This window comes from Paenibacillus pini JCM 16418, from assembly GCF_000576305.1.
Classification (GTDB): Bacteria; Bacillota; Bacilli; order Paenibacillales; family Paenibacillaceae; genus Paenibacillus_AQ; species Paenibacillus_AQ pini.
Map to the genome: position 1 here is coordinate 346,030 of NZ_BAVZ01000003.1, position 53,500 is coordinate 399,529.

54 protein-coding genes and 3 pseudogenes are annotated in these 53,500 nt (G+C 40.5%); 10 read left to right on the forward strand and 47 right to left on the reverse strand.

From position 1 onward, the window contains the following. Positions 1–28: 28 nt before the first annotated feature. The 6 genes from JCM16418_RS06905 to pdhA form a co-directional block, all read right to left on the reverse strand. Positions 29–511 (reverse strand): dihydrofolate reductase, encoded by a 483-nt coding sequence (locus tag JCM16418_RS06905; RefSeq protein ID WP_036647113.1) that lies wholly within the window; start codon positions 509–511, stop codon positions 29–31. A 33-nt stretch (positions 512–544) separates the two neighbouring features. Next, entirely contained in the window at positions 545–1,339 is a 795-nt protein-coding gene (gene thyA / locus JCM16418_RS06910; RefSeq protein ID WP_036647114.1) for a thymidylate synthase, read from the reverse strand. Between the two features lie 209 nt (positions 1,340–1,548). After that, positions 1,549–2,973 carry a dihydrolipoyl dehydrogenase gene (gene lpdA, locus JCM16418_RS06915; RefSeq protein ID WP_036647115.1) on the reverse strand — a complete coding sequence of 475 codons (1,425 nt, stop codon included), beginning with the start codon at positions 2,971–2,973 and terminating at the stop codon, positions 1,549–1,551. Between the two features lie 3 nt (positions 2,974–2,976). Beyond that, positions 2,977–4,311 carry a dihydrolipoamide acetyltransferase family protein gene (locus tag JCM16418_RS06920; RefSeq protein WP_036647116.1) on the reverse strand — a complete coding sequence of 445 codons (1,335 nt, stop codon included), beginning with the start codon at positions 4,309–4,311 and terminating at the stop codon, positions 2,977–2,979. A 32-nt stretch (positions 4,312–4,343) separates the two neighbouring features. Beyond that, positions 4,344–5,321 carry an alpha-ketoacid dehydrogenase subunit beta gene (locus JCM16418_RS06925; protein WP_036647117.1) on the reverse strand — a complete coding sequence of 326 codons (978 nt, stop codon included), beginning with the start codon at positions 5,319–5,321 and terminating at the stop codon, positions 4,344–4,346. A gap of 64 nt (positions 5,322–5,385) precedes the next feature. Then, entirely contained in the window at positions 5,386–6,453 is a 1,068-nt protein-coding gene (pdhA, locus tag JCM16418_RS06930) for a pyruvate dehydrogenase (acetyl-transferring) E1 component subunit alpha (protein ID WP_036647118.1), read from the reverse strand. Between the two features lie 256 nt (positions 6,454–6,709). Here pdhA and JCM16418_RS06935 point away from each other — a divergent pair, with 256 nt between their 5' ends. Further along, a complete protein-coding gene (locus JCM16418_RS06935; protein WP_036647119.1) occupies positions 6,710–7,441 on the forward strand; it encodes an alpha/beta hydrolase in 732 nt (243 codons plus the stop codon). A gap of 160 nt (positions 7,442–7,601) precedes the next feature. Here JCM16418_RS06935 and JCM16418_RS06940 read toward each other — a convergent pair whose 3' ends face one another. Beyond that, entirely contained in the window at positions 7,602–8,069 is a 468-nt protein-coding gene (locus tag JCM16418_RS06940) for a low molecular weight protein-tyrosine-phosphatase (RefSeq protein WP_036647120.1), read from the reverse strand. 35 nt (positions 8,070–8,104) lie between these two features. After that, the gene (locus JCM16418_RS06945; protein ID WP_052020106.1) at positions 8,105–8,764 is read right to left on the reverse strand and encodes a trimeric intracellular cation channel family protein; all 660 of its coding nucleotides are present in this window, start codon (positions 8,762–8,764) and stop codon (positions 8,105–8,107) included. Positions 8,765–8,938: 174 nt separating this feature from the next. Between JCM16418_RS06945 and JCM16418_RS06950 the strand changes: the two genes are divergently transcribed. Then, complete coding sequence (locus tag JCM16418_RS06950; RefSeq protein ID WP_036647121.1) at positions 8,939–9,580, forward strand: thiamine diphosphokinase; 642 nt, start codon at positions 8,939–8,941, stop codon at positions 9,578–9,580. Between the two features lie 298 nt (positions 9,581–9,878). Continuing rightward, on the forward strand, positions 9,879–10,403 hold the full coding sequence (locus tag JCM16418_RS06955; RefSeq protein ID WP_036647122.1) for a C40 family peptidase: 525 nt from the start codon (positions 9,879–9,881) through the stop codon (positions 10,401–10,403). A 65-nt stretch (positions 10,404–10,468) separates the two neighbouring features. Here the strand turns inward: JCM16418_RS06955 and JCM16418_RS06960 are convergent, their stop codons facing one another. The 22 genes and pseudogenes from JCM16418_RS06960 to metH form a co-directional block, all read right to left on the reverse strand. Next, positions 10,469–11,173: a response regulator transcription factor gene (locus JCM16418_RS06960; RefSeq protein WP_036647123.1), complete on the reverse strand. Its 705-nt coding sequence runs from the start codon at positions 11,171–11,173 to the stop codon at positions 10,469–10,471. Between the two features lie 145 nt (positions 11,174–11,318). Then, positions 11,319–12,353, reverse strand: a complete 1,035-nt coding sequence (locus JCM16418_RS06965; RefSeq protein ID WP_036647124.1) for a MoeB/ThiF family adenylyltransferase — start codon at positions 12,351–12,353, stop codon at positions 11,319–11,321. A 118-nt stretch (positions 12,354–12,471) separates the two neighbouring features. Then, positions 12,472–14,024, reverse strand: a pseudogene (locus JCM16418_RS06970) (ABC-F family ATP-binding cassette domain-containing protein). Positions 14,025–14,148: 124 nt separating this feature from the next. After that, positions 14,149–15,153 (reverse strand): sirohydrochlorin chelatase family protein, encoded by a 1,005-nt coding sequence (locus JCM16418_RS06975; protein ID WP_036647125.1) that lies wholly within the window; start codon positions 15,151–15,153, stop codon positions 14,149–14,151. Then, entirely contained in the window at positions 15,140–15,691 is a 552-nt protein-coding gene (locus JCM16418_RS06980; protein ID WP_172679210.1) for a hypothetical protein, read from the reverse strand. The genes JCM16418_RS06975 and JCM16418_RS06980 overlap by 14 nt, the downstream gene beginning before the upstream one ends. Continuing rightward, positions 15,691–16,098 carry a hypothetical protein gene (locus tag JCM16418_RS06985; RefSeq protein WP_036647127.1) on the reverse strand — a complete coding sequence of 136 codons (408 nt, stop codon included), beginning with the start codon at positions 16,096–16,098 and terminating at the stop codon, positions 15,691–15,693. The genes JCM16418_RS06980 and JCM16418_RS06985 overlap by 1 nt, the downstream gene beginning before the upstream one ends. A gap of 38 nt (positions 16,099–16,136) precedes the next feature. After that, on the reverse strand, positions 16,137–16,625 hold the full coding sequence (locus JCM16418_RS06990) for a hypothetical protein (protein ID WP_036647128.1): 489 nt from the start codon (positions 16,623–16,625) through the stop codon (positions 16,137–16,139). Between the two features lie 14 nt (positions 16,626–16,639). After that, a complete protein-coding gene (locus JCM16418_RS06995; protein WP_036647129.1) occupies positions 16,640–18,715 on the reverse strand; it encodes a hypothetical protein in 2,076 nt (691 codons plus the stop codon). Beyond that, positions 18,705–20,602: pseudogene (locus JCM16418_RS07000) on the reverse strand (pilus assembly protein CpaF). Before JCM16418_RS07000 ends, JCM16418_RS06995 begins: the two are co-directional and overlap by 11 nt. Next, entirely contained in the window at positions 20,603–21,448 is an 846-nt protein-coding gene (locus JCM16418_RS07005; protein ID WP_036647130.1) for a hypothetical protein, read from the reverse strand. It abuts the pseudogene before it with no gap. Then, the gene (locus JCM16418_RS07010; protein WP_036647194.1) at positions 21,445–22,152 is read right to left on the reverse strand and encodes a hypothetical protein; all 708 of its coding nucleotides are present in this window, start codon (positions 22,150–22,152) and stop codon (positions 21,445–21,447) included. The genes JCM16418_RS07005 and JCM16418_RS07010 overlap by 4 nt, the downstream gene beginning before the upstream one ends. A 25-nt stretch (positions 22,153–22,177) precedes the next feature. Next, on the reverse strand, positions 22,178–23,224 hold the full coding sequence (locus tag JCM16418_RS07015) for an SAF domain-containing protein (RefSeq protein WP_052020100.1): 1,047 nt from the start codon (positions 23,222–23,224) through the stop codon (positions 22,178–22,180). A gap of 53 nt (positions 23,225–23,277) precedes the next feature. Next, positions 23,278–24,753, reverse strand: coding sequence for a serine/threonine-protein kinase (locus JCM16418_RS07020; protein ID WP_036647131.1), 1,476 nt, complete (start codon positions 24,751–24,753; stop codon positions 23,278–23,280). Positions 24,754–24,959: 206 nt separating this feature from the next. Further along, positions 24,960–26,003 carry an SAM-dependent methyltransferase gene (locus JCM16418_RS07025; protein ID WP_148298759.1) on the reverse strand — a complete coding sequence of 348 codons (1,044 nt, stop codon included), beginning with the start codon at positions 26,001–26,003 and terminating at the stop codon, positions 24,960–24,962. A gap of 23 nt (positions 26,004–26,026) precedes the next feature. After that, positions 26,027–26,800 carry an ABC transporter ATP-binding protein gene (locus tag JCM16418_RS07030; RefSeq protein WP_036647133.1) on the reverse strand — a complete coding sequence of 258 codons (774 nt, stop codon included), beginning with the start codon at positions 26,798–26,800 and terminating at the stop codon, positions 26,027–26,029. Next, positions 26,797–27,117, reverse strand: a complete 321-nt coding sequence (locus tag JCM16418_RS07035) for a thioredoxin family protein (RefSeq protein ID WP_036647134.1) — start codon at positions 27,115–27,117, stop codon at positions 26,797–26,799. The genes JCM16418_RS07030 and JCM16418_RS07035 overlap by 4 nt, the downstream gene beginning before the upstream one ends. Next, a complete protein-coding gene (locus JCM16418_RS07040; protein WP_036647135.1) occupies positions 27,114–27,458 on the reverse strand; it encodes a cyclic-phosphate processing receiver domain-containing protein in 345 nt (114 codons plus the stop codon). Before JCM16418_RS07040 ends, JCM16418_RS07035 begins: the two co-directional genes overlap by 4 nt. A 24-nt stretch (positions 27,459–27,482) precedes the next feature. After that, the gene (locus JCM16418_RS07045; protein ID WP_036647136.1) at positions 27,483–28,337 is read right to left on the reverse strand and encodes a deoxyribonuclease IV; all 855 of its coding nucleotides are present in this window, start codon (positions 28,335–28,337) and stop codon (positions 27,483–27,485) included. Then, the gene (locus JCM16418_RS07050; protein WP_036647137.1) at positions 28,327–29,142 is read right to left on the reverse strand and encodes an Fpg/Nei family DNA glycosylase; all 816 of its coding nucleotides are present in this window, start codon (positions 29,140–29,142) and stop codon (positions 28,327–28,329) included. The genes JCM16418_RS07045 and JCM16418_RS07050 overlap by 11 nt, the downstream gene beginning before the upstream one ends. A 52-nt stretch (positions 29,143–29,194) precedes the next feature. Beyond that, positions 29,195–30,001 (reverse strand): 5' nucleotidase NucF, encoded by an 807-nt coding sequence (gene nucF, locus JCM16418_RS07055; RefSeq protein WP_036647138.1) that lies wholly within the window; start codon positions 29,999–30,001, stop codon positions 29,195–29,197. Between the two features lie 250 nt (positions 30,002–30,251). Beyond that, positions 30,252–31,177 (reverse strand): annotated as a pseudogene (gene rnz / locus JCM16418_RS07060) (ribonuclease Z). Positions 31,178–31,269: 92 nt separating this feature from the next. Continuing rightward, positions 31,270–34,713 (reverse strand): methionine synthase, encoded by a 3,444-nt coding sequence (metH, locus tag JCM16418_RS07065; RefSeq protein WP_036647139.1) that lies wholly within the window; start codon positions 34,711–34,713, stop codon positions 31,270–31,272. A gap of 168 nt (positions 34,714–34,881) precedes the next feature. On the opposite strand from metH, the gene mtnD reads away from it, so the two are divergent. Continuing rightward, the gene (gene mtnD, locus JCM16418_RS07070) at positions 34,882–35,424 is read left to right on the forward strand and encodes an acireductone dioxygenase (RefSeq protein ID WP_036647140.1); all 543 of its coding nucleotides are present in this window, start codon (positions 34,882–34,884) and stop codon (positions 35,422–35,424) included. A gap of 99 nt (positions 35,425–35,523) precedes the next feature. Here mtnD and JCM16418_RS07075 read toward each other — a convergent pair whose 3' ends face one another. The 5 genes from JCM16418_RS07075 to JCM16418_RS07095 form a co-directional block, all read right to left on the reverse strand. Further along, positions 35,524–35,952 (reverse strand): FixH family protein, encoded by a 429-nt coding sequence (locus JCM16418_RS07075; protein WP_052020101.1) that lies wholly within the window; start codon positions 35,950–35,952, stop codon positions 35,524–35,526. Positions 35,953–36,168: 216 nt separating this feature from the next. Beyond that, positions 36,169–36,960 carry an HAD family hydrolase gene (locus JCM16418_RS07080; RefSeq protein WP_036647141.1) on the reverse strand — a complete coding sequence of 264 codons (792 nt, stop codon included), beginning with the start codon at positions 36,958–36,960 and terminating at the stop codon, positions 36,169–36,171. Between the two features lie 26 nt (positions 36,961–36,986). Further along, a complete protein-coding gene (locus tag JCM16418_RS07085) occupies positions 36,987–37,508 on the reverse strand; it encodes a hypothetical protein (RefSeq protein WP_036647142.1) in 522 nt (173 codons plus the stop codon). 38 nt (positions 37,509–37,546) lie between these two features. After that, entirely contained in the window at positions 37,547–37,744 is a 198-nt protein-coding gene (locus JCM16418_RS07090) for a DUF896 domain-containing protein (protein ID WP_036647143.1), read from the reverse strand. A gap of 99 nt (positions 37,745–37,843) precedes the next feature. After that, positions 37,844–38,149, reverse strand: coding sequence for a LysM peptidoglycan-binding domain-containing protein (locus JCM16418_RS07095; RefSeq protein WP_158442412.1), 306 nt, complete (start codon positions 38,147–38,149; stop codon positions 37,844–37,846). Between the two features lie 256 nt (positions 38,150–38,405). Between JCM16418_RS07095 and lexA the strand changes: the two genes are divergently transcribed. Further along, the gene (lexA, locus tag JCM16418_RS07100) at positions 38,406–39,032 is read left to right on the forward strand and encodes a transcriptional repressor LexA (protein WP_036647145.1); all 627 of its coding nucleotides are present in this window, start codon (positions 38,406–38,408) and stop codon (positions 39,030–39,032) included. Between the two features lie 197 nt (positions 39,033–39,229). Here lexA and JCM16418_RS07105 read toward each other — a convergent pair whose 3' ends face one another. The 5 genes from JCM16418_RS07105 to JCM16418_RS07125 all read right to left on the reverse strand — a co-directional run bounded on the left by JCM16418_RS07105 (position 39,230) and on the right by JCM16418_RS07125 (position 45,492). Further along, positions 39,230–40,405, reverse strand: a complete 1,176-nt coding sequence (locus tag JCM16418_RS07105; RefSeq protein WP_036647146.1) for a response regulator — start codon at positions 40,403–40,405, stop codon at positions 39,230–39,232. A 3-nt stretch (positions 40,406–40,408) separates the two neighbouring features. Next, positions 40,409–42,211, reverse strand: a complete 1,803-nt coding sequence (locus JCM16418_RS07110) for a sensor histidine kinase (protein WP_036647147.1) — start codon at positions 42,209–42,211, stop codon at positions 40,409–40,411. A 67-nt stretch (positions 42,212–42,278) separates the two neighbouring features. Further along, on the reverse strand, positions 42,279–43,157 hold the full coding sequence (locus JCM16418_RS07115; protein ID WP_036647148.1) for a carbohydrate ABC transporter permease: 879 nt from the start codon (positions 43,155–43,157) through the stop codon (positions 42,279–42,281). A 15-nt stretch (positions 43,158–43,172) separates the two neighbouring features. Further along, the gene (locus JCM16418_RS07120; protein WP_036647149.1) at positions 43,173–44,063 is read right to left on the reverse strand and encodes a carbohydrate ABC transporter permease; all 891 of its coding nucleotides are present in this window, start codon (positions 44,061–44,063) and stop codon (positions 43,173–43,175) included. Positions 44,064–44,160: 97 nt separating this feature from the next. Next, on the reverse strand, positions 44,161–45,492 hold the full coding sequence (locus JCM16418_RS07125; RefSeq protein WP_036647150.1) for an extracellular solute-binding protein: 1,332 nt from the start codon (positions 45,490–45,492) through the stop codon (positions 44,161–44,163). 219 nt (positions 45,493–45,711) lie between these two features. Here JCM16418_RS07125 and JCM16418_RS07130 point away from each other — a divergent pair, with 219 nt between their 5' ends. Both JCM16418_RS07130 and JCM16418_RS07135 read left to right on the forward strand, forming a co-directional pair. Next, positions 45,712–46,209 carry a DUF2243 domain-containing protein gene (locus JCM16418_RS07130; RefSeq protein WP_036647151.1) on the forward strand — a complete coding sequence of 166 codons (498 nt, stop codon included), beginning with the start codon at positions 45,712–45,714 and terminating at the stop codon, positions 46,207–46,209. Next, on the forward strand, positions 46,209–47,018 hold the full coding sequence (locus JCM16418_RS07135; RefSeq protein ID WP_036647152.1) for a cytochrome c oxidase assembly protein: 810 nt from the start codon (positions 46,209–46,211) through the stop codon (positions 47,016–47,018). Before JCM16418_RS07130 ends, JCM16418_RS07135 begins: the two co-directional genes overlap by 1 nt. A 71-nt stretch (positions 47,019–47,089) precedes the next feature. Here JCM16418_RS07135 and JCM16418_RS25280 read toward each other — a convergent pair whose 3' ends face one another. The 6 genes from JCM16418_RS25280 to JCM16418_RS07155 form a co-directional block, all read right to left on the reverse strand. Continuing rightward, a complete protein-coding gene (locus JCM16418_RS25280) occupies positions 47,090–47,239 on the reverse strand; it encodes a hypothetical protein (RefSeq protein ID WP_162832470.1) in 150 nt (49 codons plus the stop codon). Positions 47,240–47,347: 108 nt separating this feature from the next. Next, a complete protein-coding gene (locus tag JCM16418_RS07140; protein WP_052020102.1) occupies positions 47,348–47,953 on the reverse strand; it encodes a M23 family metallopeptidase in 606 nt (201 codons plus the stop codon). Positions 47,954–48,110: 157 nt separating this feature from the next. Beyond that, entirely contained in the window at positions 48,111–48,245 is a 135-nt protein-coding gene (locus tag JCM16418_RS24205; protein WP_081765345.1) for a sporulation protein YjcZ, read from the reverse strand. Positions 48,246–48,409: 164 nt separating this feature from the next. After that, positions 48,410–49,093: an SOS response-associated peptidase gene (locus JCM16418_RS07145; protein WP_036647153.1), complete on the reverse strand. Its 684-nt coding sequence runs from the start codon at positions 49,091–49,093 to the stop codon at positions 48,410–48,412. 247 nt (positions 49,094–49,340) lie between these two features. Further along, a complete protein-coding gene (locus JCM16418_RS07150; RefSeq protein ID WP_036647154.1) occupies positions 49,341–49,637 on the reverse strand; it encodes a LexA family transcriptional regulator in 297 nt (98 codons plus the stop codon). A gap of 1 nt (position 49,638) precedes the next feature. Beyond that, positions 49,639–49,833, reverse strand: coding sequence for a hypothetical protein (locus JCM16418_RS07155; protein ID WP_036647155.1), 195 nt, complete (start codon positions 49,831–49,833; stop codon positions 49,639–49,641). A 431-nt stretch (positions 49,834–50,264) separates the two neighbouring features. On the opposite strand from JCM16418_RS07155, the gene JCM16418_RS07160 reads away from it, so the two are divergent. Further along, entirely contained in the window at positions 50,265–50,447 is a 183-nt protein-coding gene (locus JCM16418_RS07160; protein ID WP_036647156.1) for a hypothetical protein, read from the forward strand. Between the two features lie 60 nt (positions 50,448–50,507). Next, the gene (locus tag JCM16418_RS07165; protein ID WP_036647157.1) at positions 50,508–50,696 is read left to right on the forward strand and encodes a hypothetical protein; all 189 of its coding nucleotides are present in this window, start codon (positions 50,508–50,510) and stop codon (positions 50,694–50,696) included. Positions 50,697–51,252: 556 nt separating this feature from the next. Here the strand turns inward: JCM16418_RS07165 and JCM16418_RS24570 are convergent. Then, positions 51,253–51,405, reverse strand: coding sequence for an IS3 family transposase (locus JCM16418_RS24570; RefSeq protein WP_158442413.1), 153 nt, complete (start codon positions 51,403–51,405; stop codon positions 51,253–51,255). Between the two features lie 871 nt (positions 51,406–52,276). On the opposite strand from JCM16418_RS24570, the gene JCM16418_RS07170 reads away from it, so the two are divergent. After that, positions 52,277–52,621 (forward strand): hypothetical protein, encoded by a 345-nt coding sequence (locus JCM16418_RS07170; protein ID WP_036647158.1) that lies wholly within the window; start codon positions 52,277–52,279, stop codon positions 52,619–52,621. Positions 52,622–53,500: the final 879 nt, after the last annotated feature.

Genomic DNA, 53,500 nt, shown 5'->3' on the forward strand with positions numbered 1-53,500 from the left:
AACTTCGCATTTGAATCCAATCTGATCCTTAACGAACAAAGGTACTGAACCGATAACTATATGGATTTTTATCATCCGTTATCCCTTCCGTTTCCTCAGCTAGTTTCCATTGATCAAAGTCTACTTTCGGAAAAAAGGTATCCCCAGCAAACAGTTCGTCAATGAACGTAACTTTAAGTACATCTGCTACAGGCAAAAACTGAAAGTAAATCTCTGCTCCACCAATGACCATCACTTCTTCATGCTCTGCGAAATCAATCGCTTCTTCGATATTATGAATCACTTGTGCCCCTGTGGTCTTGTAATCCAAATCTCGAGTTAGAACAACATTAGTACGTCCCGGGAGTGGCTTTGAACCAAAAGATTCCCATGTTTTACGGCCCATAACAACCTTTTTCCCCATCGTCTGCTCTTTAAAATAAGCCATATCCCGAGGTAGACGCCAAGGTAGCATATTGTTATTGCCAATGACCTGATTCTCGCCCATTGCCCATATTAATGTGATACCCATATCCTAATAATCTCCTTTACTTAGCCCCGTTCTTTAAATTGCTACGGGTGCTTTGATGCCAGGATGATATTTATAATCAACAAATTCAAAATCATCGAAATGGTAATCAAAAATAGATTCTGGCTTTCGTTTGATGATTAAACGAGGTAATTCGTAAGGTTCTCTTTCTAGTTGCTTGTTTACCTGCTCCATATGGTTAGAGTATATGTGTACGTCTCCTCCGGACCAAATAAATTCACCTACTTCAAGACCACATTGCTGCGCAACCATATGAGTCAATAGTGCATAGCTTGCAATATTAAAAGGTAGTCCTAGGAATGTATCTACAGAACGCATCGTTAACATGCAAGATAACTTGCCATTTGCGACATAGAATTGAAACACAAAGTGGCATGGAGGTAATTTCATCTGATCAATTTCGCCCACATTCCAAGCACTTACGATATGACGTCTAGAATCCGGATTATGTTTAATGGATTCGATTACATTTGAAATCTGATCAATCCGATTTCCATCTGCAGATTCCCATGTGCGCCATTGCGAACCATAGACAGGTCCTAGATCACCATTCTCATCAGCCCATTCATCCCAAATGGTTACACCATTCTCCTTTAAATAACGAATATTCGTGTCCCCACTTAGGAACCACAGTAACTCATGTATTACAGATTTCAAGTGTATTCTCTTTGTCGTCATGAGAGGAAACCCTTTATTTAAATCAAACCGAAGTTGCCGCCCAAATACAGAGATTGTGCCAGTCCCCGTCCGATCTTCCTTCGGTGTTCCATGCTCAAGTATGTCATTCAATAAATCTAAATAATTCCGCATATTGCTTGTTCCACCTCTCCACTCACCTATTTATCTCGTATGGTTTACATTTATCTATTGATCTCAAAACTCTCTAAGTTATAGTTTACCATGGCGTTGCCAGATTGATAAACAGTAAATTAAGGCTGGAGTAACTTCCTCATATATCAAAAAAAGGGAGAGTACACGCAGGCTGCGCATACTCTCCTCTATTATCATTTATAAGTTCATTATTTTTTACGAGGTGCAATGACATGAATTGGGTTACCCAACGCAAGTTCAGCTGTTTCGGAAATCAATTCACCTAGTGTAGGATGCGCATGGATGGTAAGAGCGATGTCTTCCAAAGTTGCACCCATTTCAATAGCAAGACCAAGCTCAGCAATTAGGTTGGAAGCTTCGATACCAGCAATGTGGCAACCAAGCACTAGACCTGATTCTTCATCCGAAATCATCTTAACAAAACCGTCTGGACTGTTTAGGGACAAAGCACGACCATTACCCGCAAACGGGAATTTAGCAACGTTCACTTTGTGTCCTTTTTCTTTAGCTTCTTTCTCTGTCAAACCAACGCTTGCGCACTCTGGATCAACAAAGGCAACAGCTGGGATACACTTGTAATCAACAGCAGATGCTTCTCCAGAAATAGCCTCAGCTGCTACTTTACCTTCGTAAGAAGCTTTATGAGCTAGTGCAGGACCAGCTACGATATCACCGATTGCGAAAATATTAGGTTTATTCGTACGACCTTGATGGTCAACTTTCACCAGACCACGATCGTCCATTTCGATACCCACTAAATCAAGTCCAAGGTCACCATCTGTATTTGGACGACGTCCAACGGTTACAAGCAGGTAATCTGCAGTAACTTCTTTAGTTTCGCCATTTACAGAGTATTTAACCGTAACATCTTTTTCGGTTTGCTCAGCACTCTCAGCTTTCGCTTTCGTGATGATTTCAACACCGGTTTTTGTCATATTCTTCACGACTAGTTTAACCATATCTGGATCGAAACCGTTCAGAACGGAATCTAAACCTTCAATAATCGTAACTTTTGTTCCGAATTTAGAGAACATTTGACCTAACTCTGCACCGATATAACCACCGCCGATAACGACTAGGCTCTTCGGAATTTCAGGTAGGCTAAGCGCTTCTGTGGAAGACATAATACGTCCACCGAAAGGGAATGCCTTCAGTTCAATAGGACGGGAACCCGTTGCAATGATACAGTTTTTGAACCGGTAACGTGGAGATTCATGTTCGTTAAAGCAACGAGCTTCATTTTCGCTGATGAACATACATTCGCCATTGAAAACTTCAACCTTGTTACCTTTCAGCAAACCAGCAACACCACCAGTAAGCTTCTTAACAACGCTCTCCTTGAACTCTTGCGTTTTGGTGAAATCAACTTTCACGTTCTCAACCGTTACACCAAATGCTTCGCCATGTTGAGCTGATTCATATTGATGAGCTGCAGCGATGAGAGCCTTGGAAGGAATACATCCACGGTTCAAACATACGCCACCAACTTCGGATTTATCTACAATGATCACTTTTTGGCCCAATTGAGCAGCGCGGATTGCAGCTACATAACCACCGGGACCAGCACCAATTACTAATGTATCGATATCGAGTGAAGCGTCTCCTACTACCATATCTTATACCTCCATAACCAGCAGCTCAGGGTTACCAAGCAGCGATTTAATGTAATTCATAAAGTTTTGTGCTGTTGCGCCATCAATAATGCGGTGGTCAAAGCTAAGGGACAATGCCATAACTGGAGCAGCTACAATTTCACCGTTCTTCACAATAGCTTTTTCAGAAATACGTCCTGTACCAAGAATTGCAACTTCAGGGAAGTTGATAATCGGTGTGAAGAACATACCGCCAGCAGAACCAATGTTAGAAATAGAAATTGTACTACCTCTCATCTCGTTGGCAGCCAATTTACCTTCACGGCCACGTGCTGCTAGGTCACTGATGCTATCAGCAATCATCCATATGCTCTTACGGTCTGCATCTTTAATTACAGGAACGATCAAACCATTGTCCGTATCCGTTGCAATACCGATGTTGTAATATTTCTTGTAAACAATTTCATTGCTTTCTTCATCAATCATCGCATTCAAAGCAGGGAATTTGCGGGAAGCCGCAACCAATGCTTTGACGATGAAAGGCAAGTACGTCACTTTAGTTCCCATTTTCTCAGCAATAGGTTTCATGCGAGTACGGAAAGCAACAAGATCAGTAACATCCACTTCATCCATGATGGTTACATGAGGAGCAGTATACGCAGATTTAACCATCGCGTTAGAAATTGCTTTACGGATACCTTTGAAAGGTACGCGCTCTTCTTCATTACGAGCATCGGAAGGAGCACTTGAAGCTGTAGAAGCAGCAGCTTTTGAACCAGATTCAGCTTTTTCTTCAGCTGCTGGAGCTGGAGTAGATTGACCTTCACCGTTCTTGAAGCCTTCAACATCTTCTCTTGTAATCTTACCATTGCTGCCCGTGCCACTTACTTGTGACAAATCTACACCTTGTTCACGAGCAAATTTACGGACACTTGGTGTTGCAAGAACGTCTTTGTTTGGAGCTGGAGCAGGTGTAGAAGCATTAGCTTCTCCGCCTTCTTTAGCTTCTTCAGGACTGCTCTTAGCAGGTGATGAGGTCGTATCGGCACCGCCTTTAGCAGCATCAACTTCTTGTTCTTTATGATCTTCTGCAGGAGCTTCCTGTTCTGGAACTTCCCCTTCAGCATCAATGATAGCTACAACTTCGCCTACACGGCAAACTTGGCCATCTTTGGTTAACACTTCTAGAATCGTACCGTTCACAGGACAAGGCACTTCAACGACTGCCTTGTCGTTCTGTACTTCCATGATGATGTCATCATCTGTAACTTTGTCGCCGGGTTTGATATGCATTTTGATAATTTCGCCTTCATGCAAACCCTCGCCGAGTTCAGGAAACCGATATTCAAACTTTGCCACGTATATTACCTCCTAAAAATAACTACTTATGTTTAGAATTCCAAGACTTTATTAACTGCAGCAATGATACGTGCTGGAGTAGGAAGCCAAGTATCTTCAATTTGTGCAAAAGGATATATCGTGTCTGGTCCCGCTACGCGAAGAACAGGAGCTTCCAAGTGAAGGATAGCTTTCTCATTAATCTGTGCAATAACTTCAGCGGCTACGCCAGAAGTTTTTTGTGCTTCTTGAACCACAATAGCACGATTGGTTTTCTTAACAGAAGCAATAATAGTATCCATATCAAGTGGACTTAAAGTACGAAGGTCAATAATTTCCGCTTTGATACCCTTCTTCTCAAGCTCATCAGCAGCTTTAGTAGAAGTGTGAACCATCATACCGTAAGTAATAATGGTAACGTCTGTTCCTTCACGAACGATGTTCGCTTTACCGAGTTCAACCACGTAATCATCTTCTGGAACTTCAGCACGGAATGCATGGTAAAGATTCAAATGCTCCATGAAGAACACGGGATCATTATCACGAATTGCTGCGATCAGCAAACCTTTTGCATCGTAAGGATTAGAAGGGACTACTACTTTAATACCCGGAGTTTGAATTGCCAAACCTTCCAAGGAATCTGTGTGAAGCTCGGCTGCCTTAACTCCGCCACCAAAAGGTGTGCGGAAAACAATCGGAGCATTGTAGCGTCCGCCAGAACGGTAACGCATACGTGCAGCTTGTACAAACATTTGATCCAGTGCTTCATAAATAAATCCAACAAATTGAATTTCGGCTACGGGACGGAAACCTTGAATACCAAGACCTACTGCTAAACCGCCGATTGCGGATTCAGCCAGTGGCGTATCGAATATTCTTTCCTCACCGAATTCTTTCTGAAGACCCTCTGTAGCCCGGAATACACCGCCTACGTTACCTACGTCCTCACCGAATACGATGACATTAGGATCACGTTTCATTTCCACGCGCATCGCATCGCGGATTGCTTCTTTCATATTCATTTGTGCCATTGCTTCATTTCCTCCTTAAGCATTCGCTGTTCACGTTACAATGCAAATATCTTGGTTAATCGATTTATTGGAAATCAGCCTTTTGCTCTTCAAGATGTTTAGGCGTGTGCTCAAACATGCTATCAATTAAGCCCGAAACAGTCATTTTCTCTGTTTGTTCAGCTTTCTTAATCTGCTCATTCACTGTAGCTTTAGCTTCATCTTTAACGCGAGCGGTATCTTCTTCTGTCCAAAGACCCTTCTTCTCTAGATATTTCGCAAACCGAACGATTGGATCTTTAGCATTCCATTCGCCTTCTTCATCCTTCGTACGGTACTTCGTAGCATCGTCGGACAAGGAGTGTGGACGGAAACGGTATGTTAAAGCTTCAATCAGTGTAGCGCCTTCTCCGTTACGAGCTTTCTCAGCAGCTTCTTGAACAGCACTAATGACTGCAAGTACATCCATACCATCAATTTTTACACCACGGATACCTGCTGCGATTGCTTTGTGGGCAATAGATAAAGCAGCGGTTTGTTTAGCAAAAGGTGTTGTAATGGCATAACCATTATTTTGTACAAAGAAAATAACAGGTAATTTAAAACGACCAGCATAGTTCAGTCCTTCGTAGAAATCACCTTCAGAAGAACCACCGTCACCCGTATACGTAATAGCAACCTGTTTTTGTTTCTTCAATTTATAACCCATAGCAATACCCATCGCATGCAAAATTTGTGCACCGATGATAATTTGCGGCATTAATACATTAACGCCTTCTGGAATGTTTCCACCTTGTTGGTGTCCACGTGAATATAGGAAAGCTTGGTATAGAGGCAATCCGTGCCAAACAATTTGTGGCATGTCACGGTAACCCGGACATACAAAATCTTCTTTATCTAGTGCAAATTCACTGCCGACCATTGTTGCTTCTTGACCTGATACAGGAGCATAGAATCCAAGACGTCCTTGACGTCCAAGATTAACTGCGCGATCATCCCAAGTACGTGTAAATACCATACGGTACATAACTTCTTTCAACTGGTCATCGGTAAGCTTAGGCATTTTATCTTCATTAATAATTTCACCGTCTGGAGAAAGCACGGAAAGCGCTTCAACTTCCTCGGTATATACTTCATAAGGAACCTTGCTCATTCTCTTCACCTCGACAAAAAAATTTGAATATCAAGTTCCGCTGTTATAGAATTATTATACACCTGTTTTATTAGATTCGTCAAAGCAATCATGTATAAATTTCGATATATATATATTTTGTATATATAACAGATGTTGAATACTTATATAACAGCGGTGTTTAAAATGACAATAACTTGAACTAACCTTTAACAATGGTTATATTAACTTATTGAAATCTGGAAAGCAAAAATTAATCTCTGAAAGGTGAATATTTATGACCGATTCAAGATACCTAAAACGCACCATAATCAAAGAACAAATGGACAGCCATTTTCTAAATGAAAGTCGCAATATACGTGTTTACTTACCTCCAGGATATAATGAAATTCTTAGCTATCCCGTTGTATATTGTCAGGATGGAGAAGAGTTTTTTAACTTCGGTCGAATCGCGACCATTGCTAACCGGCTCATTCTTGATGAGGGTGCTGAGCCATTTATTATTGTGGGCGTTGAGGTAGATACTTCCATTCGAACAGAGGAATACGCTCCTTTCGGCCAAAAATTTGACTCCTATATGCGGTGCTTCGCCGAAGAGATTATTCCCTTTATAGAACAGAAGTATCCCGCACGCCAAGAACGTTCCTCAAGGATACTTGCAGGTGATTCATTAGGGGGAAGCGTTTCTCTCCATCTCTCCATACGCTATCCGCAACTGTTTACGAAAGTCATTAGTCTTTCTGGCGCTTATTACAAGGAGTCACAGCATATCTATGCTGAGGAAAATGACCTCTCCTGGCTTGATATTTATATGATTGTAGGACTACAGGAAACGAACTTCGAGACTGATCATGGCACGTTTGACTTCGTGGAATTGAATCGAGAAACGAAAGAAATGCTACTCGATCGTGGAGCAACCGTACAATATGCGGAGAAGGATGGTCGGCATATCTGGGGCTTTTGGCAGAAGGAACTCCCTGAAGCATTAATATACTTCTTACGCGCCTAACAAGCCACTAAACAAAGAAAAAGGTGAACCAATAGCGAAATCGCAGTTTAAAAACTACCGATTTCATACTCAGGTTCACCTTTATTTCTGAAAAACAATAACCGCGCTTACATATAATTTTCATGAAAAGCGGTACAGGATGCCTCTTTAAAATGTCATCTTATTTCAATTTTTCGGTGCGTATGATGTCTAAAAGAGCCTCACACCCCGTATTCATTAACTCATATACCTGTTCAAAATTACCAGTGAAGTATGGATCTGGAACCTCTTGAAGATCATGACCTGGTAAAAGATCCATGAATTTAATAATCGTAGCATCTTCTCCACCCGGAATATCTCTCAAGTTAGACAAATTGCTGTTATCCATGCAAACCATATAATCAAATACTTCGAAATCTCCGCTTGTAACTTGTCTTGCTTTCATTCCTTCATAACTAATTTTATTAAGATCCAGCATTCTTCGGGTACCTTCATGCGGGTCTTTACCAATATGCCAGTCTCCTGTTCCCGCAGAATCGGTTGTGATTTCTGCATCAAGACCTGCACAGGCCACTTTATTACGAAATACGGCTTCAGCCATTGGTGAACGGCAAATATTACCTAAGCAAACGAATAAAACAGATATCATGATAACTTCCTTCCTTTGAGCTTTTCTAATATTTTTCAATTCTTCGTTTCGAGATCATTTTTGTTAGATGTGACAGGTGTGAGATATGAATTGGATTCGAGTGCTCTTCTTGGCAATTTCCATTTAAAAAATACGGAGAACATTCGGAAAACCACTACAGCAATGAATAACGCTACGACCTGCCATGTCGTTTGGATCCATCCAAGTCCCATTACAAGTCCAGCGAGCATTGCCCATACTGCATAAATTTCATCATGTAAAACAAGTGGTTTACGACCCGCTAGCAGGTCACGAATAATCCCCCCACCAATTCCGGTCAGAATAGCAGCCACCAACACCGCGCTCAAAGGATGATGCATTTGTGTTGCGTAGATTGAACCTTGAATGGCGAAGGCAGATAAACCAATAGCATCGAATAGCGCCTCTGTCTTTTTCCAATGCCTAATCCAAGCAAGAGGTAGTACAAAGGCGATAAGGATGGAAATGATCGCGAGTTTAATTAAGGTACCCTGATGCCATAGTGTTGTAACGGGGACGCCAATTAATACATTACGAATAACACCGCCGCCAAAAGCCGTGACTAGGCCCAGTACCAGAACACCGAGAATGTCATACTTCTCTTCCATCGCTACAAAAGCGCCTGACATTGCGAATGCAATGGTTCCGATAATACTGAATACTTCAAAAACATGCATGTCCAAATATATCTTACCTCTCCTTTTACATATGCTTTTCCCATTGTAGCCGCGGCCAGCTAGATTGTGCAACATAGAAATCTGTTTTATACTTAAATGACATTCTCATATGATGAAATTAGAGTGAATATACGTGACTATAGTAGAAGGATTATTGAATAGGAGGTCATGAGTATGGAGCATAAGCGAGTCGTTATTTTTGCTGGAGGAGACTTGTTTCCTCATTATTTAGAAGAACTTCGTGAGGGAGACTTTATTATAGGCGCTGATCGAGGCGCATTATTTCTAGTGCAACATGATATTAAGCCTCATTTAGCTGTTGGGGATTTCGATTCCATTTCTTTGCAGGATTTAGAAGTCATTAAATCTTATAGCGATCAACTTATTTCCTGTGATGCTATAGATAAGAACCTAACCGATAGTGAAATGGCCTTTGACTATGCGTTAAAAGAACAACCTGAGGAAATTTTAATGATAGGTGTTACTGGAACGCGGCTTGATCATACATTAGCGAATGTGCAAATGCTCAATCGCGCATTGCAGCATCATATTTCCTGTGCATTAATGGATCGCAACAACCTTATAACACTCACTGGCTCAAAGGCAGTTGTCCAAAAGCAAGGCTATACTTACGTATCCCTTCTGCCTATGACTCCAGAAGTAACGGGTATTACATTAGAAGGTTTCCAATATCCATTGAATAATGCAACATTACGATTAGGAGAGTCCTTAGGTATCAGTAATCAATTGACGGATCATGAAGGTATCGTCAACGTTGAGAGTGGTTTACTTCTAATTATTCAAAGTAAAGATTGAAAATCTATCTTTTCTTTTAAATATAACAATTTTGTAACTAAATTTCACTCGATAAAGATTAAATAAATCATAATAATCCTTGATAAATCAAGGGTTATTTTTTTGTCTATTAGATGTTCATAATCTTACAATATTAATGACTTGTAACTTTTAATCAAATTTTAATAATGACTGTCAAACCCTTGATGCAACAACATTTAATGGGCATTACCCATATTTTAGGTGGTTACTAGATGTTACAAAACTGTTATACTTGGAAACGAGCCTGAAAGAAAACGAAATTTGGAGGTATAACAACATGAAGAAAAAACAACTTATCCAAAAATTAGTCACCGTAGGGTTTTGTGCATCTATTGGCCTTACCACAATGATCGCAACCGGTGCTGATGTAACAGAAGCTGCTTCATCTGATTCCATAGCTACTGCAAAGGTGTCTGCTGTTAGCGGTCAACAAGTAGTGAATTACGGTAAAAATTTTATGGGCGTTCCTTACAAATTCGGAGCATCTACAAGCACAACTAAAGTATTTGACTGCTCTTCATTTACGAAATATATTTTCAAAAAATATGGTGTTACCTTGCCGCGCACATCCGCTGCCCAATCCAAAGTTGGAGTGGCCGTATCTAAAGCTAATTTGCAAACAGGAGACCTCGTCTTCTTCTCGAGTGGAAGCAGAGCAAACGGTAAAAACGTAACTCATGTCGCTGTTTACGCTGGAAACGGTAAAATTCTTCATACGTATGGTTCACCTGGAGTCACCATTTCTAATCTGAACTCAGGTAACTGGAAGAAAACATATTTGAAAGCAAGACGCGTTCTCTAGAATCCTCTGCAAAGGATTCATAGAATTGTATATTTGAGATAGAAGGCTATAAGCGATCCAGCTTATTAGCCTTCTTTTAATATATAACCCACTCCACGCACCGTATGAATCATCTTTGGGGAATGTCCACGATCCACTTTCTTCCTTAAATGACGGATATACACATCGACGACATTTGTACCTAAATGATAAGAATAATTCCATACCTCTTTTAAAATCTGCTCTCTGCTGCATGCTTGATCAGCATGTTTAGCTAAATATAGTAATAGCTCGAATTCTTTCGAAGTTAAGAAAATTTCAGTTTCTCCACGCATCACTTTGTGATTAATTGGTTCAATGATTAGGTCACCTACTCTTACAGGTAGGTTCTCACGTTCACGTGTAAGATGAAAAATGTTTAATAAATTGCGAATACGAGCTAATAGCTCCTCGCATCTAAAAGGTTTAATAAGTACATCATGAGCCCCTGCATTAAAGCTTTCTACAACTACATCCTTCTTTGATGGACTTGCAAGTATAATAACTGGAAAATGGGGATTATGTTCCGAATTCTTTGATGCATGTTCAATGAACAAACTGATGTCAGCATAATAATCCACATCTATCCCAATATTGATTATCAACAAGTCCGTATGATTTTCGCTTAAAAATGAAATGGCCTTTCCGTCGCTGTTTACAACGTTCACTTCATAACCTGCTTCTCGCAAACCATCCGTAAGAGAACTTACTATAACTTCTTTTTTATTAAACAACAGAATTGTTTCTTGCACCTTCACTCACCCTATTTTCCAATCGGTTCGAATCTACAATAGTCGCTGTATTATGAACTCTTGCCACTCTGTTTTATATAGATTGCCGCAACACAAAAAATCCATTCCTGCAAAGAGAAATGGATTTGTATATTCGAACAATAGTTTATCCTAAGTAACGATGGTACAGCTTTCTTGCCTCGGTTATATCTTTCGTTCCATGTATTAATGCTCTTCCATCTGCGAAAATCACCATACGATGAGCGCCTACACTAAATGAAACTAGGAATGGGTTACTTTCAATTTGGCCTTCATTCACCCTATCCAATTTATCTGCAGTTTCCTTTAAATTCAACGTTTGTCTTTGCGCTGGACGTATCTGAACGGTGTCACGACCGCAAAGGACATCCGTCTTTTCCTGATTAGCAGCTGACAAATATGGAAAAACCGCATCTGGACCGCATGAAAGACAACTTTCCTTTTTGGCATCTCCAATACCTACGTTCATCGACTCATTGCGCCATAAATCAAAGGAATACAGCTTCCCTCGCAAAGCCTCAGGATGCCCGCTTAAAATTTTAAACGCTTCAGTTGTCTGATGTGCAGTCACTATCTGTACGGCCTGTGGAATAATCCCAGCAGTATCACAGGTATCTCCACCTAGTGGTATCGTTCCCAGCAGACAATTCAAACACGGCGTCTTCCCTGGAATGATTGTATACGTTATCCCATAGCTGCCAACACATGCCCCATAAATCCAAGGAATGCGATGTTTCTGTGACATATCATTGATAATGAGCCGGATATCAAAGTTATCGGATGCATCAAGAATTAGGTCTACACCTTCGATTAAAGACTCCAGTTCCTCTGCACGGATGTCCATGACATGAGCATCAATCTTGATCGTAGAATTAACCTGCTGCAAACGATTCTTCGCCGCAACTGCTTTGGGAAGACGCTGCCTTGCATCTTCTTCTGTATACAACTGCTGACGCTGGAGATTGCTCCACTCAACATAGTCACGGTCTGCTATGGTCAGGTGACCAATACCCGCGCGTGCTAGTGTCTCAGCAGTCGATGTACCTAATGCACCCGCTCCAACAATCAGTACATGGCTTTGCCCTAGCAACTGCTGGCCTTCTTTACCAAGCGGCTGAAATCTCTCCTGACGAGAATATCGATCATCCTCTGCGATTTCCATATTTATATCATTCCTTTCGAGCAACAGCCGCTATCCGTCAAAATGTACCGGATGCGGCTGTTGTAGTATGCAAGTGAGACTATGCGATATGAATTAACGATAATAAATCATCAATGTTTTATGCGTTTTTAGCTGACCACTCTTCGACATTCCATGTCTTCGTTACCCAATCTTCATAAAACTCGGGCTCATGGGATACCAATAGCACCGTACCTTTAAATTCCTTCAACGCGCGCTTAAGTTCAGCTTTAGCAACAACATCTAAGTGGTTGGTAGGTTCATCAAACAGAATCCAGTTCGTTTCACGCATCATTAACTTACAAAGACGTACCTTAGCTTGTTCGCCACCACTAAGCATACTCAGAGGACGTGTGATGTGTTCATTTTTAAGACCACAACGTGCCAAATGACCGCGCACTTCATTCTGAGTCAAAGAAGAAAATTCATTCCACACATCTTCAATTGGAGTGAGGTTGGCAGCTTTTACTTCCTGTTCAAAATAGGCTGGGAACAAATACTCACCTAGGAAGGTTTTACCCTTAATTGTCGGTATTTTACCCATAATTGTTTTGAGCAATGTTGATTTACCCACACCGTTGCAACCAACAATCGCGATTTTCTCACCACGTTCGATTGTCATGCTCATTTTAGGTAAGAGAGCATGCGAATAGCCAATTTCAAAATCAATACCTTCAAAGACGGTCTTACTACTAGCCCGAGCATCTTTGAATTTAAATGTAGGCTTCATCGCTTCATCAGGACGTTCAATACGATCAATTTTATCTAGTTGCTTCTCACGGCTCTTGGCTCGTCCCGAAGTTGAAGCACGCGCCTTATTTCGCTGAATAAAATCTTCCTGTTTCTTAATGTATTCCTGTTGTTTCTCATACGCATCAATATGCTGGCTCTTAGCAATATCAGCCATTTCCAAAAACTTATCATAATTCGCCGCATATCTTGTCAATTTAGCAAATTCTAAGTGGTAAATAACATCTACAACCTGATTCATAAACTCGGTATCATGGGATATCAGCATAAATGCATGTGGATACTGCTTCAGATAATTGGATAGCCAATCGATATGCTCTACATCCAAATAGTTGGTAGGCTCATCAAGAAGCAACACAGTCGGCTTCTCTAGAAGCAACTTGGCAAGCAAGACCTTCGTCCGCTGTCCACCGCTAAGTGCAGTTACGTCACGGTCAAGTCCGATCACGGACAAACCAAGTCCGTTAGCCATCTCTTCAACTTTGACGTCGATTAAATAAAAATCGCCCATATCCAGCTGTTCCTGGATATCGCCCATCTCCTCCAATAGAACTTCGAGTTCTTCTGGAGTGCTTCGCCCATCTTATCTGTAATGACCATCAATTCTTTTTCAAGCTCAAGCATGGGTAAAAAAGCATCCTTAAGTACATCTCTAATCGTCTTACCAGGTGTTAGTAAGGTGTGCTGATCGAGATAACCGTAACGAACTCTAGGCGTCCATTCTACCTTGCCGCTGTCTTTTAATAATTTACCTGTCAAAATATTCATTAGTGTCGATTTACCAACACCATTAGCTCCTACGAGACCTATATGCTCCCCTGCCAACAAACGGAAGGATACATCATTAAACAACGTACGTCCTCCAAAATTATGGGACACATTTTCTACTGTCAATAAACTCATATCTACTTTCGTACTCCTATCTATAATAAATGTCATAAACTCGAATCCAGAAATGATGCTCAAGATTATAGTTTATCATACATAAGAGTTAAGCCGAAATAGGTATCAAAATATTTTATCGAAATTATGGCCCATTTGCTCCATAGCAAGGCGTTTCAAAATAACCATGTAATGCAGCTTCCTTCGCACTTGTAAAAGTTTCTTCACTCGTTAATGCATTCGTTAATGAATATGAACATCCAGTGCGGTAAAAGTATTTGATGCCTGTTATCAAATCTATTCCCGCATGAATAACTGGAGATTTCACAAGCCTTCCGCCCCCAAGGGCATAGTTATTCAGATAAGTATCCCCTATGGGCATACCTTGGATGAATGCCATGATTCCTATATCATTAATTGTATTATTCCATTCTTCTGCAGATATTGTAGGCAATGTAAAATTGTATGAAACGCCATTACGGTCTGCCCATTGGTTATGACGGTTGATGGTGGCGGCTAAGTCTGTCTGTATGCTCTTTACAATACTTATCCTTCTGACTTGTTCATATACTTCAGAGTCATTTAGTAATGATATACTCGTCCGATCCTTCACATCATCCTGTAAACCTTTCAACCACTCATTAGTAGAAGCCTCGAATGCCTCCATGTACCGATCAAGTGTAAAATGAATGATATTTCCTGAGGAATCAGTGTAAGCATATGGCTTTTTAGCTCCCCACATCGGTCTGACTACTACTTCCCCGTTGGGTGCACTTATTTCTTCCTCAGCCAATGTATAGAACCCGTCGTAATCGATAACAACTATTGCTGGAATATATGTGTTTAACATTTGCTGAGCAGATCGATCTTCTTCAATACCCAGATTAATATACAAGGTTCGATATAACATTTCCAAAGCGAGTTCCTTATTTGCTCGAAAAAATTTGGATGATCCATACCCTGCCTCGAGTTCTTGCTTCTCATTCATATTTAAGGCACTACCTGCATCCTGTACCGCTGTTCGTAATGCTGATGTGTACTTTAACTCCACCTGCTGCTTATGCCTCTCCTCCTTCACATGATAACCACTGATTAAAAAAATAGGAACTATGATAATAACAAATAAAACAGAAAAGTCAGTAATCTTCATTAAGTACCATACCTCCGTACGGCGCAGATATGACTACCGGATCACCCGTTGCAGAACCTGTTATGAAATCAAACCAAGCCGTTCCTGCTGTTCTATTCGTATTCTTTACGGAAACTTTAAAAAAATCTCCCACCGCCAGCCTATACTTTCGTTTATCACTATCCTTGTCCAAAACTTCTTCAGGAAATAATTGCATCATAATATCCTCTGAATAGAATCCTTCGTACCAAACGTCAAACTGATCTTGAAAAGTAGATGGATCTGCTGCATCCGTATAATCCGGTTGATATTTCTTGTGCTGATGTTCCATCTGTATGTCAAACACATTACCAGTCACTTCAATTTCATTTATGAAATCTTGGTACATAACTGGAGTTAGAAAACCCTTATTTCGAACAGCATCTACAAATTGAGTGACGGCGTTATAAACTATAATTCTAGACAGGTCATCCTGCTTCTCCGCAGCTTCCTTTGCTGGGTAGATGAAGAGTAACAGCAAGGCAATCAGAACAGCTACAAACTTTGAAACAGTATTCATCAAGGCGTACCCGCTTCCCCTACCACTTCATTAAATGATATCGTTATTAACCGTCCTTGAGTGTTCCTTATGTATTTTATTTCATATGCGGTATGTAAATTAATGTTGCGTAGATCCTCCTCATCATGATCCTCTCTACCTTTAAAGTTAGCTCCTCCTACTTCAATAGAAAGATCAGCATCTGTATTTCCATGAATCATGAGTACAACTTCGGTGCCACTATATAGAACGGTTTTAGATCCCTTACTATGATCCATGACACTTCTTGTCTGACCTTTGGTCACATTAGCCACCTCATGGAGAGTCTCTGTAATCTGCCCAGTCAAACGAAGAGAGATTAGGCAGGCGGCAACAAATAGAATGACAGATACACTCAAAAAGATCATTTGCTGTGAATTTTCACCCACTGACTGCCACCTCCCTTTTCCATCCCATGTAATACAATCTATTGTTCAAATACAAGTCCTCTGACAACATTAGAACTATCTTTGATAATACTTGCTTTAAATTTACCACTTGGATTCACATATTCTTTGCTAGCCTCGTCATTTGTAAGCTTAAGATCACCTTGTCTAGAATTAGTATCAATGACAGACCCATATTCATCATCCGTAAAATTAGATGTCGTGTTCAAAGCATTACCGTACCATTGCCCTCCTACTTTTTTGTTCTTTCCTGTTTTGATCCAAATTCCGAACTGATCCTTGTCCTTAAACTTACGGAGCGCATTCGTCACCTGTGAACCACTAATTGTTGTTCCGTCATAAACGGTAAATGCGGCTTGTGACAATTCAGTCTGAATGTCTGAAAAGTTATTCTGAGCTGTCTTGGTAGCCTCTTGTGCTGAAATAAATAAAATAACTACAATTGTAATTAATGCTATTGTCAAAAATATTCCTGCTGCTACCTTCAGTGCACTAGACGCATTATTCATAAAATAACATCCCCTTAAATTTTTTGGATTTGTTCATAATAAACGCTCATTTGTACAAAACTCATACCGATCAGCGGGATAACAAGATACATAAAAATTAGAGCATACATAGGTGTAAAACCAATTATTTTTCCTAATCCCGCTTTGGTGTCAATGGTCTTTTCGTATTCTTGCTTACGCTGCTCGAAATAAAAAGACATTTCACTTTCCAGATCATCAAAGGCTTGGGCAACTGGAATTTTCTCCACAGCAAGCAGCAGCTTGTCGACGATACGCTGAAAATCAGCGAATCGAATTTCTTCCTTTAACTCATGCAGAGCTAACTCGGCTCCGTTATCGAAATTGATTAGGCAACGCTGAATGGGTATTTTAAAAATTACTGCAAAACGGTCCATCCACTCTAGAATTTCCTCCACCGAAATACGATCCATTTCTCTAAGCATTGAAATAACGGTATGAAACTCGTATACTTCATGTCTCATATCCATGTAACGTACTTTTCTTTGAAAATACAGCATCCATAGTGGAAACTGATAAGCTGTGAAACTTATAGATATACATAACAACAGCTCCCACCATTTCAAGTATTCAGAACCATAGGCTTCCAGTTTTTGTACAATACGATTTGCTGAGGTGACCATATCATCCTTCTCATGACCTTGTTTCTTGGTGTTTTCCAGCCTCGATGCGATATCTTCATAGGAACTTGTCGGAGACATGTTTACTTCTTTCATAATCTCTAAGTCTTTATCACTTAACTGCTTCGCTTGCTTCTTCTGATCTGCTGTCATCTGTCCAAAAATATGATCACCACTGACTGGATCATACATAATATGGTTTCTTGCTGAAGTATGAAGGAACATAACCACCGACATGGAAACCACAAAAGTAAGGAGAAATAGAGTAAACCTGCGAATATAGAACCATTCATACCTTGTAGCGGTATTACTATCCTTAAGCAATCTAACCATCTTTGCATATCCAGGGGTTTGGGGTTTAGGGGCCCATAATAGAGTGAACCTTTTATAAAGATCTATACTAGACAACATTTGCTCCCAAGTACGCTTCGTTTTGCCTGCACGGTACGATGTCTCATCATATTGCTGGAGCTTTTGCATGAAAAGATAAGCAATAATAATGATGACGTATATTAAAATTTTGGCTATGTATCCGAGTTTGCTCATATAAAATTCATCCATAGCAGGGAAACTATTTCTTGCCCAATGTTCAATCGGTTTAGTAAAGAAGACCGGAGCAAGCGCAATCAAATTTAGACCTTTTAGCAGATAATCCAGTCGACTTCGTCGTAAAATTTCTAGATGTATTTCTTTCGTAAGTCCGCTTAGTCCTTGTAAATAGATCGAACCTTGTTCTTTCACCTTGTCTCCAAATTCCATAATCATGTAAGATATTCCGGCAAAAGCTTTTAGAAATCGATTAGGAGAAGCTTCATAATAACGTTCTAATTCCTCAGAAGGATCCGTTGCATTTAGCGCAGCATATATTTTTCTAACATGCAGACTCACTTCATGACCAGCGGTTTCTGTCGATTCATACAGCGCCTCGACTACCATTCCATGCTGGTGATATCGATGTCGAACATCCGAGAAAAGATCTACCATCTGCAGTAATAGACGTTTTTCATGTGAATTCACATACATATCAATTAACAAACTATTAATAACCACCGCTGTCATAGCAACAAGAAGGATAAATGCTAGACTAGAATTCATGACGTACAGAAGTATGAGCGATATACTTAGAATCCCAAGAATCGTCAACGTAAGATTCATTACTTTAAGGCGAAGGTGATATTCATCATAAGCATGAATTCCAGATAAACGTTTGCGAATCTTTCGAACATATGATGATAACAGTGGTATTTTTATGCTAAATACATAGGAAGCTTGTAAGAATTGTTGCCAACGATCCTTGAACCTTAACTTATTCTTATGGAATATCTGTTGATCTAGGGATTGCTGACTTCGATTTTGATCCCTTGAACGTAACCAAGACAATACCGCATAGAGTAAGCCAAACAATACTAATGAGATGATAAGTATGCTTCTGAGCAGTAGGTTAATATTCATAATTATTTCTCCAATGAACACTCACAAAGTCTCTAAATAAATCTGCATCCTGTGGGCTCATTTGCTCGGACATTTCTTCAACATTTTGCGGCGAAATTGGGGCTCCGGCAACATACACTCCGTCACGATATTCCACAATATTTCTTGAGACAAAGGCACTTCGATCGTTCAAACGCCTATAATGCTCCGTATTAAGGTCCAGAAGCTGTCCAAGCATCTGTTTGAGTGTATTCGTACCCTCTTCCTTAAAAAGTAGTGTAGTTTCTTCTTTAGGAATACATTCCGTTATTCGTTCAATGTAACGATTACCACTAGCATCTCTCTTCATATGGATGTCAAAATTGATCGTCTGAACAACCTGTTGTTCTGCAATGTATTCATTCTGAAATACGCCACTCTTTAAAAGTGAATTACGTAGTGAAAATACGAGATCCTTAAAAGTTTTGGCATGATGCGTAAATACTGTAAAAAGACTAGCAATTTGCGACATTTGAATCATCCATGAAGCTACCCCATCACTAGCTACTTCTCCTAAAATATTCACAGTTCCGTCAGTCTTCTTCTGGACATCTAAACCTTCTTGGCCAGTAACCCGCTCTGTTTCACGAAAAGATAAAATATTTCTTCGGCTATATATGTTACGTAAGTGTAATTCGAAAGCCATTTCTTGAACCCGCAATGTATACGTTGGATAGATATGACCAACCATTGCCATAAGCAGTGTTGTTTTACCTGAACCTTGCGAACCCGTAATGGATGTAATTCGGCTTCCTTTCATCAAGTAAGATAACAATTGAATAGGCAGCTCTGCATTATCTCCAGTTACTAACTGCTCAAGCGATGCATTAGGAATATCAAATTTGCGGACAAAAAATGCCCATGACTCCGAAAATGGTGGTCTGACGACAACAACTCGAGATCCATCCTTCATTTCATTTACCTTATAACCATTGGCTTCGGACAATTGTCAGGATGATTATATTTATAAATATTCTGACAAACCCTCTTTAGCTCCAGCTCAGTACCAAAGCTCAGAAAGGCCAAGTGTACTGACTTCCCCTTGTAAAATATCCAAATACTTTCGGTTCCCTTTGCAGGCGTATCTATCTCCCAATCATCAGAGGATGGGACCCATGAATCTGAGAAACTGTATAACTCATGATCTCCCAAAATCCCGCTGACACCGCCACTAACCCCATCAATTCTCTGGTCACGTATATCGTCAATAACAGAAAACCCTTTATATTGTTGATATATTCGCTGAACAACGATATCTAATTTTTCAGAAAAAGATAGATTTCGATACTCCATTTCAAATATTTTGTTTATATCCTCTTCTGTCACAGCATAAACAGGTTGATCACCATACTCTCTCAAAATACGCGGCTCAGCCAATCCGTAATGCTCCAATAAATTCGCCAGTGCATCCTGATGGTACAACTGTTGGTACAAATAATGGATAATTTCAAACTGGTCTTGTGTCTGTAGCATCTCTTGCTTTTCAAACGAGATTGCATAATCAATGTTGGTGAGCTGTAGACCGTAACTTTTGACTAGCAAGTCCCCTATAAACTGCTTAACATACCGCTTGTCATGGATATCACCTGATATACAACCTTTTAGCGCTTGTTTCAATTCAGTACGTTTGTTTAGCCTGCGTTTATATTCTTCTTCATGCAACCCGAAGTCCGTAAGCTGGCTATGCGTCAGTTCATGTAGTGTTTGTTTAATAAACTCGGTCATGTTAGCAACGGTATAACGTTCTGCAGATTCATCTAAAGTGATATGAGGTTTGCGTAGTTCAAGCCATTTAACATAGACCAGAAGCCCCACGAACAATAGTATTAAAATAATAAATAATAAGTTCAAGAAGATTTCGGAGAACATCTAAGCCCCTCTTTCCACTGCTTTGACTGCCGTAGGTATATCTAAAGTATTTAAAATATCTTTAGAAAGCCCACGAATACTTTCATAAAATTTGGATGAAGGATGACGGGCATTCAAATTTCGACTGCGCTGCATATACGACATAACACCATGCATATTCCATGCATCCATAAAATCGGTCGAATACGGTATTCCATGGATTGATCCCTTGAATCCAAATCTCCGCTTTACATTTTGCAACGTACAATGCGAATCCCGATCATATCTTCCCATAACGATCATATACGGTTTGTCCTTCAGCACTCCTGGAACATTCTCACCTGTAAAAAATTCCTCGAGTCCCTGTATACTCTGAGTTAAGCTAACTACAACCAAATCAGCTGAATCAAGAAGCGCCTGATCTCCCGGATGTCTTGATCCGTCACAACCACAACCAGCGTCCATAGCCACCAAATCATAGTATTGATTAGCCACTGTCATGATGGTATTCAAAAGTTGCGGCCGATAACCCGGCATGGTTCCTTCCTTCTTACCATTACCTGTCACGATATCTAATCGCTCAGGAAGTAACGATATCGTATAGTCACGAAAGTTATCTCTATTCAATCTCCGATTCACACATAAGCGTTCAAGTGCATCCATACCTTGATCCTGAAAAGAAAGTAATGAATCCATTGTCGTCCTGTTTGCCGGGAAAGCCCCTTCTATGCGCTCCCCTGCCATTCCTCCATGACCAAGTAGCATTCGAAGCCTATAATCCATACCAATGCATGAGGCTACAGCAGCAGTATGCGCTGTGCTTCCACTGCCCCCTTGTAATGGACTCCAAAACGCGACTGTACTCATGCCCTTCTCCTCTCAGCACTTTTTAAAGCGCGCCTAATATATTGGTGATCAAACTCAGATAATAATTGGACTAGCAAACATAAGTTTCTTTTATACCCTTTCGTGAGTGGCCTCATCATTAGCTTTCTTGAATGCTCATTCCTCAGCTTCTGAGCTAAATCCAACTCATTCCAAGGAATGTGAATGATTTCTCCCTTCCAAATCATCGATAGTTTATCAAAGTACGCATCGAGATACACTTCATCAAACCACTCGTCAACAGTTCGTATATAGACACGCTGGAATTCTGAGATCTTTAGACCATCTGCTTTATGACGACTAACTAAGTCTTGAAGCCATTCCGTTCCTTTTTCTAATGTCCAAAGTTCATAATCACTAACCCATATACGAGCTGAAGCTTCACACCACAAGTTAGGAGGAATAAATCCTTCAATATTGACATCGTAAAGAATGTAATCGTATTGATCCAAAGGATTAAGTTCATGCTTAAGCTGTTCAAATTCTGAATAACCACAGGCTACATCAAAACCTGAAAATTCAGTTAACGAGAGCGATTTGTCAAACTGACCAATCATGCAAGAATACTTTCTTGCCTTTGTTGCATCGACTAATAATATTCTGTTTCCACCGGATGCTAGTAACTTGCAAATATACAAAAGCAGTTCACTTTTGTCACATACCCCAGCAAAAATCCATGTCTTCAAGCGTTGCTCCCCCTCCCTACCTCTATTATTTTTGATGTTCTTCATCTTCTATAGCTTGCTCTGCCAATGCGTTATTCTGGTTAAGCGTTACTCCGCTTTCTTGATCATCGGAGAAATTGAAGCTATCCGGGTCAGATATTTCATTCATTGATTTCGAGCTTGTAGTGCTTTGAGGTTCTGTCTTCTCAGACCTTTGAACCGTAGAAGCTCCGTATGATGAGGTTGAGAATGAACGATTCGATGCCGATTGACTAGGTGAAACTCTGGCTAAATCATTTTCTAAGGAAAATCGTATAGATGCCGAAAGCTTATTCTCCGCCTTCTTCACTATGTTGGGATCACTCGCTATAAGATGAAGCACTTCCTTATTAACAGGGTAGGTAGGTAATGCCTTATCTTGTAGCTCTGGTTCGACGTATGTAAGCGCATATAAGGAAGCATCATGAAGATAGGCATCTACTAATGCGCTGGATAATGATAAAATTTCCTGCTCCGTTAATGTAATCCACATAACGGGATTCAATAACTTATCTATTTTCTTTTTCGATAAAATGATATAATCCTGTCCCGTCGGGAACTGAACTCTCACGTCCACCACATCGCCCTGTTTCAAATTAGAAGGTAACGCAATGGCCTTTAGCTCTCTATTTCTTAAGTCTGAAGAAGTCGGCTCAGCTAGATACAGCATCGATTCCGTTAATGTTGTCCCTTTTCGAAGTTCAATCTTAGTCGTTTTACCTGCCATTCCTTTCTGACTTCCGTCCAAGACTAAGTTCTTAGGAGCAACATTAGTCGGCAGCTTTACTTGTATTAGATCTTGCGTACGGATTGCCTGACCTGGGCCAATGTCTCGTACCAAAGCCCACCCTTCTGTCATTTCTTGCTGCTGCTTAACCATAGACTGCTCCATCTTCATTAGCTGTTGCTGATATTCTGCCTTAAGACTTTTCTCTTGGTTATGATGCTTAATTGTGGTCAGTACTGCGTAACTGGCGAATACAATTCCCATTACAGCTGCACCTGCAAGCCCTGAATAAATCAGCTGCCTGGTGCGCTGCCTTAACTTTGACATACTGCGGTACCCCTTTCCTTGTCGCACGCTAATTTAATAAATGTTCGCGTAACTCAGCTCAGTCCAAATCGAAACCTTTTTCTTCGCTCTGCCGTAGGAACAACCCCTTGAAAAATATAACCGAACGCTCGGTCCACCTCTTCGCTACGGTCAAAAGGATCAAGCTGAAGTGGAATTGAGAATACATTGGATGTGTTCAGCTGACGCCTCATCCTTTGTACTGCATCCGGTGCAGCAAGTGGAAGGAAGTACTTCCATTTATGTTGAGAATGTTTTGCTAGACTAATAGACATTGCAGTCACATCTTGCTGACGCCACTCTGCTCCAGATCCAACGATGATTGGAATGTCAGCACGTAGAAATTCCTCAAGTCGATCATTTTCCCGGTACGATCCCAAGTCAATGACAACAAAATTATAGCTTCCAGCAAGGAGCGCAATAACGTCAGCTCTCGCTGTCTGACGCCAATAGTCGACCCCTTGGACTTCAAATTTCCTTTCCACTGCTCTACTGACAGTCTCTTTACCATTTACAATCTGTTGAATCCTACTAAACGAAGGTGATTTTACATTCATTTCCACAACAGCAACTTTGTTAAAACTACGAGATAAGTAATGACCAATGGCAATAGCCGTATGTGTAGTTCCTGCTCCAGAGCTCACACCCATGACAGCAATAACTTGGGTTCCTATCGCTCCCGTAACACGCGCTGCACGATTCGATATATTTCCTTTGGATATTTGTTGTATGGCTATTCGAACTTCTTTCGCAGTTTGATAACGATCTTCTGGAGCATATTGCAATAGTTTCCTGATGATAGGTATAAGTGCTTTCGGTATATCCTGGCGAATATAAGGCACCGGATCACCTGACCATTCACTATATTTACCTCCCGTAGACAGATAGAGCATTAGAGCTCCCATTCCATACAAATCAGAACGTGCATCACTTTGACCGCTTCCATATTGCTCTGGTGCTGCAAAGCCTACCGTTCCCAGTTTGACTGTGTCCTGCACTTGATCCTGTTTATAGTTTCGCGCGATTCCGAAATCAATAAGTCTTACTTCAAGTTGAGCTGTCAACATAATGTTAGATGGCTTAAGATCCCGAAACACAACCGGTGGCTCATGATTATGCAAATAGTCAAGAACGTCAAGAAGCTGCTCCGTAAACTCCATTATTGTATTGGCCGGTATCTTTCCACGATACCCACTGAAATACTTCTCTAACGTAATGCCTTGAATGTAATCCATGACCAAATACGAATATCCATCTCCATCTGGTGCAAAGAAGTCAACAATTCTTGGAAGCCTTGGGTGGCTTAAAGTAATGAGAAGTTCTGCTTCATCTTGTATACTTCCATATTGCTGAGGAAGCGAGACACTTTCTTTAATCGCCCATAGCTTTCCTTGTAGCTTCTGATCTTCTGCAAGATATACGTGGCTCATCCCACCTTCACCTATCTTGCGAACGATCTCATACCGACCACCAAGTAACTGTCCCATATGTAATTTTGAAGGGTAAACCATACATTCCTCCACTTTCAAGGTACGCAAAAAAAGGAAAGCCCCAGAAGGAAGATCATTTCGGATGAACCGAAACATCTAACTTCGGGATGCTTTCCCTTTGCGTATCATTTGGTTAATTTTGGTTTATTATAGACCAAGCTATAAACTAGTGTAAAGACATTTTTTTAGTAACAGAGAAAATATTTTCGGAAATATATTTAATTTAATTAATACTTAATCATATAAAGTGTTATTTCGTCACGATTATGGAACAATTGCTTAGCGCTTTGAACCTGCATATCCACATGCTCAAAAGAACTGATAACATCATTAATAAGCGCCATTGGTTTTTTATGCATCAACTTCACAGTAATGATAGCTGTACCTCCAGTACGTAGTGCAGGGAGCAGTTCGGTAACGAGCCTCACCATTTGTTTAGGACTCCAGCTCATATCACATACGAGTAAATCAAATTCATGATCGCGAAACTTAACTTCTGAGGCATTTTTGCGTAGAATCTTCAGCGCGGGATTGCTCACCAACGACTCATGCATCAGTGCTGGATCAACCGCTGTAACTTGTAGTCCTCTTTCTAGTAGGAATGAAGTCCAGCCTCCAGGTGCTGCTCCTATATCTAGCGCCTTGCGGAATGATTGAAAATCAATTCCAAAGCTTCGCTCAGCTTCAAGCAACTTAAATTTAGCTCTTGAGATCTGTCCATCTTCGCGTTGAAAGCGGACCGCTCCCCCGCTCCAATCAGAAAGATTATTCTGTGGCTTAGATATTCCTGCATACAAAATATTGCCCGCCGCAAAGATAGAAATACACCACTCCGCATCTTGAAGCACGAAATCAGCTTGAAGCTCGGTTAAATGTGATTGGATCACTTCACGAAGACTTCCTGCGCTTTCTTCCCATAGACTATCATCAGATTTACGAACCTGCAGTGATACCTGTGCACCTTGTAAATTCTGTTCTTTAAGCAAAATAGAACTAAGCTCTTTAAACCCCTCTTCAATATTGTCGATATTCACTTCCCAATCCACGGGCTGAATATGACGCAAAAAGATAGGTGGATGATTCACAATCATTTCCAAAGCACGCTCTGGTTCAACCTGTAACGTAAGGAGAAAAACTTCACCTGACATGAGAACACGGCTTTTCAATGAACCAAATCGCCGACGAAGTTCTTCTTGTGCATACGGAGCGAAGCCATGATTGGCTGTGCAAACAAACTTCGACTCACCGATGATCTCCTCATTTTCGTTCATTACTTCAACATCATTCAATTCCTTTACCCTCCAGAAGTCACTTTTATCCACGGACGTCCATTTTCCCAATCAAGCTCCACAGGAATATCGTAAGTCTTCATGATCATTTCTTTGGTCAACACCTGTTCTTTAGGTCCTGATCCAGCTATTTTACCACCACGTATCAGAGCTACGTGTGTGAATAATGGAACAATTTCTTCCACATGATGCGTTACATAAACGACAGTCACATCACGCTGACGCAACCGATCAACTTCATCTAGCATTTTCTCACGTTCATATAAATCAAGTCCTGCACAAGGCTCGTCCATAATAAGCAGCTTCGGATCAGACATTAAGCAACGAGCAAGCATTACTTTCTTGCGTTCTCCTTGAGACAAAGTTCCAAGTGAATGATTCACATGTCTACCTAAATTCATCTCTTGAAGCAGCTTTATTGCCTTTGCCTTCACTTCCTCAGGAATAGCCTGGTAGAAACGCAAATATGCATAGGCTCCTGTAGCTACAACTTCCCACACTGGATCTGAATGTGACATTTTATCCATAAGAGACGGACTGATGTAGCCAATCTGCTTACGGATTTCACGCACGTCTACTTGACCATATGTTTCGCCTAGCACTTTAATTTTGCCCTGACTTGGAAAAAGATAACCGGTTATCATTTCAAGAAGTGTGGTTTTACCGGAACCATTGCGGCCGAGAATAGCCCAGTTCTCACCAGCCTTAATGTTCAGCGATACATCATCCAAAATCAAATCTTCTTCACGACGTAAAGAAATATGCTCCATTGAAATCATATGACCACTCTCCTTATTTCTTTCAGAAGCTCTTCAACTGACACCATATCATAGCGGATCGTTGGTTGCTGCTCTCTCTCTGAATCCACAACAAGTAATGCAGGGACACTGCTAATCTTATAGTCTTGAACAAGCTGGGGCATCATATTTACATCTGCATCGGCCACAATTCCAGGTGGAAGTAAGTGTTCAGCAACCTCAAGCATCCGTCTAGCCGCTTTGCATGTTCCGCATAATGGGGTGTAGAAATAGACCGCCAGAGGAGCTCCTTTCGTCTCTAACTCTACCAAGAGCTGCTTCTCGTCTAAGTTTCTCATACGCCCTCATACTCCTCTGCTATCCGTTCTGCAACTTTTGCGGGCATTGGACCGTTATGCAAAATCATATATTCTGGCTTATGCTGATAGAGAAGCTCGTACATCTCTTTTTTGCCACACATGCTAGATGTATGTAAATATACCTCTCGCGGAAAAAGCCCCTGATTAATCATTTGTGTTACCACGTCCCGACCTGTTACCCCGCTAGGTCCTAAATCATAATCCAAGGATAGAATATCTACCTCTTCTAACTGTAACGCCATCAGGCATTCGTCAGCATTACGTGCTAACTTAAACCCTTTGGGGCAACGACGGTAATCATCCAGATATAAATGAATCACAGCGATCCCCTCCTCACTCTTACTCTACTCTAACCAACAATTCACTTTTGAGATATCTTCTCTGTGTGTACCATCTTCTCCCGCTTCCGTTTCCATTACAATTGGAATCCCACTAAACTCGCGATAAGAAAGAAGGCTTTTAAAAGCTTCGTCACCGATATACCCTTGGCCAATGCGAGCGTGACGATCTTTTCCCATACCCAAAGGATACTTCGAGTCATTCAGATGTACAGCATCAAGGTTCTCCCAATACCCAAGGGCCTGGCCTTTCTCTATCATCTGTTCGGTCTTAGAAGGATCCCATGTCCCAGAAGCAAATGCATGACAGGTATCCAAGCAAAATCCGATTTTCTCCGGATATTGACTTAGCGAGCGGATTTGCACCAACTCTTCAAGCGTAATTCCCATCGAACCGGGTAATCCCGCCTGGTTTTCCAATAAAATTTTGGTTTTACCATTCCAAGTTGCTAATACCTCATTAAGACATTGTATTATATTTTTATATCCTTGTAATGGGTCCTTGCTTTTGAAATGTCCAAAATGCACAATAATCCCTACCGAACCGCAAGCTTCCGCTATCATCAGATCATTCATCAGAGACATAATCGTGAGCTCATATAGTTCTCTTCCATGCCCTTCACCTGCAGCTATATTCACAGGGTACGGTGTATGTGCAATGCTAAGGAGTCCTTTTTGTTTGCAAAATAACAAGCAGTCCGCAGCAGCATGACCATCCAGATCTTTAATATGCAGGCTGCGCGGATTTTTAGGAAAATATTGAAACGATCTTGCGCCCATGTCCCATGCACGGCGGGCTGCTCTCCCGTAGCCCCCGCGGGTGCTCACATGGCATCCGATCATGTATTGCTTACTGCTCATGCTGGCATGACGGACAGAAAAATGCTTTTCGTCCGTTCAGTTCCACTTTATTCACCACACCGTCACAACGGTAGCAGGATTCCCCTTCACGATCATAAACTTTACACTTATCATCGTATTTACCTGTCAGTTCATCACCTTCCATAAAAGGTGCTTCCATATATCCGCCACCATCTAGCGCTTCGCGCAAAACAGATTGGATGCTATCGTATAGACGATTTACTGCTTCGTCAGGCAAGTCCTGAACTTTAGATGCTGGCAACAATTTAGCTTCGTAAGCAATTTCATCTGCATAACAGTTACCAATACCAGCGATGACATGTTGATTCACTAGCGTCGTTTTCAATGAACCGCGGCGCCCCTTCATCAAACCTGCGAAACGTTCACGAGTCATTCGGCGATCAAGCGGTTCAGGTCCAAGGGGTGCAACAATTTCTTCCACTTCTTTAGCAGTGAGCAGATGCAAATAACCAAGTCGTAGTCCAATAAAATAGAGAGTATGCTCCCCGAAAGAAATCTCGACTTGAGTGCTGCGCTTAGGGCGATCCTCTTCTGTTCCATAATATAAAATTCCACCAAGCATTAAATGTAGAAGAAGTCTACGGCCATTATTCAAATGAAAAATAAGGTGTTTCGCACGGCGTTCAACGAAAATTGTCCGTAATCCTAACAGTTCTTTTTCAAAATCCTCAGTTTGAATATTAATGGATTTCTCACGGTTGACAACAACCTTTGTAATTGGCTGATTTATAATTTGAACCGAAAGCAATCTTCGGTAATTTTCCATTTCCGGCAATTCCGGCATATGTTTATCAATCCTTTCATGTCATGAAGTAATCCAATATCGGAGATGTATTTTAAGGACAAAGTAAGGCTATAAGTTCTTGAAGATCCGTACATACGTGATTTGGGGATACGCCGGCTGCATCAATATGAGACTGCATATTATCCTTCGTAGTCAAACCAGTAAGAACTAGAACGGTCTCGCAGCCCGCTGCTGCTCCCGCGGCAATATCTGTCCGCATATTGTCACCAATGACAATGGCCTGAGTGGGCGTAAGATGTAGACGTTCAAGAGCATAATTCATAAGATGACTTGCGGGTTTACCAATGACAATCGGTTCAACTCCACTCGCAGCCTGTATCGAGGCACTCAAAGAACCTGCACCTGGTACGAGCCCATCGTCAGAGGGTAATTGCAAATCGGGATTCGTAAGTATATATGTTGCACCTTCCCGAATCCAGCGCACGGCGCCAGCGAGTGATTGATAATTAAAAGATCTATCGATGCCTTGAACAACATATTGAGGTGAATCCGTCACCAATTTTAGACCGGCTGAGATCAAGGCATTCCTTAATCCATCTTCTCCTAGCATAGCCACTCGAGCGCCTGGGGATTCTTCGGCAATGTACCTTGCCGCAGCTAGAGAGGAAGTGCAGACATCTTCAGGTGTCGCAGGGATTCCCATTGAACATAGATGAGATGCAACATCAATAGGTGTTTTGGATGAATTATTCGTAACAAAGGCATACGGAATTTGATGTTCTTTTAACTGATGAATCAAAATATCTGCTCCAGAAATCATATGTTTTCCGTGATATAATGTGCCATCCAGATCAATTAAAAGTCCCTTAGATTCGGCGTAATTACTGGTGCTATTCATATTTGAGTTACCTCTTTCGCTAGCTTACATTTTCTGATTTCTTGGAAATAAACAATAATAGCTTGTTTCATTGTAAAAGAAAAGGAAGGAACGTGGCAATACGTATCCACCATTACCGTCATGAGGCGACCACTTCAACATTTTTCTCCCGAAGTTCGTCAAATTCCCATAAGCTAGCGTTCCCCAATACGTACAATGTTGATGTCTTCTGTCTATTCCTGCGCTTTCCCGGAAAATAATTAAGGAAATATCAGTTTCTTTTCACCGGAATTGAACTGAATTCTTCAGCTAATAACGTGTTCTGAAACACATTTTTTGCTTCTACCAACAAGGGTTGCAGTTGCTCCATATCTTTATATCTTGAACTGAAATGGGTCAGAACTAACTCCTTAGCATTCGCTAATTGAGCGGCTTCTGCCGCTTGTAATGCAGTACTGTGATAATAATTGTGAGCTGTAATCTGCAGATCATGCATGAACGTGGCTTCATGGACAAGTAGGTCTGCGTTCTGCGCAAGCTCAATAATATTGGAACAAGGACGCGTGTCTCCAAGAATAGTGACAATCCTGCCACGTTTTGGTGCTCCCAATACATCTGCCGGATGCAATTGTTTACCGTTACCTAAATCAATACTTTCGCCCCGTTTGAGACGTCCATAGGCTGGTCCTGGCTTAAGTCCATATGTAGCAAGACGTTTTAGATCTAGCTACCCGCCTTATCCTTCTCCACCACTCGATAACCATAGCTGTCAATCCGGTGTTCTAATTTCAGTGATTCCACTTTAACCTCATCATCTTCATAGATCATTCCGCCTTCATGTTCTACCACAGTCCACTCATATTCCATACGAGACTGGCTTATATTTAGCGATGTCTCCAAAAATGATTTCAGACCCGGGGGTCCAAATACCGTGAGAGGTGTTGTTCCTCCTTGGTTTGAGCGGCTTGACATTAATCCTGGCAACCCAAAGATGTGGTCACCATGCAGATGGGTTATCCATATATGTTCCAGCTTACTAAGCTTTAATGAAGATCGCAGAATTTGATGCTGTGTACCTTCTCCGCAGTCAAATAACCAGAACGTGCGGCGTTCCTCAAACATACGTAGTGCCATTGAAGTCACATTACGTTGTAAGGAAGGAGTACCTGCATTTGTTCCCAAAAATTCAAGTTCCATTGCCGTCACCTTCTTTCCAAGTAAGCCAGCAAAAAACCCCCGATATGTCGGAGGATTTATGCTGGCATCATTCAAATTAAATCTTCACTTTATTATTTTACTTTATCCACATTAAAATAACGAGCTTCCGGATGACTGAACACCATCGCGGAGACAGATGCTTCCGGTTCCATCATGAAACCTTCGGTCAGTTCTACACCAATATCCTCAGGATTCATGAGCTTAAATAGAGGTGCTTGATCCTCAAGATCAGGACAAGCAGGATAACCGAACGATACACGAATCCCCTGATAACGAGCACCATGGCGCTGTTTCATCGTCATATCTGCTGGATCTGAGAACCCCCAGGTATCACGCATCATATGATGCACGCGTTCAGCTAATGCCTCTGCTGTCTCGAGCGCAACGGATTGAAGGACATGGGAGCGTAAGTAATCTCCCTTATCCTTCCACACGGACGATAACTCCGATATTCCCTTACCTGCTGTCACAACTAGGAAACCAACATAATCCATAACGCCACTGTCTACAGATTTCAAGAAATCAGCAAGACAAAGATAAGGTACTACCTGTTGACGCGGGAATGTAAAGGTATGAAGTATCTGCGTGGTGTCTTCTGGATTGTAAATCAAAATTTGATCTCCTTGAGACTGCGCAGGAAAGAAACGATACATACCATTGGCTTGAATAATGCCATCCCGTGTCGCTTGACCTATTACTTCGTCTACAACTTCCTTAAGGTCAACAGCCCGTTTGTCATTCTCTGCCAGCAAGTTTTCAACTGAACCTTTCAGTCCAAGATGATGACCTAGCAACATTTGCATATTCATATATGGAACAATATGTGATATTGGATAATTTTTAATAACATGTCTTTCTAAGTCCGGCGGAAGATAAACTGGAGCTTCCATAGAAATGTTTGATCTAGCAGGTATATCCGCCACTGCAACAGGAGCTACTTTTACAGTTTCGGATGCCATAGCTTCAAGCTCTGCATTCATTTCATCCAACATCACATCACGCTGATCCGGATTCATTAGCTTATTCGCTATATCTAGACCATCCATAGCATCTTTAGCATATACAACCATACCGTTATATTCCGGACGAATACGTGTACGTGTGAATTTACGAGTTAGTGCTGCGCCTCCAACCATAATCGGAATGTCTACACCCGCACTTTTTAAGTCCTGTGCAGTAATGACCATCTGTTGAGCAGATTTCACCAGCAGACCAGACAAGCCAATTAAATCAGCCTTTTCACGTCGATAGGCTTCAATAATCGCTTCTGGTGGTACTTTTATACCCAAATTGACAATTTGATAACCATTGTTAGATAGTATAATTTCTACCAAGTTCTTACCAATATCATGTACATCACCTTTAACTGTAGCAAGTAACATTTTACCCTTCACTGAAGTTTCATTCTTCTCCATAAAAGGCTCGAGATATGTTACGGATGCTTTCATGACTTCGGCACTTTGCAATACTTCAGCAACAATGAGCTCATTATTATTGAACAAACGCCCAACTTCAGTCATGCCTGCCATTAGTGGACCATTAATAATCTCTAATGCACCATATTTTTGCATTGCAGCATCCAAATCAGGCATCAATCCCTCTTTGGTACCCTCCACAACATATGTAGCTAGACGCTCTTCGAGTGATAAATTCGAAATTTTCTCTTTCTTCTCAATCTTCTTATCACGGAAAGCAGCCACAAATGCAGCCAAGGTCTCCCCATCCGTCCGATAGATTAGATCCTCCGCCAGTTTACGATCTTCCTCTGAGATAGAGGCGTAGCGCTCCAGCTTCTCTGTATTTACAATCGCATAATCTAAGCCAGCTTTAGTACATTCGTACAAGTAGACGGAGTTCAGAACTTCACGTCCTGCTTCAGGTAAACCAAAGGATACATTACTAATACCGAGAATCGTATGACACTTAGGCAGCGCCTCTTTAATCAAACGGATTCCTTCAATTGTTTCCTTAGCAGATCCGATATACTGCTCATCCCCTGTACCTACCGGGAAAACCAACGTATCAAAAATAATATCTTCCGCATTTATACCATATTTATTTACAAGCAAATCATGGGATCGTATTGCTACACTTAATTTATCCTCACGCTTAATAGCCTGTCCTGTTTCATCAATTGTACCTACAACCACCGCTGCACCGTATTTATGAATTAGTGGAGTAACCTTCTCAAATTTATCTTCGCCATCTTCAAGGTTAATGGAGTTAATTATCGCTTTACCTTGAGAATACTTCAGAGCAAGATCAATAACGGCAGGATCTGTGGTATCAATCATAAGGGGTACTTTGACTTTTTTCACAACAAGCTCTAGGAACTGTTTCACATCTTCCGCTTCTTCACGGTCTGGATCTTGAACACATACATCGATAACATGTGCCCCGCTCTTAACCTGTGCACGTGCAATTTCAGAAGCTTCTTCAAACTTACCTTCTACAATTAAGCGTTTGAATTTACGGGAACCTAGTACATTTGTACGTTCTCCTACCATGTAGGGCCGGTTCTCTGATTCAATATAAATCGGTTCAATACCAGATAGCGCAGGGGGATGTCCAGCACTAGGCTTGCGTGGTTCGAACTTCGCAAGAGCATCTGTCATTGCACGGATATGCGCAGGAGTTGTACCACAGCAACCTCCAGCAATATTCAACCAGCCCTGCTCTGCAAAAGCTACCATTTTATTCGTAAGTGATTCTGGAGATTCGTGATAATGACCATTTTCATCCGGAAGACCGGCATTTGGATAACAGCTTATTGCTGTCGTCGCCATAGCAGATAAAGATCGTATATGATCTCGCATAAACTCTGGACCTGTCGCACAGTTTAGACCAACCGAAATTGGATTTAAATGCTCTAGTGATATGTAAAAAGCTTCAATATTTTGACCCGCAAGCGTAGTACCCATCGGTTCAATTGTACCTGAAATCATAATAGGTAGCGTCTTACCTGTACTCTCAAAAGCATTATGAATTGCTATACTTCCTGCTTTTACATTCAATGTATCTTGACTTGTTTCCAGCAAAAGAGCATCAACTTCGCCCTCAATTAAGGCAAGCGCCTGCTCTTCATAACTTACAACTAATTCATCAAAAGTTACGCCACCCGTCACAGATAATGTCTTCGTTGTAGGTCCCATTGCGCCAATAACAAACCTCGGTTTATCAGGAGTATTAAATTTATCTACAGCAGCACGAGCAATTTGCGCAGCTTTTAAGTTGATTTCATATGCTTTTTCCGGTATATCGTATTCTGCCAACACGACAGATGCCGCGCCAAACGTATTGGTTTCTATCAAATCAGCGCCTGATTCCAAATAAGCTTCATGGATATCTTGGATTACATCCGGACGCGTAATCACTAACATTTCGTTACATCCTTCGAGCTCCTCCCCACCAAAATCCTCGGGGCCTAATTCTACCTGCTGGATCATTGTGCCCATAGCACCATCTAGAATCAATATTCGTTCTTTCAAAGCTTCTTGTAAGCTAGGCATATTCATCTATACTCCCCCCAGAAAAACGTTAAATCTAAGTTTAACAGAATGTTTCCTATTAGAAAAGCATTAGAAATGCTGTTCTGACGTGCATTCCACGCATAAAACGGATCGACAATCACAGCAGTGTCCGTTATAATATAAATTAAACCAAGTGGAAAAGAGGGATAAGTTATGGCTGAGATTGTAATCCGTAACACGAACGAACGTATCGTGGGAGACGATAATGTTCGTGATTTCTTAGAAAAACAAGAAGTTATTTATGAAAAATGGGATACATCAAAATTACCGCTTGATCTTCAAACAAACTTTCAATTAGACGATGAACAAAAGAATGAAATTTTACGAATTTACGATGAGGAAATTAGAGATCTAGCAGCACGCCGTGGTTATAAGATTTGGGACGTTATAACGTTATCCGATTCCACTCCGAATTTGGGTGAATTGTTAAATAAGTTTGAAGAAGTTCATATACATACGGAAGATGAAATTCGGGCGATTGTTGGAGGTAGAGGTATTTTCGTCATTAAAGGTAGTGGAGATATTGGCTACTTCAATGTCGAACTTGAAGCTGGCGATGTGATTTCAGTTCCTGAGAACACGAACCACTTCTTTACGCTTATGGATAACCGCCAAATCATTGCTGTTCGTCTATTTATTGAAACCAATGGCTGGGTAGCGACACCTGTACAAGACCCTAGCTTTCAAAAAGCCTAATATATTATAATTAAAAGGGCTGTCCACTTGCAGAAATCATTCCGCAAAGGGGCAGCCTTTTCTGTTGCATTATTTAATTCATCGCATTAATAGTTAAGATTAATTCGTTACGATCAGCTTTTTCGTTGGCATCGTATGTTGGGGACCTACGGTTACATGAGATGTGATACTGTATGTCCCGGCAGAAGTAAATGTTTTATCTAATGTAAACTTTCCATCACCTGAGTTCGTAGCAGCTACCTTTTCGTGCTGACTGCTATCTCCCTCTTTAGAAATCTCAAACATGACTTCATCCGCTTTGTCAACGTTTGTATCCTTCTGCTTTACAATGACCTGAATATGTACTTTCTCGTTGACCTTAGCCGTTTGTGGACTCCAGCTTAACTCAGCTGTAATCGGATCAGTCATAGCCCCCATGTCCATATCCATTCCATCCGATTTAGAGCTGCTTCCGCAACCAGATAGAATGAATACCAAAATAATTACTCCAACAACAGTGAGAAAGGATTTATTCTTCATATCTGTCATATTACTCCCGTCATCAGCCTATGTCATCTATTATATATGATTCTTTAAAGTTCAAACCTACATATACAAGGAAACATTGGCTATGGTTTGTTAACTTTTCAAACGCTAAACAGCAGAAAAGCCTGTTTTCTCTAAGCTTAAGGGCATAGAACAGGCTCGTGCTTTATCATGAACTCAAAACCAATAATTGTTTCAGTTTAACAGGTTGTTCTTTCTTTACAGCTTAGCTATAACTTCATGCAACTCGGACAGATGCTTAATCTCAAAATCAGGATGAATCTCAGGATCTGGCTGTTTCTCTGTGCGATTAATCCATACCGTCGTAATTCCAGCACTCAATCCACCTTTGATATCTGTAGTGAGCTTATCTCCGACCATAATCGCTTCTTGTGGAGCGATGTTAAACAAGGATAAAGCGTGAGCAAAAATGGAGGGATCCGGTTTCCCTTTACCAAATTGACCCGAAATAATGATTTCATCAAAATATGGGGACAGCTCAGGTACTCCAGTTAATTTCTCTTGTTGTAGTGCTGGGCAACCATTCGTAAGCAAAAGCAACTTTACATTGCCTTTTAACTCATCTAAAACTCGGAAGGTTTCCTCATATACAAGAGGTCTACTTCGACGCTCAGAACCGAATTTCTCTGCTAATTGTTTGGCGAGCTCAGTGTTATTAACGCCAAGTTTCTCTAACCCACGACGCCATGACTCTTCCCGATATGTCGGAGCAAGCTCTTCCAGCTTACGGAACTCAGGTTGTTCACCTGCCGTAAAGTTAGCCCACAAAGCCTCATACGGGTTAATACCAATCATCTTAGTAAAAGCAAACGTGTCATATGATTCATATAACGTCCTTGCTTCTTCCCGAACTGCTTTCTCTAATGCTTGTGGATCAACACCGGAAGATGCCTGTGCTGCCTCACATACAGCATGAAAGGACTCTTCGACACTTCGATCATCCCATAGTAATGTATCATCTAAATCGAAAAAAACAGCAGAAATCGCCATAATGGATTCCTCTCCCTTGCTTCTCTCTAAGATTTTTCTAATGGAATATTAAATGTTGTAGCAAAACGTTCAAGTCTTTCCCCCATAGCATTTGTATCATAACGATTAATCAATCTTGTGAAGACCCAGTTGCCGCCTCTCTTACCCTTTTGCTCAATAACTACAGAACCAGCACCCAGCTTAATCTTGGAAATATTCTCTGCAGTGATTTTACGATCACGATTATATTTAATCGTGGATACGGCATCTTTCTCGACACGTAAGAACGGCCGACGGAGAAATATAGTCAACGCAAGAAATACATATAAAACGATAACAACGACCACAACGGTCGTACTCTGCATTTTCTCACCACTTAGGAAATTGATCATCCCAAACAAAGCAGCAAGCGCAACTAACGTTATCGGAAGAACGAAGTTACGTCCTTTGTAAATATCTGCTGTAGCCGATGTTTTGTGTGCATGAATGGACGGTTGGCCATGTTTCTTACGCTGTTTATTCAGACTAGCTGAATTCTTTTTAACCATTCGTTGAAATGAACGGGCCATACAGGATCCCCCTTAAATCTAATGTTGTTTCTGACCGATTACGATTTGTTTCCTGTTTGGTCTACATCGTCCACAAATTCGATCGTTTCCAATTGATCCTTAAAATTGCGACGAATATTTTGGAGATATCTCTCACGAAGTGCTGCACGTTCCTCTGTTTCTTCTTCTGTTAATCCGGATTCTTTATGCTTACGTGAAAGCTCATTAATTCGGTTTACCAGGGTATCGATATCCATAAAACTCTCCTCCATTATTGAACTCATTCTAACCTACTGTGCCACGATAAAAAGAGCTTGTCAAGGTTTACACCTTTCCAAGCTCTCATTAGTGATCTATCACTTAAATTGAGGCAATATCAATACCTCTCCTGCGTTAACTGAACTACTGCTCATTCCATTACTACGCTTAATTAAATTAATATAAGCACGCGTATCCATTCCTTCTGGTTTATGGGTTAACGCAATCTGCCATAATGTATCACCTGATACCACTACAACTTTCTTATCCAGTCGAACATCATCCGAAGAAACTGCAAAAACACGAACAACTCCTGTACAGCCGATCATAATAATAAAAAAAGTGAGCATCCATTTTATAAGTAAAGACCGAGAAAGAGAACCTTTAATCTTGCCACTAAACATAGTATTTCTCTGAATTGATGTACCCTCGGTGGCTATTTCATCCGTTAATATACTTTGATAGGAACTATATTTTAACATAGATGCGCATCCTCCAAACATTTGTTCTTGTCTTGAAAATAATATAACACGAACACATGTTTTGATCAAGCTTTTTTAGAACAATTGTTCCCCTTATTTATTTAGAACTTATGTTTGTACGAACGGAGGTTCTATGCTATAATTTTACCAAACGTTACTAAAATGGGGTTGATACAGGATGTCTAAGATATCTAGCAGACAGCAAGCTATATTGGAATTTATACGCAATGAGGTCCGCTCCAAAGGATACCCACCTTCTGTCAGAGAAATTGGCGAAGCTGTCGGTTTGGCATCCAGTTCTACTGTCCATGGACACTTGGATCGCCTTGAGAAGAAGGGCCTAATTCGTCGAGATCCTACGAAGCCGCGCGCTATTGAAATTTTGGGGCAAGAAGAATCCGACAACACTCATCTGTTTACACATACGATTGCTAGAATTCCAGTCGTCGGTAAGGTCACCGCAGGTGTTCCAATTACGGCCACAGAGAATATTGAAGATTACTTCCCTCTTCCTCAGCAATTTGTAGGTGAAGAGAAAGTATTTATGTTATCGGTTATGGGAGACAGTATGGTGGAAGCCGGTATTTTTAATGGTGACTATGTTATTGTGCGTCAGCAGCAAACAGCTGACAACGGTGATATCGTTGTTGCCATGACAGAAGAAGATGAAGCAACGGTTAAGACCTTCTATAAAGAGAAGGATCATATCCGACTTCAACCCGAGAATCCTTCGTACGAGCCACTACGTCTTAATCACGTCACGATCCTTGGCAAAGTTGTCGGACTTTTCCGAGATATTCATTAAAGTAAACAAAGTCATCATTGCATGTTTTTCGTAAACCCTCGACCCATCATATATGATGAGCCGAGGGTTTTATAAATTGCATAATTTACTCTCATATAGTTGATCACGACTAAGAGCCGACCAGTTTTACTGGTTGGGCTCTATTATCCTCACATTCCTTGTTACTTCCCTAACATTCCTTGCCTAACTTCTTAAAATTACTGTAACTCTAAAGTACGTTCCTGACGGTACTCTGTTGGTGTGACATCTAATTTTTTGCGAAATACTTGAGTAAAATGCTTAACATCTTGATATCCGACCCGCTCAGATATATCCGCAAGTTTTAATTGTGGATTAAGTAGTAACTGTTTAGCTTGCTCAATTCTCAGATTCGTTACGTACTCTTTGAATCCAAAGCCAGTCTTTTGCTTAAATACTTGACTGAAATAGACTGGATTAAGAAACACGATGGATGCGACCTTCTCCAGTGTAAGGTCTTCGATATAATGCATATTGATATATTGCAAGGCGATTTCTATTGCCCTACTTGATCCGGTGGCATAATATTCGAATTCTTGTGTCACGGACTCCTGCCGCATGCGCTGAACATTATAAGATACTAGATTGAAATCAGCAATTGGATCTGAATGCATCATTTGAAAAGGGACTTTAAGGTATTTTTTCAAATGAATTCTTAGCTCGTCAAGCAGTACCTTCATGCTAATATCTCCATTAATTGAGATCAGACCAAGTAGGCTTTTCATATCAAAACTAACCACAAACCCGTGTCCATGACGTTCAATCAACTCTGTTAAGACATTTTCAATAATAAAATGCTCCAAATGGACCATCCGATCGGTCTCCATGTTAATCATGATCAACTGAAATGTAGGATGTCTCTCCATAAATGGCGCTATATTAATTCCACCTGTATCGAGCCCCGTTGCCCATCGTTGAAATACAGCTTCTCGTACGTATTTTAAATTAGACTTGAGTAGAGAAGCCTCCGAAAGCATCTCGGCCTCACGGTTGATTTCATTACTAACCTCTGTAATCATACGAAGCAGCATATCTTTGCCGATTGGTTTCAGCAAGTAATCCCTTGCACCTAAACGAACAGCCTCCTGTGCATAGGAAAATTCTGAATACGCCGAAATAATTACCCATTTCACATGTGGATAGCTACTTCTGGATAATTGCATCAGTTCCAAACCCGTCATGCCAGGCATTAAAATATCAGTTAGGATGAAATCAATCCTTCGACTCCGAAGCAGTTGCACAGCTTCTTCTGGATTGGCAGCAAGAAAGATACTATGCTGCGGATGAGCTCTCTGCAAAGTACGCTTGATGCCTTCCCGAATAATGGCTTCATCATCCACGATCAGTATGTTCATCCCCTACTCATCTCCTTTTACAGAAATCGCTATCGGAGCAGGTATCGCAACGGTAACCGTTGTCCCTATCCCCTGTTTGCTCTCAACCGTAATTCCATAGTCTTCGCCAAACATAAGCATGATACGTGAGTCAACATTTTGAAGTCCGATGCTTCGGCGCAAACTCTGCTCTTTACTACCGATATTCATTGAAGTGAAGTCTCGAAGGGAACGATTGACTAGTTCAAGCTTGTTGTCATCCATTCCTTCTCCATTGTCCTCAATTCGAATGTACAATTTCCCTTTTTCGAATTGAGTATAAACATGTAACGTGCCAGGTCTGTCTAACGGTTCTAATCCATATTTGACTGCATTTTCAATAATCGGCTGAATCGTCATTTTCGGTAGTATAACATCTAGAAAGTGTTCCTCTACCTGAATATTGGTATGAACCCGATCTAAGAGTCTATTCTCAATTATCGTTAAGTAATGCCTAATTTGTTCAAGTTCTTGGCGCAGCGTCGTAAGGGAAGCTTCCTCCCAATTACTACTGTAACGAAACATCTGTGAAAGGGATAGAACGACATGACTTAATCGCTCATTCCCCTTTTCATCCAACATCCAATAAATCATATCGAGTGTATTGTATAGAAAATGTGGATTGACCTGAGACTGGAGTGCGTGTAATTGTGCATTTTTTTCACTAACGCTTGATAACTTTATCCGCTCGATTAGCTCATCCATCCGATGGACCATCCGGTTAAAAGAAGATACTAGCATGTTAATCTCTTCAAACGATTTCACATTAACAGAGCCGTTAAAGTTCCCCCGCTCCATCTTCTTCATCTCACGAATTAGAAGTTTTAATGGAGATGCAATATTGCGAGATATAATAGAAGCAAGAATCGTTGACAATATAACAACAAATAACACTACAATCACTAGATATTGCCTTGTTTGTACAATTTCTGCGCTTATATCCTGCATCGGTGTCAATCCATAAATTGTCCAATCCGCCATCGCTGTCTTAGCGGCAACTACTAATTGATCCGTATAATATTCAACGATAATGGGTTCTTCCGTTGTGGGTTTCAACAATAATGAAAAATCAGGCCCTTTATCCTTCTGCATATCCGTAGTCGCTATTACCTTATTCATGTTGCCTGTAATATAAACACGACTATTTGGACTAATGCTTGCATTAGATAATGCTCCCATAATGGGCGCTGGATCGGTCTCAATGATTAGAATACCTATGGGCTTATGATCTGTAAGATCATACAGCCGCCTACCAAATACAAATACGGTATCCTCTTGCATCGTATTTAAAGGAGATTTAGAGTATAGACCCAACCAAACCATATTGCCAGAGGAGGCTTGCAGCTTACGATACCATTCGGTATGTGTATAGTTGATGTCGATGACACCAGCAAATCTCTTTTCATAACTGTACACTTTACCACTGTTCGTTATGATATGTATGCCCTCAATCTCATTGCGAGAATAATATGCTGCCCCAATGATATTTGTGATCATTCGCTCATTCATTACGGCTACCGCAGGGTTCGAAATACTTTCTTGCAGCAGACGAGCCAGTTCAAAATTACTGTTCAGTGATTTAGTAACACTGTTATATCCTTCGAGTAGTAGATTGAACAGCCCCGCCGTCTGCGATATATTTTTCTCAGCAATATCTTTAATTTTAGTATGAATAATAGATAACGTTAGATTGTAGTACAAGAGACTAACGAGAATTACCATACTGCACATACAGCATAGAAACAGTAAAAACAGACGACTACGAATTGAACGGAACCCCCGACCCAAAGGCAATATGCTCCTTTCGATTACATGTTATTGGTTCCCATTTTATCATAGGCTCCTTCTTTCCGTCCTAGCCTTTTACTGCCCCAGCAACCATACCCTGAGTAATTTTATCTGCAAGCAAGAAATAGATAATGATCACAGGGAGCGCCCCGAGAACGAGATATGCGCCGATTGCTCCATAGTTAACCGAATATTGACTAACAAAACTGTTAACCCCGAACGGTAATGTCTTGAGCTTCTCGGATGAAATAAACGTCGCTGCCAAAATATATTCATTCCAAATGTTGATAAATGTGAGAATACAGACCGTCATTACCGGCGGAACAGATACAGGCAAGATAATTTTAATAAAAATCCGAAAAACACTAGCACCATCTACGATAGCCGATTCTTCAATTTCATGTGGAATAGAACGCATAAATCCATTCAATATAAAAATTGCGATTGGCATCGAGAAGGCTACATAAGGCAAAATTAATGAGGCATGGGTGTTCAGGATATGCAAATTTTTAAAAATAATCATAAGTGGTAATAAGGTCGCCTGCATCGGAATCATCATACCAATTAGAAAGAGAAGCATAACCAAATGGCCATATTTCCAGCGGAAACGACTGATTGCATAAGCGGCTAATGAACTCAGCAAAATCACACACAACATCGTTACAGAAGTGACGAATAAGCTGTTTAATAAATAACGGAAATAGTTGCCCTCCAGTGCAGCACTATAATTACTCCATTGAAAGGATTGCGGAAACGAGAAAAAACTTGCTGACAGAATTTCCTCATTTGATTTGAGAGAATAAATAAATAACCACAACAACGGGTATACCTGAGTAACAACCAGTACGGACAGAAACAGAATAGCGATGGCTTTGGCAAAGGAAAATCGCTTGCGCAGCGCTGGAACAGCCCGTTTATTCATGACAGCAGTCTGGGATGTATTCATGCGGATTTTCCTCCTTTACGTATATCGCTTTTCTGATTTATTAAAAATCATGTTAATCAGTAGGGTCGCAATCAAACACACAATGACAAGGAAAGCGGCAATCGAACTACCATATCCGTACTTCATCGACAAGAAAGACATGTTATACATTAGTGTGGATATGACATCCGTCGCATGAGCAGGCCCACCGCCGGTCATAACCATAATCATATCGAAGGCTTGAAGTGAACCAATAAAAGATAATACAATCGAAATTTTAAAAATGGGAATGATCATCGGGAACGTAATATATCGATCCGCACTAAAAGCTTCTGCACCATCAATTTTCGCTGCTTCGTAGACTTCAGCAGGAATGTTCATTATTCCAGTAAATTGAATGAGCGTATGGTATCCGAGGTACTGCCACAAAGCTACAAAATACAATGAATACATCGCTACCGATGGATCGGAAAGCCATACTCTTGTCCAAGACTCCAGCCCCACTGCGGTAAGGAGTTGATTTAACATACCGCCCATAGATCCAGGATTATAAATGGTTTTCCATAACTGTCCAATAATAACAACCGATAATATAACGGGTAAAAAGTAACTGGATACGAGGAAATTAGGCTTTCGAATATAGCGACGCAATAAAATAGCAACGAACAATGCCACAGGAATTTCAAACATTGAAAAAACGGCAAACATTAGTGTTCTACGTACAGAAGGCCAAAATAAGGGGTCATGAAACAATAAATTTCTAAAATTATCGAGTCCAACAAATGTGGCTTCACCAATTCCATTCCAATCCAGCAGTCCACTGTAAAGGGATACAAGGATAGGCACAAATACAATACTGATATAAATGAGTAAACAAGGAAGTACAAACGCAGCAATGGTAAGACGGGAAACCTTAAGTACGTTCACTCTCTATCCCTCCTTCTTCTCTGTACAATTTCCGATTTCTGGTCGAGATCATACATATAAAGAGGACAACCTGTGTCCCCTTCATCCGTCATTAGTTTTATTTATTGTTCGCTTCAAAAGCAGCCTGATGCTCTTTTGCTACTTCATCAGGATTTTTTTGCTGTGCAAATAGATTTTGTATACTAGTCAGATGCGCCTGAGCTGTTCCTGGATTCATCGTATTATCAAAAGAAAGGTCTCCACCCTTAACTTCCTTAAACAAACCCAGAATCTCCATAGCGGTATCGGAATAGCCGGCAGCCTTAAAATCACCCTCCACTTTCTGACCAATACCAACTGCACCCTTCGCTGCAAAAGCCTCTTTAGGGAAATTCAGCATGAACCAGTTCAAAAACGCTTTCGTTTCAGGCAAATGTTCGCTATCTGCAGAGATTGCAAATGCACTACCAGGTGCCAGCATGAATTCATCAGGATTACCTTTACCGTTAATGGTTGGGAATTTGAAAACTCCGACTTTCCCATTTACAGAAGACGTTTCAATACCACCTGTTGCCCATGTACCCATGTAATACATAGCTACTTTACCTGTTTTAAATAGGTTTTCACCTGCATTATAGTCAAAAGAAGTTGCACCTTCTTGGAATGCCCCCGCTTGCACGAGATTCTCAAACGCCGTAACTGCTTCTTTGAATGCTGGGTCTTCAAACGTTTTCTTCTTCTCAACTACATCTTGTAGGAATCCTGGGCCGCCATTTGTACGAAGCAGCATGTTCATGAACAAGAATGATCCCGTCCATGTATCCTTTTCACCGATACCCATTGGTTGAATGCCTTTGGATTTCAATGTTTTAACTACTGTAAGCATTTCTTCAAAGGTTGTAGGGACCTTCACCCCCGCCTTTTCGAACAACTCTTTGTTGTAATACACAACTCCAATGTTGTTACCGTCAGGCAGTGCGTATGTGCTGCCATCGAAGCTGTACCAGTCAAGCAGCCCATCTTGGAAAGTCCCTTTAAGGCCATTCTCATCTAGCATGTCATTAAGTGGGGCTAGTAACTTCGCTTCTACAAAAGGCTTCATTTGAGCGGCTGGATTTACAATTGTGATATCCGGAACTTCTTTGGATGCTGCCTGCGTTTTAAGTTTTAGCTTTTGCTGATCGGTGTTCAATGAGTCCAGCTCAATTTTGACATTCGGATGATCTGCCTCATATTGCTTCACTAGTTTGTTCATTAATTTGTTCTTCGGATCTGTTGGATCAGGAAAAATGTTCTGGAACGTAATCGTTACATCCTTTTCCTTGACTGTCTCCGTAGTCGTCGTATTGGTAGTTGTGCTATCTGTAGGTGAGGTTGTTTCTGACTTGGTGCTGCTTCCACATGCTGTAAGACTAAGTGCCAAACTTCCTGTTAGCACAAGACTCATCATTTCGAAGTTTTCCCCATTTCGATATCCCCTTTGTGTTGGTATACCGTTATTATGCATGGAGTTCACATCAAATGGGAGGTGTAAAATAAAGATAAGAGGTTTAAAATATATAGATTTGTTTCACGCTCACACCTCATGGTTTGTATTGGAAAGATATAGGGCAAACTGGATCAGAAGATACAAATTTATTCATATTTCGAACCTATGCGGAGGAAACGTATGTCTTCTGAAATAACAAGATCTAATGATTCGAATCGCGCTCGCTATTCAGCCCGTAATCTATGGACAGGGCTTTTATTTGGACTTGGTGTTGTTGCTTTTATCGATGAAACTGTATTTCATCAACTACTGCATTGGCATCATTTTTACGATAAGTCCACTAGCAACATGGGTTTAGTCTCGGATGGGATTTTCCACGCATTCAGTTGGTTTGCAACCATAGCTTCATCATTTATGTTCGCTGATCTTCGTCGTCGAAATGCCGTATGGCTTACAAGGTGGTGGAGCGGCGTGTTACTTGGGGGAGGGGGATTTCAGCTATATGATGGAATTATCCAACATAAACTAATGAGGTTACATCAGATTCGTTATAACGTAGATATTTACCCTTATGATTGGGTATGGAATATCTCTGCTGTGATCATGATTATTATTGGTATCGTCCTTCTTGTTCGAGCACAAAAGGATTCACAATCACCGCTAGGAGAAGCTTCATAATGTTAGGTCATCATATGCATCACTCAAATGAACAATTAATCGATTATTTCGAGCTTATCTTCATGTTGTTGCTATTTACTTCTTCAGTTGTTACTTATTTACTTGCAGTAAAGAAATCCAATCGCCATTACAAAAAATGGCCACGCAAACGTACAATCTTATGGCTAAGTGGTGTCCTTATCACAGCATCCGTATTTATTGGACCCTTAGCCGAACGTGCTCATACGGATTTCCGCGCACATATGCTTGGTCATTTGTTAATCGGAATGCTTGCCCCACTTCTTCTAGCACTCTCCGCCCCTTGGACTCTCCTTATGCGGACACTTCCAGTGAAGTTAGCACGACAAATATCGAGATTTCTTAAGAGTCAGCCTGTGCTTATTCTCAGTAACCCTCTTACCGCGTCTATTCTATCTGTAGGGGGTTTATGGGTTCTTTATACAACTGACTTATACAGATTAATGCAACAGAACAGCATTCTTCATGTGTTGATTCATGTACACGTATTATTAGCAGGGTACCTGTTTACAGTGTCGTTCATTTATGTTGATCCCACTCCACATCGAACATCCTACGTCTATCGCATGATTGTATTCATCATGGCTTCAGCCGGACATGGAATCTTATCAAAATATATTTATACTCATGCACCTACTCACGTTCTTAAATCAGAAGCAGAATCAGGAGGAATGCTTATGTATTATGGTGGTGATGCTATCGAGCTTATCCTCATCACTTTATTCTGTTATCAGTGGTATAGAGCCAGCCGTCCTCGAATATTAAACATCACGAAACCATCTATAACATAAAAAAGAACTATAGATAAGACCCTATTGGCACATGCCAACAGGGTCTCTTTTATGAGCAAATCAGTATTATTCTAGCATAAGAAAGCTTTAGAGATAATAACGAGCAAGATGAAAAGAACTAAAATTGCTCCTACTCCTCCACCGCCGAATCCGCCAATTCCGCCGTATCCGCCGCCAACACCGCCAACGCCACAGCCTCCACCGTATCCTACTTCACTCATGAGTACACCCTCCTTTTGTTAGCTTACATCATATATTATGGTGAAAAATAACATCGGGAAGGGCTAAATGGCAATTATTAAGTTTCTCTGATGCTATTTAGCTTAATTTTATACATTCTGTTTAGACTGTCCAGATGCTACCCGCAGGACATCAGCTAATCTGCCGATCTCCTTTTTCTCAATAGCTGTCTTTGCAGCTCCCCATGCTGGCTTGAGGTACAATTCAATAATTGTATTTGCATCAGCTTTTTCCATTAATGAAAGCTCCTCTTTTGCATAATAGTCTTGCAAATACTTTGTAGGTTCGACTACACCATTTTCACTTTCCGTGTAACCAAAAGAAGGCGTGTACCATTTTCGGATCTCATAATGTAAATGTTCAGCTGTGCTTAATCCACTACTACCTTGAAGCCCAAGCTTCTGCCCTCTTTTCAACTTTTCCCCTACCTTTACCAATACAGCTGAGAGATGCGCATAACAATGAAGATAACCACGATCGTCCTTAATCGCCACTACAATTCCATACCCTCCGAGTCCAGAACCACGAATACTTTCTTTAGCATGTACAACCTCACCCGCTACAAATGCGTATATCATACGGTCAGGAGCTGATGTAACAAGATCCACTCCTCTGTGGAATTTTTTAACCTGATCCACCGGATGTATTCGATATCCAAACGGACTAGTCAACGCATAACCTGCAAATGGATTCATAACCTAACCCTCCAGTAATGTAAGTTTTCATTATATTTTATTCATTGCGTAGGACAACTTCTTGTGTGTTTGGATAATCGATTTATGTAGATTCTTATACAAAATGAAAAGACCCTGCCAGCTTTCGCTGCAGAGTCATATTTCTGATTAAATATTATTAGATTAAGAATGCTTTAGAGATGATAACCAGCAGAATGAAAAGAACCAATATTGCGCCAATTCCACCGCCGCCGTATCCACCTAATCCGCCACCGTAGCTTCCGCCGCCATATCCGTTTCCAACTTCACTCATGTGTGTTGCCTCCTTTAATTTAAGGTACATCCTATCTTATGAAGTAATCTGGAATTGGTAAGGGCGCATGGGCAACAATATTTTGGAATTAGAATTCAGTACGGTGGCACCTGGCTGGAAATGATGCATATTAAAGTCGTAATGTTATACTCCACCATACTTAGTTATTTTGAATTCAGCGATATCTCTTTAATCAGCCCTGAATCAACATTCCTAACGTTACCCACTTCTTTAGAAACCGCATAGGAGATCATTCTATCTCCTGAATATGGAATCAAAAGTTCAAGAAGGAGATCCTTATTTGTTATTTCTTGATCAAGCCAATTGCTAACACCCGCATCATCTAAAATAACTGGCATTCTATCGTGAACATCTTGAACTATATCATTGGGTTTAGTTGTAATGATTGTACAGCTACGTATTGTATCACCCGCTGGTGATTTCCACTCGTCATATAAACCAGCGAATCCGAATACTTTTTTAGAGTCTAATTGAAATCTAAAGGGTTGTTTATCGGATCCTTCTTTCTTCCACTCATAGAATCCATCAGCCGGTATAACAACCCGGTTGCGAGTGAGCAGGTTACGATATGCAGGTTTTTCTTGTATGGTTTCTGCCCGAGCATTTATCATAGAAAAACCTACTTTAATATCCTTTGCCCAGAATGGAACAAGTCCCCATCTATATTCGCCCAAAACTCTCTTACCTGAAATCTCGGAAATAGCTAAAATATGTTGTGAAGGCGCTATGTTGTAACGCGGTTTATAATCAATATCTTCAGTTCCAATTAAAGAAAAAACTTCAGTAATATCTGATAGGTCAGCCGTTAAAGTAAATCTTCCACACATATGAATACCTCCATTAGTATCATCTCTCTATTAAAAGCTATATTAGATCTTACCCACTTCATCTACATACGTCACTTAAGATATTGTCCAGAATACGTTCAGACTGTAAGAAAGATCATGAATCTGAAGAAGCATCCATTAAAAAAGAAATCCATCTAAGTGGTCTTATTTTTATATTGCATTATTTGATATCATCCGAATGTATGTTGTAAAGATGTATTTACCACTGATCCGTTTACTCCTTTAATTAATCAGAGGTCCAATAATCAATATTACTGGTGGGCTTTACGTACATGGTATGCTGTAACTCTTCTAAAACCCTTCCGTCCCGATCCCATCCCTCTAGAATCTTGATTGTTTGTACATACGGTTTACTTTCCCACTGGATATAGCTCTGCTTTTCAAGCTCCAGAAGGTAATGAGTTATCTCCCCTTTACTCTTTCCGGTCTTCACTTCTAGTTCATGCATACTAGGTAGTCTTCTCCGTCCGCTGGAGTAGTTAAACAAAATACGTAGTACTTTCCGCTCAATGTCTGTTAGCATGCTATGCCCCCTTTTTAACAGGTTGCCATGCCAATATACTATCGAGACGAAACACCCTAGGGGCACCTGTCAGCAAACATTTAGCCCTCACGATCTGCCCTCTTATCGCCTTAACCTCAATTCTCCGCTGCGTGATCCTTCCCTTTCGATCCATATACACAATTTCAAGGATCTGTCCGATGTATTTTTCAGGCATAGCAATCCCTCCAATAAGAACATTTGTTTGTATTATATGCGAACATTCGTTCTTTTATCAATGTAAAATAATTGAATTAAAGGGTTGATTCCTAAGACAAGGGGCTTCATATTTACAATTGCTGGAACTATTTACTGTTTAGTGCGTATCTATCACTAATAGACATAATAAAATTTAATATGAGGTGTCAAAATGAAGTGTGGAAGAATCCAATCAGAACGGCATGCCAACGTTGTCACACTTTTGTCAGATGCCGCACTCTATATCCCTCGCTTATTTATAAAACTATTTAGTTAGGTTGGCGACTTCCCCTCCCTTATGGATGGCTGCTATTAAGTCAATTTACGGCCTTGGCAGGCTAGGTTTATTCGCTCGAATTGTAGCCCTTTGGCCTATTCTTACTAATTCACTCTTACCAAGAGGTGTAAATTATGTTTCCTGAATATTTAGATTCTATAAAAGCCGATGTCTGCAAAATAAAATACGAAGAACTACTTAACGAAGCTATGAACAAATCTCCTCAACATTCTTTTAAAAATAATGTAATAAACACTGTCATCGCTGCTGTGTTAGTATTAGGTTTGCTTTTCTTATTTCTTTGGCTTATCAATTAAAAAGAATTCCTCCAAGATGAGCTTTCTAAATTGTGAATTTCTATAAAGGAGTCGATTTGTATGCCATTGATACTTTTGGGTATTGTTTTAATTGTTAGTGGTCTATATCCGATCTTAAAACCAGCTCCGTGGTGGTTTACCGGATTAGGACCCAATCCCTCATCGGTACCTCGTAAAATTCGTGGAGTATTGACCATAGCTCTGGGCGTATTGATTATCTTGTCTGGTTTGCAGCAGCTGTTTCTATAACTCTACTCCTGCTATAAAGGCTATAGATGGTTTAATTTAAAGGCTTTTGGAGGCTTTTTTCATCAGCTAAGATTTCGGGGGCAATTTCCTGATCAAGCCCCCCTTTAGTAGACATTATAAAAAGACCCTAGGCTGCAAACTGGGTCGGTACTCTACCGGCGTCAGTTTTTTAATTTCCGTTGTGGTCGTTTTCGGTTGTAAAAAGGGAATATTTTTCGATTTTGCTTTGTGCTTCGATAAGGGTTCGGATATGATAAGGATAGAGTCCTTCCGTTTTGAAATGCGAGAAGAAACTCACCATAGAGGTATTGTCATAACAATTTCCTCGGCGAGACATGCTGCATGTCGTGGTAAGCATGAGACGTGTACTGGAAGCCCTGGTCAAGGACTAGTCCGGTCACGTTTTTTTGCTTCGCAAAGGCTTTTCTGAATGTGCGGAGCACGAGTTCATTGTCATTGCGTTCGCCCATTTCTGATTCGGTTTTTCTGCACTGAAGTCCCGCTTCAAGCAGTTCTCTGCTACACGTTGCGCAGGTGCATAAAAGCTGATGGAGCGTCATTTACGACGAATTCGGGCTTGGATACCGAGCACTTGCATCAGTCGGAGAACCTTTTTGTGGTTCATCCAAATTCCTTGATCTTGCCAAAGGAACAATTGGAGCTGTCCATAACCATATTTCCCTTCATAACGTTGATATATTTGAAGCACCAGAGTTTCTGGATATCGCCGTATACCGCAACCTTTTCTATTTTTTGAAATCTTTCTTGTTTGCTTTCTCCTTCCAGATTACCAAGCACTTTTTTAGCAACTCATTCTCCCGTTCCAGTTTTTGTACATAGCGCTCTTGATCCAAGTATTCTTTTCGTCGACCTCGCTGATCCACCAGTCCAAACTCGCCTTGTTCCCGGTGTATTCATGAATCCCCAAATATTCATTTATCTTTTCTGTAAGTCCACCCTTCAACCGTATGCAGACGAATAGCTTCTTTTTTTAACTTCTCTGAATACATTTTTATAATTTTGTCCTTTAATCGCCATAAAAAATGCACCTCTTAGAATTTCATCGGCTAAACCCGGGGATTTTTCCAATGTTTATTCTAAGGGGTGCACTTCATATGCTGGCAGGGTCTTTATCTATTAATTTGCTTCTCTCGAGCTATGCGCACTCTCTTGCGAGGCAATGCTCGTGGAATGGGTTTGCTAGTAAGAATGGCTTTTACTTCTGAATATTCCATACCTTCCTCAATCATTGATGCGATATTCCGTTCAAGTTTTTGAACAGCTTTCAGCTCGTCAAGTTCAAGATAGTCTCTTAATTCATCAGTCTTATCTGAGTCCAGTTCGTCATGTAGCTGTTTGGCTGATAATCTGAATAGTTGTACATATATTAAATTAGTGACATCAACAAGGAACGAGTAATTCTATGACTTTTTAATAATCCATCCATATGCTAACGCTCTCTTATTAATAACTTTTGTACCTCTTTAAAAAAGAGTAAACTCGCATGTTAAATTCTGGTTGTTTTTAAATTATTTACCGTGCTATACTTAACTACATATTAAATTTTAGGAGGTATACATATGAAAAATGCAAGAAAAGTCTTGATCTTATTAACACTTTCATTTTCAATTCTTACTATTTCTTCGCTATCTTCCCAGGTTTTTGCTAATGAAGTAACAACTAATTCTTCCGCTGTGACTCAAGGAGAAATTATTTCAACTGTTAATTACAATATGCTCAGGAATTCATCTGTGAAGCTATTCAATGCCAATTCCAATGTTCAAATTCAGTCTGGCGGCAACCTTATTACAATAAGTAGCAGTGGAGTGGTTTCATCTAAAAATACTCTCGGAACAGCTGTTGTACATCATATTAATCCTAATGGAGATTACGTAAAATACATCATAAATATAAATGCCTCTTAATACGCTTAATAGGAATGATCTCAGATTTTAGATTCTACCAAATTCGCCATCAGCTATCACATTTGTCTTAAAATATCCTTGTTATCGTGTTACCTTGGAGCAACAGGTCCTAACCTGTGCTCCTTTTCTTTACTTATTTATAAATTGAAGAGGGGTAAATGGCTCTTAACGCCTTATTAATTTCTGAACATATAAAAGCATTTGTAGTGTATGCTCCGTTACCTCGGATGCGGTTACGTATGAGTTTTAATGTATTGATTAGCTGTTGTTCTCATCATTCCAGCTTTTACGTAATCTGGATCATCAAGTATATAAGTCACTCTTTTGATAATGCGGCGCCCTGTATATCCAGATAAAAATTCAAGCTGGGTTGATACAATATTCCCTTTATATTTCTGGCCTATGGTAATAATTCTTCTTTTTATCTATTACCAGTGGTATACAGGAGCTAAGAGTAAGATGGCTAAAGTGTTGCTTGTAGTAAGCTTCATTCCAGTAGCTTTTATTTTAATATTCTTTGCTTTTATGTTTTCATTTTCGTACGGGTACAGACCATAAGGTTTGTACTTTTTTTATCTACTGTGTATCAGGTCTAGCCTATATGCTATTCTTGGGATTGTTATCTCTCCCTTAAGTAGTTATAAATTGGTATAATCATTTTTGAGGTGAACATTATGAATGGAAAAATATTTGTTACTATCATGGTTATTGTTTTGCTAGTAATTGGCGCTTGTGCTTTATTTGTAGCGAGTCTTATGACTAGTGTTGGTTGATAATATTGCATTGTTGTGCTCTTCTGTGGTGTGTCATATATTCATTAGGGTTGAACATGTGAATATTGAATATTTTGAAAAATATACTGGAGAGTTTTTATTAAAT

Bases quoted from the DNA above. Each gene is read 5' to 3' on its own strand.
- JCM16418_RS06905 (WP_036647113.1), bottom strand. From the start codon at position 511: ATGGGTATCACATTAATATGGGCAATGGGCGAGAATCAGGTCATTGGC.
- thyA (WP_036647114.1), bottom strand. From the start codon at position 1,339: ATGCGGAATTATTTAGATTTATTGAATGACATACTTGAGCATGGAACA.
- lpdA (WP_036647115.1), bottom strand. From the start codon at position 2,973: ATGGTAGTAGGAGACGCTTCACTCGATATCGATACATTAGTAATTGGT.
- JCM16418_RS06925 (WP_036647117.1), bottom strand. From the start codon at position 5,321: ATGGCACAAATGAATATGAAAGAAGCAATCCGCGATGCGATGCGCGTG.
- pdhA (WP_036647118.1), bottom strand. From the start codon at position 6,453: ATGAGCAAGGTTCCTTATGAAGTATATACCGAGGAAGTTGAAGCGCTT.
- JCM16418_RS06935 (WP_036647119.1), top strand. From the start codon at position 6,710: ATGACCGATTCAAGATACCTAAAACGCACCATAATCAAAGAACAAATG.
- JCM16418_RS06940 (WP_036647120.1), bottom strand. From the start codon at position 8,069: ATGATATCTGTTTTATTCGTTTGCTTAGGTAATATTTGCCGTTCACCA.
- JCM16418_RS06945 (WP_052020106.1), bottom strand. From the start codon at position 8,764: ATGCATGTTTTTGAAGTATTCAGTATTATCGGAACCATTGCATTCGCA.
- JCM16418_RS06950 (WP_036647121.1), top strand. From the start codon at position 8,939: ATGGAGCATAAGCGAGTCGTTATTTTTGCTGGAGGAGACTTGTTTCCT.
- JCM16418_RS06955 (WP_036647122.1), top strand. From the start codon at position 9,879: ATGAAGAAAAAACAACTTATCCAAAAATTAGTCACCGTAGGGTTTTGT.
- JCM16418_RS06965 (WP_036647124.1), bottom strand. From the start codon at position 12,353: ATGGAAATCGCAGAGGATGATCGATATTCTCGTCAGGAGAGATTTCAG.
- JCM16418_RS06975 (WP_036647125.1), bottom strand. From the start codon at position 15,153: ATGAAGATTACTGACTTTTCTGTTTTATTTGTTATTATCATAGTTCCT.
- JCM16418_RS06980 (WP_172679210.1), bottom strand. From the start codon at position 15,691: ATGAATACTGTTTCAAAGTTTGTAGCTGTTCTGATTGCCTTGCTGTTA.
- JCM16418_RS06990 (WP_036647128.1), bottom strand. From the start codon at position 16,625: ATGAATAATGCGTCTAGTGCACTGAAGGTAGCAGCAGGAATATTTTTG.
- JCM16418_RS06995 (WP_036647129.1), bottom strand. From the start codon at position 18,715: ATGAATATTAACCTACTGCTCAGAAGCATACTTATCATCTCATTAGTA.
- JCM16418_RS07005 (WP_036647130.1), bottom strand. From the start codon at position 21,448: ATGAGTACAGTCGCGTTTTGGAGTCCATTACAAGGGGGCAGTGGAAGC.
- JCM16418_RS07015 (WP_052020100.1), bottom strand. From the start codon at position 23,224: ATGTCAAAGTTAAGGCAGCGCACCAGGCAGCTGATTTATTCAGGGCTT.
- JCM16418_RS07020 (WP_036647131.1), bottom strand. From the start codon at position 24,753: ATGGTTTACCCTTCAAAATTACATATGGGACAGTTACTTGGTGGTCGG.
- JCM16418_RS07025 (WP_148298759.1), bottom strand. From the start codon at position 26,003: ATGAACGAAAATGAGGAGATCATCGGTGAGTCGAAGTTTGTTTGCACA.
- JCM16418_RS07030 (WP_036647133.1), bottom strand. From the start codon at position 26,800: ATGATTTCAATGGAGCATATTTCTTTACGTCGTGAAGAAGATTTGATT.
- JCM16418_RS07035 (WP_036647134.1), bottom strand. From the start codon at position 27,117: ATGAGAAACTTAGACGAGAAGCAGCTCTTGGTAGAGTTAGAGACGAAA.
- JCM16418_RS07045 (WP_036647136.1), bottom strand. From the start codon at position 28,337: ATGAGCAGTAAGCAATACATGATCGGATGCCATGTGAGCACCCGCGGG.
- JCM16418_RS07050 (WP_036647137.1), bottom strand. From the start codon at position 29,142: ATGCCGGAATTGCCGGAAATGGAAAATTACCGAAGATTGCTTTCGGTT.
- nucF (WP_036647138.1), bottom strand. From the start codon at position 30,001: ATGAATAGCACCAGTAATTACGCCGAATCTAAGGGACTTTTAATTGAT.
- metH (WP_036647139.1), bottom strand. From the start codon at position 34,713: ATGAATATGCCTAGCTTACAAGAAGCTTTGAAAGAACGAATATTGATT.
- mtnD (WP_036647140.1), top strand. From the start codon at position 34,882: ATGGCTGAGATTGTAATCCGTAACACGAACGAACGTATCGTGGGAGAC.
- JCM16418_RS07075 (WP_052020101.1), bottom strand. From the start codon at position 35,952: ATGACAGATATGAAGAATAAATCCTTTCTCACTGTTGTTGGAGTAATT.
- JCM16418_RS07080 (WP_036647141.1), bottom strand. From the start codon at position 36,960: ATGGCGATTTCTGCTGTTTTTTTCGATTTAGATGATACATTACTATGG.
- JCM16418_RS07085 (WP_036647142.1), bottom strand. From the start codon at position 37,508: ATGGCCCGTTCATTTCAACGAATGGTTAAAAAGAATTCAGCTAGTCTG.
- JCM16418_RS07090 (WP_036647143.1), bottom strand. From the start codon at position 37,744: ATGGATATCGATACCCTGGTAAACCGAATTAATGAGCTTTCACGTAAG.
- JCM16418_RS07095 (WP_158442412.1), bottom strand. From the start codon at position 38,149: ATGTTTAGTGGCAAGATTAAAGGTTCTCTTTCTCGGTCTTTACTTATA.
- lexA (WP_036647145.1), top strand. From the start codon at position 38,406: ATGTCTAAGATATCTAGCAGACAGCAAGCTATATTGGAATTTATACGC.
- JCM16418_RS07105 (WP_036647146.1), bottom strand. From the start codon at position 40,405: ATGAACATACTGATCGTGGATGATGAAGCCATTATTCGGGAAGGCATC.
- JCM16418_RS07115 (WP_036647148.1), bottom strand. From the start codon at position 43,157: ATGAATACATCCCAGACTGCTGTCATGAATAAACGGGCTGTTCCAGCG.
- JCM16418_RS07125 (WP_036647150.1), bottom strand. From the start codon at position 45,492: ATGATGAGTCTTGTGCTAACAGGAAGTTTGGCACTTAGTCTTACAGCA.
- JCM16418_RS07130 (WP_036647151.1), top strand. From the start codon at position 45,712: ATGTCTTCTGAAATAACAAGATCTAATGATTCGAATCGCGCTCGCTAT.
- JCM16418_RS07135 (WP_036647152.1), top strand. From the start codon at position 46,209: ATGTTAGGTCATCATATGCATCACTCAAATGAACAATTAATCGATTAT.
- JCM16418_RS25280 (WP_162832470.1), bottom strand. From the start codon at position 47,239: ATGAGTGAAGTAGGATACGGTGGAGGCTGTGGCGTTGGCGGTGTTGGC.
- JCM16418_RS07140 (WP_052020102.1), bottom strand. From the start codon at position 47,953: ATGAATCCATTTGCAGGTTATGCGTTGACTAGTCCGTTTGGATATCGA.
- JCM16418_RS24205 (WP_081765345.1), bottom strand. From the start codon at position 48,245: ATGAGTGAAGTTGGAAACGGATATGGCGGCGGAAGCTACGGTGGCGGA.
- JCM16418_RS07145 (WP_036647153.1), bottom strand. From the start codon at position 49,093: ATGTGTGGAAGATTTACTTTAACGGCTGACCTATCAGATATTACTGAA.
- JCM16418_RS07150 (WP_036647154.1), bottom strand. From the start codon at position 49,637: ATGCTAACAGACATTGAGCGGAAAGTACTACGTATTTTGTTTAACTAC.
- JCM16418_RS07155 (WP_036647155.1), bottom strand. From the start codon at position 49,833: ATGCCTGAAAAATACATCGGACAGATCCTTGAAATTGTGTATATGGAT.
- JCM16418_RS07160 (WP_036647156.1), top strand. From the start codon at position 50,265: ATGTTTCCTGAATATTTAGATTCTATAAAAGCCGATGTCTGCAAAATA.
- JCM16418_RS07165 (WP_036647157.1), top strand. From the start codon at position 50,508: ATGCCATTGATACTTTTGGGTATTGTTTTAATTGTTAGTGGTCTATAT.
- JCM16418_RS07170 (WP_036647158.1), top strand. From the start codon at position 52,277: ATGAAAAATGCAAGAAAAGTCTTGATCTTATTAACACTTTCATTTTCA.